Origin of the sequence: Burkholderia sp. BDU5, assembly GCF_001522845.1 — a bacterium.
Classification (GTDB): Bacteria; Pseudomonadota; Gammaproteobacteria; order Burkholderiales; family Burkholderiaceae; genus Burkholderia; species Burkholderia mayonis.
In genome coordinates, this window is sequence record NZ_LOWC01000012.1 from 1 (window position 1) to 56531 (window position 56531).

Annotated in this window: 55 protein-coding genes and 3 pseudogenes (1 of these 58 running past the window's edge); 25 read left to right on the plus strand and 33 right to left on the minus strand. The window is 66.0% G+C overall.

Annotation, left to right across the window (positions count from 1 at the left end; translation table 11 throughout):
* The 4 genes and pseudogenes from WS69_RS02860 to WS69_RS02875 all read right to left on the minus strand — a co-directional run.
* Positions 1-629, minus strand: a pseudogene (locus WS69_RS02860) (DUF6708 domain-containing protein); the annotation flags it as partial.
* A 3-nt stretch (positions 630-632) separates the two neighbouring features.
* On the minus strand, positions 633-3200 hold the full coding sequence (locus WS69_RS02865) for a T6SS effector BTH_I2691 family protein (RefSeq protein WP_059469312.1): 2568 nt from the start codon (positions 3198-3200) through the stop codon (positions 633-635).
* Between the two features lie 40 nt (positions 3201-3240).
* The gene (locus WS69_RS02870) at positions 3241-3993 is read right to left on the minus strand and encodes a DUF4123 domain-containing protein (protein WP_231747056.1); all 753 of its coding nucleotides are present in this window, start codon (positions 3991-3993) and stop codon (positions 3241-3243) included.
* A gap of 11 nt (positions 3994-4004) precedes the next feature.
* A complete protein-coding gene (locus WS69_RS02875; RefSeq protein ID WP_059469314.1) occupies positions 4005-6476 on the minus strand; it encodes a type VI secretion system Vgr family protein in 2472 nt (823 codons plus the stop codon).
* Between the two features lie 458 nt (positions 6477-6934).
* Between WS69_RS02875 and WS69_RS02880 the strand changes: the two are divergent.
* A pseudogene (locus tag WS69_RS02880) lies at positions 6935-7177 on the plus strand (IS110 family transposase); the annotation flags it as partial.
* Between the two features lie 215 nt (positions 7178-7392).
* Positions 7393-7488 (plus strand): annotated as a pseudogene (locus WS69_RS32880) (transcriptional regulator); the annotation flags it as partial.
* Between the two features lie 237 nt (positions 7489-7725).
* On the opposite strand, the gene WS69_RS02885 reads toward WS69_RS32880, so the two are convergent.
* The 14 genes from WS69_RS02885 to flgB form a co-directional block, all read right to left on the minus strand.
* A complete protein-coding gene (locus WS69_RS02885) occupies positions 7726-9033 on the minus strand; it encodes a solute carrier family 23 protein (protein WP_059469316.1) in 1308 nt (435 codons plus the stop codon).
* Positions 9034-9091: 58 nt separating this feature from the next.
* Positions 9092-9529, minus strand: a complete 438-nt coding sequence (locus WS69_RS02890) for a hypothetical protein (protein WP_156437906.1) — start codon at positions 9527-9529, stop codon at positions 9092-9094.
* Between the two features lie 93 nt (positions 9530-9622).
* On the minus strand, positions 9623-10855 hold the full coding sequence (gene flgL, locus WS69_RS02895; RefSeq protein ID WP_059469318.1) for a flagellar hook-associated protein FlgL: 1233 nt from the start codon (positions 10853-10855) through the stop codon (positions 9623-9625).
* A 15-nt stretch (positions 10856-10870) separates the two neighbouring features.
* Positions 10871-12877 (minus strand): flagellar hook-associated protein FlgK, encoded by a 2007-nt coding sequence (gene flgK / locus WS69_RS02900; RefSeq protein WP_059469319.1) that lies wholly within the window; start codon positions 12875-12877, stop codon positions 10871-10873.
* Between the two features lie 172 nt (positions 12878-13049).
* Positions 13050-13808, minus strand: coding sequence for a flagellar brake protein (locus WS69_RS02905; protein WP_059469320.1), 759 nt, complete (start codon positions 13806-13808; stop codon positions 13050-13052).
* A 223-nt stretch (positions 13809-14031) separates the two neighbouring features.
* A complete protein-coding gene (gene flgJ / locus WS69_RS02910) occupies positions 14032-14961 on the minus strand; it encodes a flagellar assembly peptidoglycan hydrolase FlgJ (RefSeq protein WP_059469321.1) in 930 nt (309 codons plus the stop codon).
* A complete protein-coding gene (locus WS69_RS02915) occupies positions 14962-16152 on the minus strand; it encodes a flagellar basal body P-ring protein FlgI (RefSeq protein WP_059469322.1) in 1191 nt (396 codons plus the stop codon).
* Positions 16146-16862, minus strand: coding sequence for a flagellar basal body L-ring protein FlgH (flgH, locus tag WS69_RS02920; RefSeq protein ID WP_059469323.1), 717 nt, complete (start codon positions 16860-16862; stop codon positions 16146-16148). Before flgH ends, WS69_RS02915 begins: the two co-directional genes overlap by 7 nt.
* Before the next feature lie 20 nt (positions 16863-16882).
* Positions 16883-17671 carry a flagellar basal-body rod protein FlgG gene (gene flgG, locus WS69_RS02925; RefSeq protein ID WP_059469324.1) on the minus strand — a complete coding sequence of 263 codons (789 nt, stop codon included), beginning with the start codon at positions 17669-17671 and terminating at the stop codon, positions 16883-16885.
* Between the two features lie 32 nt (positions 17672-17703).
* Positions 17704-18465 carry a flagellar basal-body rod protein FlgF gene (gene flgF, locus WS69_RS02930; RefSeq protein ID WP_059469325.1) on the minus strand — a complete coding sequence of 254 codons (762 nt, stop codon included), beginning with the start codon at positions 18463-18465 and terminating at the stop codon, positions 17704-17706.
* Between the two features lie 26 nt (positions 18466-18491).
* The gene (flgE, locus tag WS69_RS02935) at positions 18492-19733 is read right to left on the minus strand and encodes a flagellar hook protein FlgE (protein WP_059469326.1); all 1242 of its coding nucleotides are present in this window, start codon (positions 19731-19733) and stop codon (positions 18492-18494) included.
* Positions 19734-19760: 27 nt separating this feature from the next.
* Positions 19761-20594, minus strand: a complete 834-nt coding sequence (flgD, locus tag WS69_RS02940) for a flagellar hook assembly protein FlgD (RefSeq protein WP_059469327.1) — start codon at positions 20592-20594, stop codon at positions 19761-19763.
* A 53-nt stretch (positions 20595-20647) separates the two neighbouring features.
* Positions 20648-21073: a flagellar basal body rod protein FlgC gene (gene flgC, locus WS69_RS02945; RefSeq protein ID WP_059469328.1), complete on the minus strand. Its 426-nt coding sequence runs from the start codon at positions 21071-21073 to the stop codon at positions 20648-20650.
* A gap of 83 nt (positions 21074-21156) precedes the next feature.
* Complete coding sequence (gene flgB, locus WS69_RS02950; RefSeq protein ID WP_010112961.1) at positions 21157-21648, minus strand: flagellar basal body rod protein FlgB; 492 nt, start codon at positions 21646-21648, stop codon at positions 21157-21159.
* Positions 21649-21884: 236 nt separating this feature from the next.
* On the opposite strand from flgB, the gene flgA reads away from it, so the two are divergent.
* From flgA to WS69_RS02965, 3 genes are all read left to right on the plus strand, one after another.
* A complete protein-coding gene (flgA, locus tag WS69_RS33975) occupies positions 21885-23477 on the plus strand; it encodes a flagellar basal body P-ring formation chaperone FlgA (RefSeq protein ID WP_059469329.1) in 1593 nt (530 codons plus the stop codon).
* A gap of 103 nt (positions 23478-23580) precedes the next feature.
* Positions 23581-23925, plus strand: a complete 345-nt coding sequence (flgM, locus tag WS69_RS02960; RefSeq protein WP_059469330.1) for a flagellar biosynthesis anti-sigma factor FlgM — start codon at positions 23581-23583, stop codon at positions 23923-23925.
* A gap of 79 nt (positions 23926-24004) precedes the next feature.
* Positions 24005-24442 (plus strand): flagella synthesis protein FlgN, encoded by a 438-nt coding sequence (locus tag WS69_RS02965; protein WP_059469331.1) that lies wholly within the window; start codon positions 24005-24007, stop codon positions 24440-24442.
* Between the two features lie 252 nt (positions 24443-24694).
* On the opposite strand, the gene WS69_RS34450 is transcribed toward WS69_RS02965, so the two are convergent.
* Positions 24695-25126 carry a hypothetical protein gene (locus tag WS69_RS34450; protein ID WP_226382780.1) on the minus strand — a complete coding sequence of 144 codons (432 nt, stop codon included), beginning with the start codon at positions 25124-25126 and terminating at the stop codon, positions 24695-24697.
* A 184-nt stretch (positions 25127-25310) separates the two neighbouring features.
* Here WS69_RS34450 and WS69_RS02975 point away from each other — a divergent pair, with 184 nt between their 5' ends.
* From WS69_RS02975 to WS69_RS03035, 13 genes are all read left to right on the plus strand, one after another.
* Positions 25311-25601: a RebB family R body protein gene (locus WS69_RS02975; protein ID WP_010101057.1), complete on the plus strand. Its 291-nt coding sequence runs from the start codon at positions 25311-25313 to the stop codon at positions 25599-25601.
* 32 nt (positions 25602-25633) lie between these two features.
* On the plus strand, positions 25634-25903 hold the full coding sequence (locus tag WS69_RS02980) for a RebB family R body protein (RefSeq protein ID WP_006024229.1): 270 nt from the start codon (positions 25634-25636) through the stop codon (positions 25901-25903).
* Between the two features lie 38 nt (positions 25904-25941).
* Positions 25942-26208, plus strand: coding sequence for a RebB family R body protein (locus tag WS69_RS02985; protein WP_006024228.1), 267 nt, complete (start codon positions 25942-25944; stop codon positions 26206-26208).
* Between the two features lie 59 nt (positions 26209-26267).
* A complete protein-coding gene (locus WS69_RS02990) occupies positions 26268-26540 on the plus strand; it encodes a RebB family R body protein (RefSeq protein ID WP_059469332.1) in 273 nt (90 codons plus the stop codon).
* An 88-nt stretch (positions 26541-26628) separates the two neighbouring features.
* Complete coding sequence (locus WS69_RS02995; RefSeq protein WP_059469333.1) at positions 26629-26820, plus strand: RebB family R body protein; 192 nt, start codon at positions 26629-26631, stop codon at positions 26818-26820.
* A gap of 5 nt (positions 26821-26825) precedes the next feature.
* Positions 26826-27359: a RebB family R body protein gene (locus WS69_RS03000; RefSeq protein ID WP_059469334.1), complete on the plus strand. Its 534-nt coding sequence runs from the start codon at positions 26826-26828 to the stop codon at positions 27357-27359.
* A 49-nt stretch (positions 27360-27408) separates the two neighbouring features.
* Positions 27409-27756, plus strand: a complete 348-nt coding sequence (locus tag WS69_RS03005) for a hypothetical protein (RefSeq protein WP_059469335.1) — start codon at positions 27409-27411, stop codon at positions 27754-27756.
* Positions 27757-27799: 43 nt separating this feature from the next.
* Positions 27800-28900, plus strand: coding sequence for a hypothetical protein (locus WS69_RS03010; RefSeq protein WP_059469336.1), 1101 nt, complete (start codon positions 27800-27802; stop codon positions 28898-28900).
* Entirely contained in the window at positions 28897-29214 is a 318-nt protein-coding gene (locus WS69_RS03015; protein ID WP_059469337.1) for a hypothetical protein, read from the plus strand. Before WS69_RS03010 ends, WS69_RS03015 begins: the two co-directional genes overlap by 4 nt.
* A 59-nt stretch (positions 29215-29273) precedes the next feature.
* The gene (locus tag WS69_RS03020) at positions 29274-29573 is read left to right on the plus strand and encodes a hypothetical protein (protein ID WP_226382781.1); all 300 of its coding nucleotides are present in this window, start codon (positions 29274-29276) and stop codon (positions 29571-29573) included.
* A gap of 217 nt (positions 29574-29790) precedes the next feature.
* On the plus strand, positions 29791-31710 hold the full coding sequence (locus tag WS69_RS03025) for a hypothetical protein (protein ID WP_059469370.1): 1920 nt from the start codon (positions 29791-29793) through the stop codon (positions 31708-31710).
* 53 nt (positions 31711-31763) lie between these two features.
* The gene (locus tag WS69_RS03030) at positions 31764-32417 is read left to right on the plus strand and encodes a glycoside hydrolase domain-containing protein (RefSeq protein WP_059469371.1); all 654 of its coding nucleotides are present in this window, start codon (positions 31764-31766) and stop codon (positions 32415-32417) included.
* Positions 32418-32467: 50 nt separating this feature from the next.
* Positions 32468-33181, plus strand: coding sequence for a glycoside hydrolase domain-containing protein (locus tag WS69_RS03035; protein ID WP_059469339.1), 714 nt, complete (start codon positions 32468-32470; stop codon positions 33179-33181).
* Here WS69_RS03035 and WS69_RS03040 read toward each other — a convergent pair.
* Positions 33162-34733 (minus strand): helix-turn-helix domain-containing protein, encoded by a 1572-nt coding sequence (locus WS69_RS03040; protein ID WP_059469340.1) that lies wholly within the window; start codon positions 34731-34733, stop codon positions 33162-33164. The two genes, WS69_RS03035 and WS69_RS03040, sit on opposite strands and share 20 nt — an antisense overlap.
* 473 nt (positions 34734-35206) lie before the next feature.
* On the opposite strand from WS69_RS03040, the gene WS69_RS03050 reads away from it, so the two are divergent.
* Entirely contained in the window at positions 35207-35929 is a 723-nt protein-coding gene (locus WS69_RS03050; RefSeq protein ID WP_059469342.1) for a response regulator transcription factor, read from the plus strand.
* On the opposite strand, the gene WS69_RS03055 is transcribed toward WS69_RS03050, so the two are convergent.
* From WS69_RS03055 to WS69_RS03080, 6 genes are all read right to left on the minus strand, one after another.
* Positions 35893-38097, minus strand: a complete 2205-nt coding sequence (locus WS69_RS03055) for an ATP-binding protein (protein WP_059469343.1) — start codon at positions 38095-38097, stop codon at positions 35893-35895. The genes WS69_RS03050 and WS69_RS03055 overlap by 37 nt on opposite strands.
* Positions 38098-38314: 217 nt before the next feature.
* Entirely contained in the window at positions 38315-38497 is a 183-nt protein-coding gene (locus WS69_RS32885; RefSeq protein ID WP_156437907.1) for a hypothetical protein, read from the minus strand.
* Between the two features lie 617 nt (positions 38498-39114).
* Complete coding sequence (locus WS69_RS03065; RefSeq protein WP_059469345.1) at positions 39115-40356, minus strand: multifunctional CCA addition/repair protein; 1242 nt, start codon at positions 40354-40356, stop codon at positions 39115-39117.
* Positions 40353-41000 carry a glutathione S-transferase family protein gene (locus tag WS69_RS03070; RefSeq protein WP_059469346.1) on the minus strand — a complete coding sequence of 216 codons (648 nt, stop codon included), beginning with the start codon at positions 40998-41000 and terminating at the stop codon, positions 40353-40355. The genes WS69_RS03065 and WS69_RS03070 overlap by 4 nt, the downstream gene beginning before the upstream one ends.
* A gap of 64 nt (positions 41001-41064) precedes the next feature.
* Positions 41065-42024 (minus strand): complex I NDUFA9 subunit family protein, encoded by a 960-nt coding sequence (locus WS69_RS03075; RefSeq protein WP_059469347.1) that lies wholly within the window; start codon positions 42022-42024, stop codon positions 41065-41067.
* 114 nt (positions 42025-42138) lie between these two features.
* Positions 42139-44094: a lytic transglycosylase domain-containing protein gene (locus tag WS69_RS03080; protein ID WP_059469348.1), complete on the minus strand. Its 1956-nt coding sequence runs from the start codon at positions 44092-44094 to the stop codon at positions 42139-42141.
* Between the two features lie 21 nt (positions 44095-44115).
* Here WS69_RS03080 and WS69_RS03085 point away from each other — a divergent pair, with 21 nt between their 5' ends.
* A complete protein-coding gene (locus WS69_RS03085) occupies positions 44116-44712 on the plus strand; it encodes a 5-formyltetrahydrofolate cyclo-ligase (protein WP_059469349.1) in 597 nt (198 codons plus the stop codon).
* 137 nt (positions 44713-44849) lie between these two features.
* Here the strand turns inward: WS69_RS03085 and WS69_RS03090 are convergent, their stop codons facing one another.
* Complete coding sequence (locus tag WS69_RS03090; RefSeq protein WP_059469350.1) at positions 44850-45362, minus strand: winged helix DNA-binding protein; 513 nt, start codon at positions 45360-45362, stop codon at positions 44850-44852.
* Between the two features lie 148 nt (positions 45363-45510).
* Here WS69_RS03090 and pxpB point away from each other — a divergent pair, with 148 nt between their 5' ends.
* The 5 genes from pxpB to WS69_RS03120 all read left to right on the plus strand — a co-directional run bounded on the left by pxpB (position 45511) and on the right by WS69_RS03120 (position 50274).
* Positions 45511-46167 carry a 5-oxoprolinase subunit PxpB gene (gene pxpB, locus WS69_RS03095; protein WP_059469351.1) on the plus strand — a complete coding sequence of 219 codons (657 nt, stop codon included), beginning with the start codon at positions 45511-45513 and terminating at the stop codon, positions 46165-46167.
* On the plus strand, positions 46164-47243 hold the full coding sequence (locus WS69_RS03100) for a biotin-dependent carboxyltransferase family protein (RefSeq protein WP_059469352.1): 1080 nt from the start codon (positions 46164-46166) through the stop codon (positions 47241-47243). Before pxpB ends, WS69_RS03100 begins: the two co-directional genes overlap by 4 nt.
* 56 nt (positions 47244-47299) lie before the next feature.
* A complete protein-coding gene (gene pxpA / locus WS69_RS03105; RefSeq protein WP_059469353.1) occupies positions 47300-48064 on the plus strand; it encodes a 5-oxoprolinase subunit PxpA in 765 nt (254 codons plus the stop codon).
* Between the two features lie 507 nt (positions 48065-48571).
* Complete coding sequence (locus WS69_RS03115) at positions 48572-49321, plus strand: DUF969 domain-containing protein (protein ID WP_059469372.1); 750 nt, start codon at positions 48572-48574, stop codon at positions 49319-49321.
* Positions 49318-50274 carry a DUF979 domain-containing protein gene (locus WS69_RS03120; RefSeq protein WP_059469355.1) on the plus strand — a complete coding sequence of 319 codons (957 nt, stop codon included), beginning with the start codon at positions 49318-49320 and terminating at the stop codon, positions 50272-50274. The genes WS69_RS03115 and WS69_RS03120 overlap by 4 nt, the downstream gene beginning before the upstream one ends.
* Positions 50275-50775: 501 nt before the next feature.
* On the opposite strand, the gene WS69_RS03125 is transcribed toward WS69_RS03120, so the two are convergent.
* From WS69_RS03125 to WS69_RS03150, 6 genes are all read right to left on the minus strand, one after another.
* Complete coding sequence (locus tag WS69_RS03125) at positions 50776-51921, minus strand: TraB/GumN family protein (RefSeq protein ID WP_059469356.1); 1146 nt, start codon at positions 51919-51921, stop codon at positions 50776-50778.
* Positions 51914-52930: a peptide ABC transporter ATP-binding protein gene (locus WS69_RS03130; RefSeq protein ID WP_059469357.1), complete on the minus strand. Its 1017-nt coding sequence runs from the start codon at positions 52928-52930 to the stop codon at positions 51914-51916. The genes WS69_RS03125 and WS69_RS03130 overlap by 8 nt, the downstream gene beginning before the upstream one ends.
* A complete protein-coding gene (locus tag WS69_RS03135) occupies positions 52927-53919 on the minus strand; it encodes an ABC transporter ATP-binding protein (RefSeq protein ID WP_059469358.1) in 993 nt (330 codons plus the stop codon). Before WS69_RS03135 ends, WS69_RS03130 begins: the two co-directional genes overlap by 4 nt.
* Position 53920: 1 nt before the next feature.
* The gene (locus WS69_RS03140) at positions 53921-54838 is read right to left on the minus strand and encodes an ABC transporter permease subunit (RefSeq protein ID WP_059469359.1); all 918 of its coding nucleotides are present in this window, start codon (positions 54836-54838) and stop codon (positions 53921-53923) included.
* A gap of 98 nt (positions 54839-54936) precedes the next feature.
* On the minus strand, positions 54937-55947 hold the full coding sequence (locus WS69_RS03145) for an ABC transporter permease subunit (RefSeq protein ID WP_059469360.1): 1011 nt from the start codon (positions 55945-55947) through the stop codon (positions 54937-54939).
* 112 nt (positions 55948-56059) lie between these two features.
* On the minus strand, positions 56060-56531 hold the 3' end of the coding sequence (locus WS69_RS03150; RefSeq protein ID WP_059469361.1) for an ABC transporter substrate-binding protein. The gene runs 1157 nt beyond the window's last position; only the last 472 of its 1629 coding nucleotides appear in the window; the start codon falls outside the window, past its right edge; its stop codon occupies positions 56060-56062.

Sequence of the window (56531 nt, forward strand, 5' to 3'; positions counted from 1 at the left end):
GCGAGCGCCATTTCGACCTGCCGCTTGCCGGTCCATTCCCGGCCGATCGAGAACACACGAGTGACATTGCCGTGGTCATCGACCGTGTAATGACGGATGTGGAAGATCGTACCGAAAGACGTGTCTTCGCGGTGCAGACAGAAAATCGAATCTTCCGTCCACGGCGCTTCCCAAATGACATCGCCCTCGCCTGGCTTCGCGAAGAAGCGGCGCACACGAATCGCAAAAAGCTTGCGGGCTTCACGATGAAAGCGGATTGGCCGATAGCGCAGACCAAAGAATAGGCCGCGCCCAAGCTTCCAGACTAGCGTGCCGAAAAGGACTATTGGGAAGATGGCTATGCAATTAAATACGAACATCCAAAACGGAGGAGCTGGGTCAGCGTGCGTCAGGAAATACACATACGGGCCAATTCCAATACCTAAGAAGGCCACTACAACACCAGTGACAAACCACTGCTTCTCTAGAAAGGACGGTTCGATCACGTCCATGTAGGTTGAATTAATGCTGAACGTCGACCCAAAATCCTGGACGTCTGGACCAACGGATCGATTGATCGGCAAGCGATGCGCCAGATCCCATTCCGGCACTGGCTTGCCGATACACTTCTTCATGACGCGTTCGTCCATGTATCAACCTCCTGCCGCCGAGGTGAAAGCCTTGAGCTCTGCCTCGAGCGAGTCGTAGTGTTCCCCCTTACTGAACTTGCAGCGAGACACCCAGTCTTTGAGGGCCGACGCCTTGAAAATCGCGATTGCGATACCCACCAAAATAGATAGGATCAAGGCAGGCCAGAACAGCGGCAGGCTGAAGAATGCGGCAGCCGCAACGTATACGCCTAGAACTCCACTTAGAGCATAGAGAGCAGTTAGACCGTATTCTTTATTGCCATATGCCTCCGGCATGTTCTTGACGATGTCATACCCGGCCAACACGATACCGGCAATCGCGCCCAACCCGCGACCGACCTTCGCCCCGACCTCGGCCCATTCGCTGGCGCCGGCCCACTGCTTCATGATGAACGCCGACAGCGGATGAGCCGGAGCTTTCGCCACGGTTTCCGACGCGGTTTCAATAACGGTCCCGACGATCGAAACGACGGCTCCAACTGCTTTCAGACCCGTTTCGCGTTGGCTGAACTGATCGCTGCCCGCCCAATCCTTTGCCGCGAAGGTAAGCGTCGCCATCTGGAAAATCACCGTCACGACGCCGAGATTGAACTCTCGGGCTGAGCCGAGCCACTTCTTGGCGGCATCCACGCCCGGAACCTTAACGGCCTTGATCGCGCCGGCCTCCAGTTTCCCGTCTCGGACCAGGGCCTCGACATCCATCTCATAGGCGACGACATTCGGGTCACTTGGTGGTGCCGTCCTCAAGACCTGTTTCCCGACTTGAGTCGCCGACGCGCGCTGTTCGGTCCGGTTGCCATCCAGTTTGACGCCCAACTCCCGGGCTTGCTGTAAAGCCCAGTCGCGGATTGCAAGCTTGCTGACTTGCGACGGTTTGAGTCGAACGCCGGACTGTATCGCCAAACGAATGGTCACGAAGCCGAGCGCGGCACCCCGCGTGGCCTTCGTAAGTACGTCGACGATCTGATTGGCAGTCGTCACGATGAGCCGATCGCGCAGGTTGGCCGCGTTGCCGAGATTTTCGATCTTTTTGAACGCTTCCTTGTAGAGGTTCAGGAAGTTCTCGTACTGGATATCAGAACCGTGTACCTGTGCATCCGCCGCTTTCATCAGCGTATCCTGATTGAACATCAAGGCGCGCGCGTACAGATTGCGGATGTTCGACGCCTGACCGTTCAACCAGCCATCGAGCACTTTCTTGCAAGCCTCCGTGCCGACAGCAGCACCAATGGCCTGTGCGCACGACTCACTATATGCGTAACCACTTCGAAGATCCTGCTGATCATGAACCCCAGCCATCCATTCGGCGAGCAGTTGAGACTTGAGCCAATCCGCATGTGCCTGTACCAGGGGCTGCCATTTCGGCTTGAAGGCCTCGAGTGCTTGCTGATACTCCTGCGGGAAGCGTTTCAAAGCCTCTTCATCGAGCACGCTGGTTCGCTTCCCGTCGGGACCGACCTTGAACGCTGCGTCCTCCCACGCCTCGTTCGCGGCCTCTTCCTGTGTTGCGGGGACGTTTTCGGTCTTGCGCTCTTCCTCCTTTACCGCCTGTTCAAAACTCCCCGTCCTGATCCAGGAACGCATCACGTGGAAAAACCCAATTGCATCCGGCGCGATTGGTGCGCCGACCTTCATATTGACCGCGTTGGCGTCCGCGATGGTTTTCGAGGTTCCATAGGTCAGACCGGTCACAGCCTTCGCATTGGCCCGGATTCCCGCTTCGGCTCGTTCGAGCAGTTGCGCCGATGTCCACTTCCAGTACACCTGTTCGTCGAAACCATTGTTCAGGTTGGGGACGGTCAGTTCGGCGAGGTCATTGGTAAGGCCAACGGGATCGTTGACCGCCACCACAAAACCTTTCTTGTTGGGCGACTCGGCCATCGCGTCGCCGATTCGTTTGGCGACGTTGCGCTGACGTAGACGAATCTCATCCTTGGGCGCGCGGTTGCTGAAGTCGAACGCGGCCTTCATTGCCTGGGCATCCATCGCGAAATGGGCGATCTTGCCCTGCGTGGCTTGAAATTCGCCCGTATCGGTCGCGCCTCCGCCTAGCATCGCGGGGATGTTGACGCATTGCATATGCTGCTTGCGCCAAGCTGCGTCATTGATTTTGTTGTGTACGAGGTCTTTGGTCCATCGCACGTTCGACCAGCCAATCCAGAGGTTGGTCGCTTCGTCGCCTCCGGGCGTGTGTTCGACGCTCACGCAACGGCCGAGCGACTCAAAAGCCATGTCTCCGTTTCTCGCACAGCCTTGGGTTAGCGCGCTCTCCGCATCGCCGGGCGGTGGCGTCACGTCCGGGGGGAAACTCCACATGATTCCATCGTCAAGCACCATGTAGGCGCTCAGCTTCTTCCGTTTCTCGTCGTACGTGTACAGATAGCCAGGACGCAACGCGCGCAGCGTGTACTTGGCGGCGGCGACGGCCTGAGGGGCGCGCCCGTCAATCCGAAAATTGCCAGACAGAGCCGGCGCTTTCGACGCACCACGCGGGCACGCGATCGCGTATCGAGCGGGATAAATCAGCAGCGACTGACGATCGCACAGCGGACAGCCTTTAGTGGTCGGCATGGGTTGCCCCTCGGAATTTCATGGTATGAAGTGATAGCCTTTATTCGGTCAGGAAAGCGTGCCGCATACGTTGAACCGCATCGTCGACGAGCGCATCGGTGGTCATCGCGTCCAACTCGCCCGCCGAGCACAAGGCCCGATCGAGCGCAGCCGGCAACTGCATTGCCTGATCGGCCGACAGTGCCGGCAGCCGCCGGCGAATCTGGTCGGCGATCTCACTGCGGTTGATGCGGGGCCACTGGTCCGGGCGCGGCCAGCCGGACGGTTGAGCGTCCAGCGGCACAATTTCGGCACCTAGGCCGGCGCTGCGCCAGCGATGGCTATGCCAGACGAAGCGCCATTCGTGAACGGGCCCCAGGAGGGCCATCCGCTGGATCGGATCGAACACCGCCAGCGTGAGGCTCAAGACACGCGGATCATAGTATCGCCAGAACACCGGATGCCCGCCCTCGCCAGGGCCGACCAGATACCGTGCGATGTGTTCAGCAAGCGCATCGGCATCCACGGCACTGTCGATCCACGCGCAAATTGCGGGCGGTCGTTCAACCTCTGTTTCCTCCTGCCATCGTTCGATCGCAATCCGTTGCCCCTCCGGATCGAGCGCAGCGAGGTCGATCAACCGCGGCATCAGTTCTTCGCGATGGGCCAGCACGCGCGGCGTGCAGGCGCGCATGTCGAGCGCGGCCAGATCGGGCACGTGCGCGAGTGTCGCAGGTTCCACCAGCAGAAATCCGGTCGTCGGTAGCGCCTGGTGATCGGGCACGGGCAGCATCGGGGGCGGGGACGTTTTCATTCGACCGTCCATCAGGCGAGCGTGATCGACGCTTGGCCGGTTTGTGCGGCACCGTCGGCCAATTGCGAGCACAAGTCCGGTCCAGGGAACTGCGCCGGAACGCTCTGCGGCCCAACAGTATCGTGGCTGCCCGCGTGAATCTTGTTCTCGCCGGGCGTGTAGCCCACGATACCTTTCGCGCTCACTTCGAACTGGCTGTTGCCGGCCGTCAAGCGAATGCCCTGCTTGGCGGTGATGTTGATCCAGTCCGTCGTGCTGATGATCGACAAGACCTTCTTCGCCAGCAGCTCCAGCTCGTCGTTTTCCGCATGCACCTGCACTTTGCCGCTCGCCGCGATCAGCTTCATACCCATCTTGTGCACGAACAGCGAGAACTTGTCCGATATGCTGGCGAAGAACGATTTCCCTGTCGCGACCGACACGCTGTCGCCGGCCGTGACGGCCACGTGCTGGCCGCCCGTGACGTGCGCTGTCGCGGGCGTCGTGACGGCAATGCCGGCCGCGCCGGCCAACAACAGGTGCGCTTCGTTGAGTTCCGGGAAATCGCCCTTGTCACGACTGCCCGTCGCCCCCGCGCCCTGGATGCCATCCACCTGCAATTTCAGCGCATCGGCGATTGGCGTCTGATCCACTCCGTTGTCCTGCGCCTGATAGTGCTGCGCGAGCTTGCCAAGTTGTCCGTGTAACGTTTGCGCTTTGGTCAACCGCGATGTCGGTTCGCTAACGTCCGAGAGGTGCCCCTGCGCGGCGGGACGCACCTCTGTGCTGATCACCATGCCCCTGCCGGTACGGATCGCGCCAACCTCATCGGTACGCAACTCGAAGCCTTCGCCTCGGGCATCTTTTCGGCCCTGCCAGTCCTCGATCCGCGTGATCTTGCCGAGCGACAACTGGCTTGCCGCATGGTCCGACCGAAGTTGCGCCTGAATGGCGTTCGCCGTATCGTCGAAAATCAGGTGATTGCTGCGGCCGGACGAGGCGTTGCCGTCCGCGCCGGTCAGCTCACGGCTGCGGATGCCCATCAGCGCGTTCTCGTCCGGCAGTTTCCACGACGGCACGTTGCGCGCATTCATCACGCGGCCCGTGATGATCGGATGGTCCGGATTGCCGTCGAGCCATTGCACGATCACTTCTGAACCGATGCGGGGCAGCGCCGCGATCCCCTGGCCGCCGCCGGCCCAGCCGCTTGCGACCCGCACCCATGTCGAATACTTGCCGTCGCGATCCCAGTGGAATTGAACCAGCACCCGGCCATGTTCGTCGGTGTGAATGCTCGCGCCGGATGGGCCGACAACGGTCGCTGTCTGCGGCGCGAGAATCTTCGCGCCGACGCTGTTGAAGCCGCGTCCGGGACGCCATGGTGTGGCCTTGGGGACACAGGTGAATTCGTTGCGGTACTCCGCCAGCACGCCCGTGTCTTGCAGATAGTTGTTGGTCGCCACGTGCCGGACCGAGACAATCAGGTATTCGTCGTCGCTCGGATCGCGGCTCAGCGCCGAGCCGTAACGGTCCGTCAGTCGGAACCAGCGCCCCGGCTGCACGAAGCGATTGTTGCCCTTTGCGTCGAAACGCTTGATCGTCGCTTCGATTTCCTCCATCCGGCGATTGACAACCTGATAGCCATGCTCCATGTTCCGATAGCCGTACGCGCCAGCGTATTCGTTCCATTCAAGCTGCGGCAGCGCGGCTTCCGGGCTCGACAGACTCGTTTGAACGTGAGTCGGCGTCGGGGTCTTGAAGTCGAAACGGGACAATTCCGCATGGGTCGACGTGGTTTGCTGGAACGGGGACCAGCTCAGAATGCTGTCCGATTCCTCTGCGCCCATGCCATTGTGGAAGCGGATTTCGTGTACCTTGCCATCGATCGCGGGCGCGGGACGCGTCGGATCAGAGATAGTGAGCCTGTGCGACGTGGCCGTGTGCTCGTACCAGTACAGATAGCCCGCGTGTTCCCAACGCCGATGAACGTAATTGTGATCGTCTTCGTCGAACTGGCAGGCCATCGTCATGCGCGGATCGTCTTCCCCGACCTGCCACGCCCATTCGGGCAACACGCCATAGTCCTGAAAAACCGTCGCTGTCTGGTCGTGCAGGTTCTGATCGAGGAACAGGCGATTGTGCTGGCTGTACTTCAGGTAGCTCAGCCACGGGCCCACGTGCGCCTCGTAGAATACCCAGCCGCCGTCCGTGCGAATGTGCCGGAACGCGAAGATATGGCCATTGAAATATCGTCGGCTGCCGTCGCCGCGCACCAAGCTGGCCGTCACGCGCTTGCCGATGAAATCCTTCGGCGCAAGGTGGTCGTTATCCGACAGGATTTCAATCTTGTACGCGAAATCCTTCGATAGCGCTTCAACTGCCTCGAATGCGTTCGGCAGCAGGATATTGTGAGGTGCGTTATCGTCCGGAAAGCTAATTTGCACTTGCCGGTTGTGCTGCGGCCCCAGCGCAAGGTCTCTCAGGGCTTGTGCCGTGTTCTGCATTGTTCTTATCCGTTGATCCGGGCGCGAAGTGCCGCTGGGCCGCCCGTGCGCCCTGGAATGCACCGGCAAAGTGGAGCTGACAATGCTCGTGCCCGCCCCGACGTGCAGCGATAAGCTCAGACGTATCCCACAAAGCCCCTTGAAGGCCCACGGGGAAAACTGTCAGGTTAGATTGAGGGATTTTCGCTCGGCGAACGGCAAAAAACACACGTTCCCTCTCATAAATTCGCAACTCGACCAACATCAATCAATCGCGTGCCGCTATCCGCCTGACAACGCACGGAATATATACGTACCGAAAGGAGGACATCCCCCGGACACGGCCCAGCCATGGTCTACCGCGTGTTGCCGTCGATCTTTGCGCTCGAACAACTGTGAGAGACGCCGCCGCCGTCCGGGAGGGCAGTGGCGGGCATACCTTTGCGTGGCATTTTTTGGCCTCCCGTCAAAGTGACTTTGCCAGCCACACCCAGTCAGTGTTCAAGGCGAAGTTCCAGGCTCTCCTCCCCAGGCGAGGCTACAAGCGCTCCATCATCGCACTCGCCCACAAGATTCTGCGTACCGTCTACTTCATCCTCAAGCGACGCGAACATTACCGGGACTCCGTCGTTGACTATGAAGCCCTCGCCGTTCAACGCAACGCACCTCGCTGGATCAAGGCCCTGGTCAAGCACGGCTTCCAGAACTCCACCACCGCCTGACCGCCAGAGTTCTCCTCCAGATGACCTGCATTGGTCAGGCAGGCGCTCGCCCTGAGTCCCGTTTCTTTCACGCTAAAATCTACCCGAAAAAGCACCCGAAAAAATTAGGGATTGTACGATACTTCCCGGACCGATGCGGCACAACCAACCGCCCGAAACCCTCATAAATAAAGGCCAAACGGGACGCCTTCGAATCTTACGCCCCCCCCCAACCGCGCAGCTACTGGTGGATCGCGCCGCGCAAGACGGCGGGCGAGGCGCTCGTCGGCCGGTTCTGTGCGTGGCTCGAAGCGCAGGCTCACGGCGGCTGAATACCCGGACGGGCGGGCGTCGGATCGGGAAAGTCGACCGGACGACCGTTTGCTACGCTACGCGCCGCGCCGATTGAGCGCCGGATCGATCGCGCGGCGAACGCCGTGCGATCGCACCACCCGCCGCATTTCGACCGCCGCATTTCGACCGCCGCATTTCGACCGCCGCATTTCGACCGCCGCGCCTCGATCCCCCCCGCCGCGCCTCGCCGCGCTTCGCCCCCGAACCGCCGTCACTCACACCATCGGCCCCGGCTCCTTCTCCCTGCGCAGCAGCGCATGGAGAATGATCGCGCCGAACGTCGCGGTGCCGATCCCGCCGAGCGCGAAGCCGCCGAACTTCAGCGAGAAGTCGCCCGCGCCGAGCACGAGTGTGACGGCCGCGACGATCAGATTCCGGTTGTCCGAGAAGTCGACGCGGTTCACGACCCAGATCCGCGCGCCCGTCACCGCAATGAGGCCGAACACGACGATCGACACGCCGCCCAGCACCGGTCCCGGAATCGTCTGGATCACCGCGCCGAACTTCGGCGAGAAGCCGAGCACGATCGCGATCAGCGCGGCCGCGACGAACACGAGCGTCGAGTAGATCCGCGTGACCGCCATCACGCCGATGTTCTCCGCATACGTCGTCACGCCCGTGCCGCCCACGCTGCCCGACACGATCGTCGCGAGCCCGTCGCCGACGAACGCGCGGCCAACGTAGCGATCGAGGTTGCGGCCCGTCATCGCGCTCACCGCCTTGATGTGGCCGAGATTCTCGGCGACGAGGATCACCGCGACGGGCGCGATCAGCAGCATCGCGTGCGGATCGAACACCGGCCGATGGAACGTCGGCACGCCGAACCACGCGGCGTTCGCAACGCTCGCGAAATCGATCGGCTTGCCGAGCCTCATGCCGTTCGTGAGCACCGCGTAGATCGCATAGGCGATCAGCACGCCGACGAGAATCAGGAGCCGCTGCAGCATCCCGCGCGCGAACACCGCGACGCCGCCGACGCAGAGCACGGTCACGAGCGCGAGCGTCGAATCGAACGTCGACGCGGAGACGCTCTTCACCGCGATCGGCGCGAGGTTGAGCCCGATCACCGCGACGATCGCGCCCGTGACGACGGGCGGCATCAGCGCCTCGATCCAGCGGGTGCCGATCGCCGACACGACGACGCCGATCAGCGCATAGACGACGCCGCATGCGACGATCCCGCCGAGCGCGACGGGCACGTTCGGGTTCGCGCCGCCGCCGCCGTAGCCCGTCACCGCGATCACGAGGCCGATGAACGCGAAGCTCGAGCCGAGATAGCTCGGCACGCGGCCGCCGACGAGCACGAAGAAGAGCAGCGTGCCGATCCCGGACATCAGGATGCAGAGGTTCGGATCGAAGCCCATCAGGAGCGGCGCGAGCACGGTCGAGCCGAACATCGCGACGACATGCTGCACGCCCATCGCGAACGTCTGCGGCCACGGCAGGCGCTCGTCGGGGGCGACGACGCAGGCCGCGTCGTCGCGCGGCTGCGCGCGCCACCGCGGGAAATAGGAATCGGCCATCGCGGGATTCTCCTTGTTGTCTGGATTGAGGCGCGCGCGACGGCGCGTCGAGGCAAAATCAGGCGCGAGTGTACGAAGCGGGAATCGCGCTGACAAGCGGCGCGCAAAAACGGCCGCCGCGCGGCATGCGCGCGGACAGGAAACGCAAGAAACGGGAAAGGAAACGCGCGCGGATGCGGCGAAGGCCGCCCGCGTCGAAGGCAGCAGGCGGGACGCGGGCAAGGAGGCGGGTGCATCGGGCGCGCAGCCGGCGTGCGCCGAAGACATGCGAGCCGGCGCAGTCGCGTCCGACGCGGCTCAAGCGGCTCAAGCGGCTCATGCAGCTCATGCAGCTCATGCGGCCGATGCGGCCGATGCGGTCTGCACGGCTGCGGCGACAAGGCCATTCGGCGACTTGCCGTCCCGACGCATCCGGCATGGCGCCCGCGCCCGCAAAATCGACGGCAACGAAACCGCGCCCGAAAGCAAAACGGGCGGCCCACGCCGCCCGCTTCACCGCATCAAGCTCGCCGCGGACGGCGCAGCCGCCGCCGAGCGGACGCGAATCGGCTGGACGCCGCCGCCGAATCGCGAGCGCAAGCCGCGATGCTTACGGATTCAGATACTGGAACAGCGACAGATTCTGCATCTGCACGAACGCCTTCTGCGCGGCGCTCAGCGAATTCTGCAGTTGCAGGAACTGGCTGATCGCGGCCGGCAGGTTCGTGTCGGTCAGGTTCGACAGGCTGTTCGTCGTCTGAAGCGAATTCGTCGTCGTCACCGACTGCATCGCCTTCACTTCCTGCAGGCGGCCGCCGACCGACGCCTGCACGGTCAGCACGTTCGTCATCGTGTTCATCAGCTTCGTCGACGCGGTGGCCATCGTGTTCGTCAGTGCGGTCGACGCGGTCGCACTGTTGCCGACGGGCGTCTTCAGCGCGGCGATCACCGTGTCGAGCGTCGCGAACACGTCGGTGCCCGCCTGCGGCGCGGGCGTCACCGTGAATGTATCGCCCGCCGCCGGCGTGCCCGACACCGCGACCGTCTGCCCGCCGAGATTGATCCCCGCGCCCGCCGAGTAAGGCTGCGCAGTGGTCGTCGTCGGCGGCGCGACCGTGTTGTCGGTCACCGTGTAGGTCGGCGCCGCCGCCGTGCCGCCGAACGTGATCGTGAACTGGTGCGTGTTGGTCGGATCGGACGGATTCGTGATGCTGACCGCGCCGATCGTGCCCGTGCCCGTGTTGCTCGCGCCCGCGGCGGGCACCGGCAAGCTGCCGAGGAACGGCACCGACGTAAACACGCTCGCGCCGTTGTCGCCCTGCGAGATCGTGCGCGTGTCGGCGATCTGCACGGTCCGCGCGCCATAGTCGCCGGCGTACGTGACGCCGCCGCCCGGCTTGTTCGAGAACGGCTGCGTCGTCGGCTGGAAGCCCGAGAACAGGTAGTTGCCGGCGCCGTCCGCCGTGTTCGCGAGTGTGAGCAGGTGGTCGCGCGAGCCCTGGATCTGCTCGGCGAGCGCCGCGCGGTCACTGTCCGACAACCCGCCGTCGCCCACGTGCAAGATCGCCTGATGCGCGGCGTTGAGCGCGTCGCTTACGCTCGTGAGCGTCGCGCTCTCGGTCTGCAGCGCGGTCTGGACGACGAACTGATTCGACGTGTACTGCGCGAGCGTCGCCGACGTCGCCGACAGCTGGACCGCCTGCGCGGCCGCGAGCGGATTGTCGGCGGGCGTCGTCAGGCTGACGCCGCTCGACACCTGCTGGTAGAGCTGAGCGATCTGCGCCTGCTGGTCGTTCATCATGTCGACGTTCAGGCTGTAGAGCTGAGAGCTGGAAATGCGCATCGCCGTCTACCTCGTTCAGTTGAACAGACCGAGCACGGTCTGGAACAGCGAATCCGCCGTCTGGATCACCTTCGCGTTCGCCTGATAGAGCTGCTGATACTGCATCAGATTCGCCGCTTCCTCGTTCTGGTTCACGCCCGACACCGACTGCTGCTGCGCCGTGATCTGGCCGACGAGCGCCGTCTGCGCGGTGCTCGACGCCTTCAACTGGCTCGCCGCGTTGCCGATCGCGTTCACGTAGCCCGCGTACGCGCCCGTCAGCGTCGTCGTGCCGTTGTTCATCGTCTTCGAGTTGACGAGCTGCGACAGCGCGAGCGCGTTGCGGCCGTCATTCGTGCCCTTGTTCGCGCCGATCGTGAACTGGTCGCCGTCCGCAGGCGTGCCCGACAGCGACACGCTCACGCCGTTGATCACGGTCGACGACGACGGCGGCTGCGTCGTGCTCGAAATCGTCATCGACGCGCCCTGCGACGGGTCGTACGGCACGGACGGCGTCGCGGTCGTGATGTCGTACGACACCGACGGGGGGCCCGCGACCGTCACCGTCGTGCCGACCGGGAAACCCGACAGCGTCTTCGACGATGCGTTGTACGTGAGCGTCGTCGTGCCGGACGGCAGTTGATAGCCCGTGCTCACCGATCCCTGCGTGATCGCGCCCGTGCCGCTGTTCGTCGGCGCGCTCGCCGCGAGCACCGGCGACGCCGCCGCGATCGCCGAGCCGTTCGAGGTCGCGAGCGCGAAGCCGTCGAGCGCGCCGCGCGTCGGCAGCACGGTGAACGCGTCGCCTGCGGCGGGCGTGCTCGTCAGCGACAGATTCAAGCCGCCGATCGTCATCGTCGGCGGCGTGGATGTCGGCGTCGCCGTGCCGACGACGCTGCCCGTCGCACGATCGGTCAGCGTGTATTTCGCGCCGTCGAACGACAGCGAGTAGTCGCTAGACGGCGGCTGCGTGCCGTCCGCGATCGACGCGGACAGCGTCGCGCTGCCGGTATTGCCCTGGTTCGCATAGACGACCGGGCTGCCGACCGTGAAGAGATTGCCGCCCGGATTGCCGGACAGATCGATGCCGAGCGCGTTCTGCGCGTTGACCTGCGCGGCGAAGCTGACGGCGAGCGCGCCGAGCTGCGCCTGCGCGGGATCGAGCGTCTGGCGGCGGAACGCGAGCAGGCCGCCCAGCGTGCCGCCCGTCAGCGACACGTCGGGCAGGGGCTGGGTCTCGCCCGGCGGGTTCGCGCCCGCCATGCCCTTCGACACGATCGTGAGCTCGCTCGGATCGGACGGCGACGCGACGGCGGCGAGCTGATAGCTCGCGTTCCCGACGACGAGCGGCTGGCCGCCCGACAGGAACACGCTGTAGCTGCCGTTGCTCTGCACGACCTGCACACCCGCGAGCTGCGACAGGTTCGACACCGCGAGATCGCGCTGGTCGAGCAGCTGGTTCGGCGGCTGGCCCTGCGAGCTCGCCGATGCGATCTGCTCGTTGAGCTGCGCGATCTGCGTGGTGTAGCCGTTGATCTTCGTGACGGTGTCGGTGAGTTGCGAGTTCACGGTCTGGCGCAGCTGCGAGTACTGCTGGCTCGCGGCCACGAGCTGGCTCGCAAGCGTCTGCGCGTTGCTGATCGCGGTCTGCCGCGTGGACGGATCCGCCGCGTTGTTCGCGACCGTCTGCAGGCCGGTGAAGTAGTTCGTGATCGCGGTCGAGATGCCGGCCGTCGGGCTGCCGACGTAGTTGTTCAGCTGCGCGACGAGCGAATAGTAGGTCGACAGCGAGCTGCCCTGCGTCTGCGCGGCGTTGAGCTGGTTCGACAGATACTGGTTGTACTGGCGCTCGACGGTGACGGTCGTCACGCCTTGCGGCAGGTAGCCGCTGCTCGTGTACTGGCCGCTCGCTTCCGCGAAGACGGGACGCTCGACGGAATAGCCGGGCGTCGCCGAGTTGCTGATGTTCTGGCCGGTCGTGGTGATCCCCCAGAGCGCGGCGTTCAGGCCGCTGATCCCGAGGTTCATGAGGGTATTGGACATGCGCGATCCTATGAGCCGGCCGCGCCGCGGCCGCCGGGTTGCGTGGACTCCCGGTATAACGGCCGCGCGTGAGAAAAATTGAGGGACCGCATGCGCAAAAATGCGCGCGGCGTCCTGCGGTCGGCGCGCGAGCGCGGCCACAGGCGTCGCGGGCTGCTTCGCCCGCCGCGAATCAGGCCCGCGCGAGCTGCCGGCGCTTCATCTCGAGCTGCGTGATGAGGCGCTGCAGCGTGTTCTCGGCGTTGCCCGGCAGCGACACGAAGCGAAAGCCGAGCTGGTAGCGGCGCGCGCCGTTCGGCGCGTCGGTCGAGCGGTGCGACACGAGCTGCAGATCGAGCGACAGCATCCCGTGGCCGTTCAGGTTCAGCTCGACGTCGGGCAGCGTCATGCCCGGCTCGAGCGCGGACACGCGCTCGTCGACCGTGCGCAGCCCGAGGCCGCCGAGCGACAGGTTGTGCACTTCGAACCGGAAGCTCTCGCCGTCCGGCAGCCTGCCGCAGCACACGTACGGATCGAGGATCGGCGCGTCGACGCGGAAATATTCGCGGCGCTGCACGCAGTACAGCACGTCGGGGAAGTCGGCTTCGAATGCGGGGAGGTTTTCGTAGCGGGTTTCGCGCGGGGTCGCGGTCGAGAATTCGACGCGCACGCCGTCCGGCGACGCATGGAACACGCAGTGCGGCGCGGCGAGAATGCCCGCGTTCTGATCGGCGAGCGCGCCCCAGTCGAACACGAAGGTTCGCGCGCCGACGTCGACGTCGAGGATGCGGGTGACGAGCTGGCCGCCCTGATACTGGACGGTCAGGAAATCCCCACGATTGACGAGATTGCGCAGCTGGACGCCGATCTCGAGCGGATTGCGGCGGCCGTAATCATGGCCGGAATGCGCGGCGGCGCTCGCGGCCTGACTCGTCGACTGTTCGGTATTCATGGCTTGCCGGTATTTATCTCGATGCGCCCGGCGGGTTGGGGGCGCGTTATGACCGGGGCGCGATCCGCCCGATCGTTGGTCTCTCACGTTTAGCGGCAACAGCAGCGCAAAGTTTAGATCGAAACCGGAGTTTATTTTTTTAGCAAACGTTAAAACCGCGCGAGGCCAAAGCCTGGCGCGGTCCGAAATGTACCGAATGCACCGAACGATTGCTCGGTTCGCGTCAGCCGATCTGCTGCATGATCGTAATCAGCTTCTTCGCATAATGCGGATCGGTCGCGTAGCCGGCCTTCTGCATCCCGTGCGCGAAGCCTTCCGCGCTGTGCCCCGCATTCAGCACGCCCGCGTAGCGCGGGTTGTTCTTCAGCAGGTTCGCGTAGTCGGTCATCGCGTGCTCGTACGAGTCGTACGCGCGGAACTGCGCGACGACGCGGTGCGGCTTGCCGTTCGCGTATTCGGTCGTGACGGCCGACACCGTGCGCCCGGTCCAGCCCTTCGTCGCCTTGATGCCGAACACGTTGTGGCTCGACTCGCCGTTCGCGCCGCGGATCTCGCGCTTGCCCCAGCCGGATTCGAGCGCCGCCTGGCCGACGATGAAGCGCGCCGGAATGCCCGTCGCCGCGCTCGCCGCCTGCGCGGCGCCCGCCATCTTCTCGACGAACGCGTCCGCGTTCGCGGAGCTGCCGTTGCCCTTGAGCGGCGGCGTCAGCGCGCTCGCGGCCGAATAGCCGCGCGTGCCCGCCAGCGCGCCGTTTCCGGACGACGCGTTCGCATACGCCTTCGCAAGCGCGTTCATCGCGACAAGGCCGCCTTCGCCCTGCGCGTCGGGCGCGACGTTCGTGTTGCGCATCAGTTGCTTCGCCAGCGCGTCCGCGACGCCGATACCCTTCCCCGACATCTGCTGCGCGAGCTGCTGGTCGAGCATCGACGTGTACATCTTCGACGAGCTCGAATCGAAGGGGCTGTTCGACGGCGTCGCGTCGCGCATGCTCTTCAGCATCATCTGCGTGAACATCGCGTCGAACTGGCCCGCGACCATCTTCACGCCTTCGCGCGGCGTCGCCGCCGCGGCCTTCGAGCGCATCGCGTCGAACCCTTGAACGTCGAGCGCGAAGCGCTGCGACAGATCGTTCGCTTTCGTGAAAGTCGTCACTTAGATGATCTCCAGATCCGCGCGCAGCGCGCCCGCCGCCTTCATCGCCTGCAGGATCGACATCAGATCCGCGGGCGTCGCGCCGAGCGAGTTGAGCGCCTTCACCACTTCGGCGAGATTCGCGCCCGCCGTCACCATCCGCAGCGCGCCGTTGTCCTGCTTGAGCTGAATCTGCGACTGCTGCGCGACGACCGTCTGCCCGTTCGAGAACGGCCCCGGCTGCGACACGACGGGCTGCGTGTTGACGACGACCGACAGATTGCCGTGCGCGACCGCGCAGTTCTGCAGCGTCACCATCTGGTTCATCACGATCGAGCCCGTGCGCGCGTTCAGGATCACCTTCGCGGCCGCCTTGTCGGGACTCACTTCCAGGTTCTGCAGCCGCGCCATGAACGCGACCTGCTGCGCCGAATCGGCGGGCGCCGTGAGCTGGATCGTGCGGCCGTCGAGCGCCGTCGCGGTACCCGGGCCGAAGCTCGAATTCACCGCCGACACGATCCGCTGCGCGGTGCCGTAATCCATGTCGTTCAATTGCAGTTGCAGCACGCCGTTCATCTGCGCGATCGCGTTCGGCACCGACCGCTCGACGATCGCGCCGCCGGCGATCCGCCCGGCCGCAAGCTGGTTCACCTGCACGCGGCTGCCGTTCGCGCTCGCACCCGCGCCGCCCACCGCCATGTTGCCCTGCGCAAGCGCGTAGACCTGGCCGTCCGCGCCCTTCAACGGCGTGAGGAGCAGCGTGCCGCCGCGCAGGCTCTTCGCGTTGCCGAGCGACGACACCGTCACGTCGATCGCCTCGCCCGGCCGCGCGAACGGCGGCAGCGTCGCCGTCACCATCACCGCGGCGACGTTCTTCAGCTGCATGTTCGTCATCGCCGACGAGCCGCCGTTCGCCGAGCCGTTGTTGATCGAGATGCCGAGGTTCGCGAGCATGTTCGCGAGCGTCTGCGTCGTAAACGGCGTCTGCATCGTCTGGTCGCCGGTACCGTCGAGGCCGACGACGAGGCCGTAGCCGATCAGCGGATTGTCGCGCACGCCCTGGATCTGCGCGAGATCCTTCAGGCGCTCCGCGTGCGCGGCGACGGGCGCGAGCACGCAAGCGGCCGCGAGCGCGCAGCGCGCGGCTGCGCGGCGGGTCCAACGGAGAGCGCGCACGACGCGCGCGAGCAAGGTACGCATCGTCTTCACCACGGCGCGATGTTGAGGAAGAAGCGCTGCAGCCAGCCCATCGTCTCGGCTTCGTTGATGTAGCCCTTCGCCGAGTATTCGATCTTCGCGTCCGCGACCTGCGTCGAGTAGACCGAGTTCTGACCCGAGATCGTGTTCGGATTGACGATGCCCGAGAAGCGCACGAACTCGTTGCCCTGGTTGATCAGCATCTGTTTCTCGCCGCTGACGATGAGATTGCCGTTCGGCAGCACGTTCGTCACCGTCACGGTGATCGTGCCGTTGAACGTGTTCGCCGCGCTCGCGCCGCCCGTCGCGGCGAATTTGTTCGCGCCCTGCGCGGACAGGTTCGCCTTGTTGAAGAGGCCGCCGAGGAAGCCCGCGGTCGGCACGTCGAAGCTCGTGTTGCCCTGCCGGTTCGTGTTCGCGCCCGACGACTTCGTCGCGTTGATGTTCTCCGCGATCACGATCGTCAGGATGTCCCCGACGTTGCGCGGCCGCTGATCCTCGAAGAGCGGCCGGCCCGCATAGCCCGGGTTGTAGATCGAACCGGGCGCCTGCATCGCGGGCGGCATCGGCGGCGTCGCCGACATCGGCTGCTGGATGATCGGCTCGCGCGGAAGCTGCGCGCAGCCGGCCAGCGCGAGCGCGGCCGCGACGGCGGCGGCGGCGCGGCACGCCGCCGCGTTGCGCGCGCCGCGCGCCGGTTGCGGGAGAAGACGAACCTGCTTCATGGCTTCGGACCTGGGACCGGTTAGCGCGACATCTGCGTGACGGTCTGCAACATCTGGTCGGACGTGGTCACGGCCTTGCTGTTGATTTCGTACGCGCGCTGCGTCTGGATCATGTTGACGAGCTCCTGGACGACGTTCACGTTCGACGCCTCGACGTAGCCCTGGTTGAGCGTGCCCGCGCCGTTCAGGCCCGGCTGCGACACGTTCGGCTGGCCCGACGACGTGGTTTCCGCGAACAGGTTCTCACCCTTCGCCTCGAGGCCGGCAGGATTGATGAACGTCGCGATCTGCAGCGCGCCGATCTGCACCGCGTTGTTCGACCCCGGCTGCGTGACCGACACGACGCCGTCCTTGCCGATCGTGAGCGACGTCGCGTTCTGCGGAATCGTGATCGCCGGGATCACCTGATAGCCGCTCGACGTGACGAGCTGGCCCTGCGCATTGGTCTGGAACGAGCCGTCGCGCGTATAGGCGTTCGTGCCGTCCGGCATCAGCACCTGGAAGAAGCCCTGGCCGTTGATCGCGACGTCTTTCGAGCCGCCCGTCTGCTGCAGATTGCCCTGCGTGTAGAGCCGTTCGGTCGCGACCTGCTGGACGCCCGTGCCGAGCTGCAGGCCCGACGGCAGCTCGGTTTGCTGCGTCGAGTTCGCGCCCGGCTGGCGCACGGTCTGGTACAGCAGATCCTCGAACACCGCGCGCGAGCCCTTGAAGCCGTTGGTGCTCACGTTCGCGAGATTGTTCGAGATCACGTCCATCTGCGACTGCTGCGCGTTCATGCCGGTCGCGGCGATGTAAAGGGAACGGTTCACGTGTTGACTCCTTGTCTGGCGCTTGGCTGTGCTTAGCTGAAATTGAGCAGCTGGTTCGCCGCCTGCTCGTTCTGGTCGGCGGACTGGATCAGCTTCGTCTGCAATTCGAACGCGCGCGCGTTGTCGATCATCGACACCATCGCCGCCACCGGATTGACGTTGCTGCCTTCGAGCGAATTCGGCACGACCTTCACGGCCGGATCGGCATCGGCGGGATTGCCGTCCGCGGTGCGGAACAGGCCGTCGTCGCCGCGCTTCATCGTCGCGGGATCGGGATTCACGAGCTTCAGTTGATCGATCATCGCGACGGCGGTCGGCGGATCGCCCGGCATCAGCGCCGACACGGTGCCGTCCTGGCCGATCGTCAGCTGCGCGTTCGGCGGCACGGCGAGCGGGCCGCCGTTGCCGACGACGGGCAGGTCGTTCGCGGTCACGAGCTGCCCGTTCTGGTCGACGTGCAGGTTGCCCGCGCGCGTGTACGCCTCGGAGCCGTCCGGCAGCATCACCGACAGCCAGCCCGGCCCCTGAACCGCGACATCGAGCGGATTGCCCGTGCGCTCGATCGGGCCCGGCGTGAAGTCCGCGCCGGGCGTCGACGACAGCGTGTAGGTGCGGGTCGTCGACGGATCGACGTTGCCGCTGCCGTCGTCGAAGTTCATCGGCACCGCACGAAACGTCGCGAGCTGTGCGCGGAACCCCGTCGTCGACGTGTTCGCGAGATTGTTCGCGACGACGGACTGTTGCTCGAGCGACTGCGTCGCGCCCGTCATCGCCGTATAGATCAGTCGGTCCATGGCTGGCTGTTGTCCGCGAAGGCCGCTTACAGGTTGATGAGCGTCTGGTCGACGGTCTGCTGCGTCTTGATCGTCTGCGCGTTCGCCTGGTAGTTGCGCTGCGCGGTGATCAGCTTCACGAGCTGGCTCGTCAGGTCGACGTTCGAGTTTTCGAGCGCGCTGCCCTGCAGCGTCCCGTGGTTCGTGCTGCCGGGCACCGAGATCTGCGGCACACCCGACGTGGCCGTCTCGACGTACTGGTTGTTGCCGACGCTCACGAGGCCGTTCGGATTGTTGAAGTTCGCGAGCACGATCTGCCCGAGCGTCGACGTCTGGCCGTTCGAGTAGTTGCCGGTCAGCTTGCCGTCCGCGCCGATCGAGAACGTCGTCAGCACGCCGCTCGCGAATCCGTTCTGCGCGAGGTTGTTGATGCCGTTCTTGCCGCCGTACTGCGTGGTGCCCGTCAGGTCGAGCGTCAGATTCTGCGGGTTCGCCGCGCCCGTCGTCGTCGGAATCGAGAACGAGAACTGACCGACGTTCGTCGTCGGCGCGCCGGCCGGCGTCGACGTGCCCGTGATCGTGCCCGCCGTGTTGAAGCTGACCGAGCCGAGATCGGTCGGCGTCTGGCCCGACGGGCCCGCGTACGCTTCCCACTGGCCCGTCGTCGAGCTCTTCACGAAGTACAGGTTGACGTTCTGCGAGCCGCCAAGCGAATCGAACGCCTGCACCGACGTCGTGTAGTTGTAGCTCGTCGGATCGGAATAGTTGAACGGCGTCGTCGCGGGCACCGGGTCCTGCGAGTTCAGGTTGAACTGGCCGGTGATCTTGGTCGTCGCGGTCGGCGCGATGTTGGTCGTCGGCGCCTGCAGCGGCACGGTCGCCGCGCTGTTGATCACGCCGTTCGAGTCGGCCGCGTAGCCCATCAGGTTCAGGCCCTGCGAGTTGACGATGTAGCCGTTCTTGTCGCGCTGGAACGTGCCGTCGCGCGAGTACGTGACGACGCCGTTGTTCGACATCTGGAAGAAGCCGTTGCCGTTGATCGCGACGTTCAGCGACGAAGTGCTCGACGCGATCGTGCCCTGGCTGAACTGCTGCTGCACCGACGCGAGCATCGTGCCGATGCCGATCGGATTGTTGACAGCCGACGCGACCGAATTCGCATACATGTCGGAAAATTGCGCGGTGCTTCCCTTGAAGCCCACCGTGTTCGCGTTCGCGATGTTGTTGCCGATCACGTCGAGGTCGCTCGACGCGCCTGCCAAACCGCTCAAACCTTGTTGATAGCCCATCTCGGTCTCCGTGGCGAAGAAGCTGGATCAGTTGGTGGAAGACGAGGCGCTGCCGTTCGACGCGCTCGTCGTGGTGTTCGGGAAGATCGATGCGACCTGGCTGAAGCCGACCGTCGATCCGTTCGACAGCACGAGCCCCGGCGTGCCGTCGGCCTGCTTGACGACGCTCAGCACCTGCGCGGACGACAGCGTCGTCGGCGCGTACTGCTGGCCGGACGTGTCGGTGTAGCTCGCGCTGATCGTGTAGGTGCCGTCGGGCAGCTTGTTGCCGGCCGTGTCGGTCGGCGTCCAGTTGAACGGCACGGTGCCCGCCGACTGCGCGCCCGCGTTGATCGTGTTGACGACGACGCCTGACGAGTTCTTCACGGTGATCGTCAGGTTCGACACGGCGCTCGTCAGCTGCACGCCGAACGGCGACGCCGCGCCGCTCTTGACAGGTACGGTGTTGCCCGGCGCCAGCACGTTCGAGCCGATCAACATCGCCGCCTGCGTCTGCTGGCCGGCCGTGAGCTGCGACGACAGCGACGTGAGCGACGTGTTCAACTGCGCGATGCCGCTCACCGTGTTGATCTGCGCGAGCTGCGACGTCATCTGCGAGCTGTCGACGGGGCTCGTCGGATCCTGGTTCTGCAACTGCGTGACGAGCAGCTTGAGGAACGTCGTCTGCAGATCGCTCGCCGACGTGGTCGACAGCGAGCTCGCGACGTTGATGTTCGCGTTCGAGCTGCTGGTGCCGGTCGTACCGCTCGTCGTGCTCGCGCCCGTCGTGTTCGACGACTGGCTGTTCGAGCTCATCGTGTCGAACGGCAGCGTGTTCACGGTCGTGCCGCTGCCGCCGATGGTGGTCAAGGAGGATGTCATTCCGATTCGCCTTCCTCTGCTATGCGTGTTTTCAGTCGATGGAAAAGGGCGCGTCAGCTGCCGATCGTCAGCGTCTTCAGCATCAGTTGCTTCGCGGTGTTGAGCGTCTCGACGTTCGCCTGATATGAACGCGACGCGGAAATCATGTTGACCATCTCCTGCACCGGATCGACGTTCGGCATCGTCACGTAGCCGTTCTGGTCGGCGGCCGGGTTCGACGGGTCGTAGGTCGTCTTCATCGGCGACGGATCGTCGATCACCTTGGTCACCTGCACGCCGCCGACGCCCTGGCCGGACGCGGTGCGCGCGCGGCCCATCGGCGCGGTCGCGAACACCACCTGCTTCGCCTTGTAGGGCTTGCCGTCGGGACCCGTCACGCTGTCGGCGTTCGCGAGGTTCGACGCCGTCACGTTCAGACGTTGCGACTGGGCCGACATCGCGGAACCCGCGACGTCGAAAATGTTCATCAACGAAGGCATGCGTACTCCTTATCGCGTTGCGCGCCCATTCAAACGTTTCCCGTGACGCGCGCGGCACGCGGGAAACGCGCCGAAGCGGCGCGTCACGAACTCGAATTCGACGTGATCGCGGCGATCATCGTCTTGATCTGCTGCGTCATCACCGTCATCCCGGCCTGGTAGTGCACCGCGTTGTCGGCGAACTGCACGCGCTCGGTGTCGAGATCGACGGTGTTGCCGTCGAGCGCCGGCTGCTGCGGGATCCGGTACTGCGCGCGGCCGTAGTCGTCGCTCGGGCCGCCCGTCGGGATCAGCTTCACGTTGCCCGCCATGTGCGAGCCCGACGTCGTCGCCATCGACATCCCGCTCGTCACGCCGGCCGGCTGCGCGAGCGGAAGCTGCGCCGCGTTGCCGGCGGAGCGCGCGCCGTCCTGCTTCAGCGCACGGGCGAGCGTCGACGAGAAGTCGACGTCGCGCGCGCGGTAGCCCGGCGTATCGGCGTTCGCGATGTTCGACGACAGCAGTTCCTGCCGATACGTGCGCACGTCGAGCGCCTGGCGGCCGAATGCGAATTCGGCATCGAGTTTGTCCAGCATCTGCGAGTCTCCGTCTGAAGATGCGCTGCTCTTTCGCCGCCGGCGGTCGACCGCGAACCGCGGGCGGCTGACCATGGACGGCCAAAGAGGCTTTTTCCCATGGGACGCATGGTAGGCGGGCGACGCAACGGGCAATCGGGCGAATAACCGGCAAAGGGCCCCTCTATTCGCGGTTTGCCGGCGGGCGCCCATCCCTAGAATGCAACCCCGTACCAAACGGTTTCGAGGAGGGCGCGATGACGACAGACGCAAGCCGCGCAACGCGCGCGCGCTTTGCCGTGGCGCTCGCACTGGCGGGCTGGACGTGCGCCGCGCTCGCGCAGCAGGCGGGCGACGGCGGGATGATCGTGATTCCGGGCCGCGGCGAATCGGCCGAAACGGCGCTCGCGAACGCGAATGCGGCGAACGCGCGCGGCGCCAATGCAGCGGGAGCGAGCACGCCGGCCGCCGTCGGATGGAACGGATCGGGCAGCAATACGGCACGCGTGGGCGGGCGGAACGCTCAGGCCGCCGCGCAGGCGGCCGCCGCATGGAACGGCCGAGCCGGCGCGCCGCCGGGGGCCGGGTCGAGCGATCCAGCCTACGCCCCGACGGCAGCCGAGCAGAGCAACGGCCAGATCGTGATCGAACCGGGTCCGCCCGCATCGAACGGCCGGATTGCGGCATCGCCCGCGATCGGATGGAAGCGGCCAGCGATCGCGGCCGCCCCGCGAGGCGGGTGGAACGGTCAGGTGAATCCCGCATCGGCGACGGCAGGATCGAATCTTCCCGCAAGCGCCGCGCCGACGAGCGCCCGATGGAACAATCCGGCCGGCGCGACCGCGCCCGTCACCGCGAACCGGAGCAATCCGGCGGCAAGCGTTGCTGCCGACGTCAATCCCGCATTCCGCGCGGTCGCTGCATCGCGCGCGCCGGCCAACGCGCAGCAGGTCGCGACGGTCGTCGCGCAGGATGCGGCCGTGCCCACCGGCCCGCCCGCGAACGCACGGGCGGCCGCCCAGCCGTGGCGGGCTCAGCGCGCCCAGGCCGCCGCACAAAGCGGCATGATCCCCGTCTCGTTCCGCACGGAGCCCGCGCCAAGCGCGCTGCCCGCCCGTCCCGCGCCGATTCGCGCGGCCGCGCCCGCAACGAACGCCCCTGGCGCGCAGACGACCGCCGCGCCGGCCGCCTCCGCCAATGCGACAGCCTCCGCTCCGGTCCCGGCCGGCCAGCAGGACGGCGAAACGATCCGCCGCGCCGCGCTCGCGTTTCTTCAACAGCAGGCGGCGGGCCTGCCCGGCAAGACCGCCATCACCGTCGCGCCCGCGTTCCCGCGCGGCCTCGCCACGTGTACGACGCTCGAGCCGTTCCTGCCGTCGGGCGCGCGCCTCTGGGGCCGCACGACGGTCGGCGTGCGCTGCGCGGGCGAGCGTCCGTGGACGATCTATCTGCAGGCGAAGCTCGCCGTCCAAGCGACCTATTACGTCGCCGCGCGCCAGATCTCGCCCGGCGAGGCGCTCTCGGCGGCCGACCTCGTCGCGCGCGACGGCGATCTGACGATGCTGCCGCTCGCCGTGATCACCGATCCGACCCAGGCGGTCGGCGCGACCGCGCTCACGCGGGTCGCGGCCGGGCTGCCGCTGCGCCGGGATCTCCTGAAGAGCGCGGCGTCGGTATCGATCGGCCAGACGGTGCGGGTCGTCGCGTCGGGGCAGGGGTTCACGATTTCGGCCGAGGGCAGCGTGCTCAACAACGCGGCGCCCGGCCAGCAGGTACGGGTGCGCATGGCCGCGGGCCAGATCGTCACGGCGATCGTCAAGGACGCCGCGACAGTCGAGATCCCCCTCTAAGATTGCAAACTTTCGTTGATTCAGGGATTTACCGAAAAACGGGTGCTAAAGTTCGGGCCGGCCTTGCCGTTATCGTGGTCAAACCCGTACAGGAAACACCATCGTGAAAGTCGATTCCACCACTACTTCGAACGCCCGCACGCTGTCGAACGCCAGTGCGGGCGCGGCTCGCACGCAAGCCGGCCAGCCGGCCTCGGCCCGGACGCCCGCCAGCGCCGCGGGCGCGCCGACGGGCGGAGACGCGAACGTGAGCCTGTCTGGCCTGTCGTCGACGCTGCGCAGCCTGGCCGCATCGGGCAGCGCCGACATCGATACCGCCCAGGTCGAGGCGATTCGGGACGCGATCAAGAACGGCACACTGTCGATCGACACCGGCAAGATCGCCGACGGCATCCTGCAGACCGCCCGCGAACTGCTGAAGCAGCCGCCGCAGGCGGGCAACAGCTGAACCGGCTTCGCGGCCGGACGAAGAAACGCGAAGCACGGCGCGCGGACGGTCCGCGCGCCGGCATGTCGAGCCAAACGAGATGAGAGACGAACTGCTGGCCACGGTCAACGACGAGCACGCGACGGTCGAAGCGTTCGCGTCCCTGCTCGCCTACGAGGAAAAGGCGCTGACGACGGCGTCGCCGCTCGAGGCGCTGCCGGGCATCGTCGACAGGAAATCCGAGCTGATCGAGAAGCTCGCGCACCTCGAACGCCAGCGCGACACGCTGCTCGCGTCGCTCGGCCTGCCGGCCGGCAAGACGGGCATGGATCGCGCGGCCGAAAACGACGCGCGTCTCGCGAACGGCTGGCAGTTGCTGCAACAATCGGCAGAACGCGCGCGCCACGCGAATGCGATCAACGGGATGCTGATCCGCATCCGGATGGACTATAACGAACGAACGCTGTCCGTGCTGCGCGCCGCGCCGCAGCGCAACGGCTTCTACGGACCGGACGGACGCGTCGCGGCCGCGCGCTAGGGCCTGTCTGGGTTAAACATACAAGCGCGTTTCTTGATCAACGTGAGCTCGGAAGCGTGCCAAGTCGTATTCGACCGTGATCCGTTCGTGGCGGCTGCCGTTGCAGCTGTTTGCGCCGCCCGCTCACTTCGGTTCGCCCTTCTCGTCCCCTAGGTGGCGGATCAGTTCACCGCCCAAGACACTTAAAGATCACCTTCTCGAGCACGGCAAACTGCTCGTGGATGGCTGCCCGGTCCAATATCCCGTGCATCATTAGCCCGATTGTTCCGAGTCCGGGTTCGGGTTCGCGCTCCAGCCCGCCCTTCTCATTTCCCCTTTGTGTTTGTGCGGCATCGCGGCCCCTTCGTCGTCCGTCTGTGCGCTGCAAGCATGAATTCGATCAAGCGCTGTGTTCACGTCGAATCCGGCCAGCAAGCCGCCTCCCCCCTCGCAAATCGTAAGTCCGGTATATAGCCGCGTTGCCTCGCTTTCTTTCCCGCAAAGCCGCATTGCCTTGCCGAGATGCGCGTCCGCCTCGGCGGCAATCGAGGAAAACACTCGAGACAGCTTACCGGTCCGGCGTCGCACGCTCCGTTCCCCAGGATCCAATCGGAAATTCCACCGCAAATCGGTGTTTTTTCCGTATGCCGCGTTTCGTTCCGCAAAGGCGCTGGCCCCCCATGCAGCGAAATCGCTGATCCGCATGGGCAGTCCGTTTTGGCTGATTACAACGGTTTCCGCGATTCGGCGCCGTGTTTTCCATCGGCTGCGCCAATCGCGCTCGTCATTGCTTTCCTACGATGTTTTCACGGCCCTACCACACAGCGCAGGGTTCGTACCGGAAGAACATCCCGCCGAAAGGCAGTCTTACATTTATCAAGGAGCCACCATGGCATTCCCGACCAGCGTCAATGACCAGATCACCGATTCCGTCACGCAGGCCAATACCAAGGTATTGGGCGACGCGCCGGCGATCGCGATGGGCAACCTCTATCAGGCCACGGCGCAAGCACTTGCCAATACCGCCCACAACGCCACCAACGCGCAGCAGCAAAGCTACGTCACGACCCAGGCCGCCACCACGATGGGCGTCGCGACGCTGTACTCGCTCGACACGGCCGCCACCGGCGTGGCGACCAAGGACATCCTGAGCACCGGCGTTCGCGGCCTCGGCAGCTGACCGCCCAAGCCTAATTCATTGAGGAGCCCGACATGGCTTTTCCGACCAGCGTCAATGACCAGATCACCGATTCCGTCACGCAGGCCAACACCAAAGTGCTGGGCGACGCGCCGGCCATCGCGATGGGCAACCTGTACCAGGCCACGGCGCAAGCCTTGGCCAACGCGGCGCACAACGCGACCTACGCGCAGCAACAGAGCTACGTCACGGCGCAAGCCGCCACCACGATGGGCGTCGCGACGCTGTATTCGCTCGACACGGCCACGACCGGGATCGCCACCACCAAGATCCTCGGCACCTGAGGATCGCCGGAAACAGTTGACCCCAAGGAGTTGAACACATGGCCTTTCCCACTGCCGTCAACAACCAGATCACCGATTCGGTGACGCAGGCGAACACCCAGGTGCTGGGGGTGTCTCCGTCCATTGCGATGGGCAACCTGTACCAGGCCACCGCGCAGGCGTTGGCCAACGCTGCGCACAACGCGACGCTGGCGCAACAACAGATGTACGTCACGGCACAGGCTGCGACCACGATGGGTGTCGCGCTGCTGTACTCGTTGGATACCGGCAGTACGGCAATGGCGACCAAGAAAATCCTCGGCTGAGGGCTCATGCGTTGATCACCGACCCCCACCTGTCATCCAAACATTTAGGAGCATGAATCATGGCATTTCCCACTTCAGTCAACAGCCAGATCACCGATTCGGTCTCGCAAGTCAACACGAAAGTGCTGGGCGACGCGCCATCCGTCGCGATGGGCAACCTGTATGTGGCAACGAGCCAGGCGCTGTCGAACGCCGCCCACAACGCCACCAACAATCAGCAGCAATCGTACGTGACGATGCAGGCATCCACCACGCAGGCCGTGTCCACGCTGCTGACGGTGGAAACAGGCACCACGGGCGCTGCCACCGCGGAGATTCTCGGCCTGAGATAACCGCGCTTGACGCCCGCGGCCGAGACACTGGGGCACGCGGGCGCCACGCACGCCAGCCATCGGGTATCCCGCTGATCCGGTCGATGCTATGCCAGCGCTCGCCGTGGGCCAAACGGCCGCAGTCGCGATGGCAATGACCTATCTCGCGATGGCCGACAGCATCGGCATCGCGATGAGCAATGCCGTCGCCAATCAGCAGCGAGGCCAGGTCATCGCCGACGCGGCCACGACTCAGGTACTCGCATTGATCATCGCAAAGGGAAGCCAACAGGGAAGCTAACCGTCATGAGTACCGATGACAGCTCCGTCAACAGTCAAATCGTCGACGCCGTCAGCAACGTCGTCACGCTGACGACCGGCCAATCGCCATCACAGGCGTTCGGCATGCTCGACGCCGTCTTGCTGGAAACGCTCGGCATGGCCATGCACAACGCGGTGAGCCGCCAGCAAAGCGCAGGCATGATCAATTCGGCCGCGCTGACGGCCGCGTGCGCGAAGATCCTCGCCGTACCGTTCCCGGTCCCGCCGCCGCCTCCGCCGCCCGCGCCGACGCCGCCGCCCGACGTGCATCCGCTGCCGGGTCCCGACGAATCAATGTCGCCGGCCTCCGTCGTGGAGGCCGCCGTCAAGGAAAGCGAGACGGCCTTCGGCGAAGCCAAGGCCGCCCTCGACGAGCTGAAGGCCTCGGCCGACACGGCCGTGAAGGACGCGGGCGACGCCGAGTATGCGCTGGACCAGTTCGCGCAATCGGTCACGGCCGCGCTGTCGAAGCCGGGCGGCGGCACGCCGAACCACGGCGGACCGAGCGGCAAGAACTGAAGGATTTCGCGCTGCCTGCTGACACACCCACTCCACCGAAGGAAATGTCATGGATCCCTCGAAGGTCAACTCTCAAGTCATCGACGTGATCAACCAGAGCCAGCTCGCGACGATGAGTCCGCAGGTGGTGTTGACGAGCGGTGCGGGCAAGGCCTATCAGTCGGTCGCCCAATCGACCGCGCTCGCGGTGCAGGACGCGACCGACGCGCTGCGCAACATCACCACGATCGCGACGACGGCGGCCGGCGTGGCGATGGCGCAGCTTCTCGCCACCGGCAAGCCGCAATACGCGACGGCGCTCACCCAGGCGCAGGAAATGATGAAGTCCGCAACCGACGACTACGCGAAGATCGGCTCGGTCGCCGCGAACGTGCTCAAGGGATTCCCGGCCGGCTGAAGCGAACCCGTAAGCCCCCGCAGTCCGATCAAGGAGCATCGCCATGACCGTATCCGTTGCCGGCAAGCTGATACCGCTGCCCAACGCGCTGTCCGACATCGGACGGCTCGCGCTCGCGTTCGTCGACGGCGGCATAGAGTGGCTGGTCTGGGCCGCCACCGCGCCGTCGGCGCGCTACGACTTCGCGGACGAGACGGAGCTGATCGCCACGGTCCAGCAAGGGCTGCACGCGTCGCGCTACACGCTGCTGCCGCAGCTCGGGCTGACGATCAGCCCGGTCAAGCTCATGACGCTGAGCCTAGCTGACTTGAACATCCTCGCGCGCGCCGAGAGCGGCGACGGCTCTTCCGTCGTGGCCGCGCAAGTGGCGAAGGTCCTCTCGGAACACGGTCTCGTCACCCGCGACGAGCTGGCCGCGGGCGTCAGCTTCCTCGCGCAGTTGGGCGTCAAGTCGGCGCCACTGTTCCAGGCTCTCGGCTTCGACGACAGCCTGGCGGTCACGAACCTGATGCACCTGCCGCAGGGCGCACGGCAACAGCCGCTGCAGCAGGAGGCCGCATCGTTCGCGTTGAAGCAGGCGCGCACCGTGCTCGAATTCTGCGACTTCTACCGCTTCTACCTCGACTACGCGGAACAACTGAACAGCAGCGCCGCCACGCCCGAGCGACGCGAAGCCGCGGCTACGGACGCCTCGGAAGCGCTGCTGCCGATTCTTTTCGGCGCACTGGACTGTCCGCAGGTGCAGGGCCTGGCAGGTCCGTCCGACGTCGCGCAGACCGTGCGCAACTGGCTCGCTCAAGGCCGAATGGTGGGCTTTGCGAGGCTGTCGCAAGGCGCCCAGCAGATCGTTCAGCACACCGCCTACAAGGGCGAGACCGGCGAAGCGGCCAAGCGCATCGTCGAGCTCTTCATGCACGCGGCACAGTCGTTTCTGGCCGCCCACCAGCCCGACAGCGGCACGATGGGCCAGGATGGCGCGACCTGTCTGTTCCCCGTCGAGTCCGCTCAATTGCGTGCCGAATTGCAGTTGAGCGGCAGCGGCGTGATTTCACTGAACGACTTCGGCGCGAGACCCGCCGTGCCGGCGGCGCTTGCGCCCGCCGTGACGGAAACCGCAATCGCAGAACAGGAGAACGTATCGTGAGCATTCCAAAGATACCGATTTCGAACGCATCCGAACGGCCGGAAGACTCGCAAGCGGCGGCCGAGCGGCTAAGCGTGCGTGCCCCTTCCGGCGTCGCGCCGTCCATCACGCCGGCCGACGTACCGGCTGAATTCACGAACCCGCACGCCGCCGTCGCCGACATGCGCAAGGAAGCGCGCGCGAAAGCTCAGCAGATGGTCTTGGAAGCCAAACTGGCGCTGCTGGAATCGCTGCACGCATTGCACACCGGCGTAAAGACGGATGTCGTTTCCACCGGTGCGGTTCCGGCTCCGAACAAGCGAGGCACGCGATGAAACCTCGACGTGACGTATCGGCAACGAATCCGCCCGAGTCCATTTCGCAGATCGCCGAAATGCAGGCGCAAGAGGCGGTCGACAACGCGGTCGCGGCCAGCGACAAGGCGATGCGCGCCGCGTTGAACAGCACGGCGCACGCCGGCGCGGCCGACGGGAGTCATGCCGCGCTCGAGGCGATGGCGTTGGCCGAGCAAGCGCTCGCGGCCGCGTTAAGCGGCGCGGCTGCGGGCGAGGCCGCCGTGGCAAACGCGTCGCGGCAAGCCGGAGAGGCCGAGACTCGCGCGGTCGAAGAAGCGCAGCGACAGGCCGAGAAGGCGATGGCGGCGGCCGGGGCGTCGGCATCGCGGGCGGGGTAGCGCATGAACCGCCTCGATTTCCCAAAGGGACTGCTCGCGACGAATGGCTTCGCGTCCTGTCGAGTCCCGATCGAACCGCCTCCGAGCGAGGTCGCGGTCTTTCGGATTGCCAACGACGGTCTTGCCATCGCGCGGCGACGTCGTTCAATCGCCGCTATTGGGACTTAGTCCGGGAGCACGTATGGAAACGTCCGAACAGCGGGCGACGCGGCGCATGATGAGCGGCTGGCTGACCAAGCAGATCAACGATCTGGGGAAACCGGAAGGTATCAAGAAGCGAGACATTCGCGCCCAGGTCCTGCACGCGCTGCAGGAGATCGACGTGCGCATCGCCGAGCTGAACCGGTCGTTGCAGGAGAACTTCCACGTCGCCCCCGGCCGGCGGGACCTGGTGAAGTTCTACATGAAGGGCGGCAATGCGTTCGAATGCATACGCGACCCTCGCGGAGAAGCTGCGATGCGAAACGGCGGCGGAACATCGGACTGGGATACGCAAGTCGTCATCGATCCGTGGGCGCCCGTGCCGCTGCAACGCTTCATCTACGGCCTGCTGGAAGAACTGGTGACGGACACGATGATCCGGGCCGGCGTAGACATCGCGCGGGTAGCCGACACCTTCGCCGACGAGACGGTCAAGCATTGGAAGGCGCAGCGAGACGATCTGGAACGCAAGGACTATTCGGCCTATACGCTGGAATACGACGATCCGCAATCGCTGCGGCAGGTATACGACCAGCAGCGGCTCGGGCTCTGGACCAACGACCGGCGCAGGCTGTCCGAACCGGACATTGACCACCCCGAACGCATGCCCGGCATCCTGCTCAACGACGCGATCCGGCCGTTCGTCCTGTATCGGCTCGGTTATACCTGGCACGCCAAATTGCCTCCGCCTCTGCCGTTCGCGGCGCTGTCGGCACAGCCGCCGATCCTGCTGCCGGCGAAGCTGCCTAAACCATTCCCTCAAATGAAAGCGGATATTCGCAAGCCGCTGCTGATGGAGTTGATCGACGTCACGCTGCCGCGACGCGACACGATCGAGGCAGTGGCCGTCTGGGAGGAACTGGCGCAGAAGCACATCGCGATTGAAAAAATGACGGTTTCCGTGAAATCGCCCGATGCGGACATCGCAGAGACCGAGCCGACCGACGATATCGCCAGCGTGATACTGCCGTTGCCGGACATCATGTACCACCTGCGAGAAATCGCCACGATGCTGTGCGAGATCGCGGACGGCAGTTCGCGTCATCCGGATAAGCTCGAAAGGCGCTTCGCGCGCTTCAAGCAAATCTGGGTGCCGGGCGACAAAGAACAAATCAGACGCATACTCAGCAAGATGGCCGGAGTGCCTGACATCGGCGCAACCCCTCTTGCGCACATGGAAAAAGTCACTCAGTACATCGAAAAATACGGCGGCGATCTGAAAGACGCCATTCTGGGAGACAAGGACGCCGCGTTCACGCAAGCGCGCCGCCTGATGGACTGGATTGCCCAAAGAACGGCGGAACAAAACGACAGCTTCACCAAGAATGACCACGTGAGCCGCGCGTGGCTGGAAGAATTCGACAGAGGGCGAAACGAGCTAAGGGAAATCGTCGATGAAGTCGCCAAGGGCGTGCCCGGCGTCGTCGAGGGCGCGCTCGAAGCGGCGTATAGCGACGACCTGGTGCTGATCCGCTTCCTGGAGGAGAACGAATACCTGACGCCGAGGCAAATCGGACTATCGGGCGTGTTCAGGGCGGCCGTGATTCGCGTGCGAACCCCGATGCAAGTGGATGCGCTCGGCACGTTGTTCCTGGCCCGGTTCGGCCTGCATTTCGACGGGCCCAAGAGCGCCGAGGCCGAGCATTCGGTTCGCTACCGGGCCTACGGCGTGCCGCGCGCTACCGGCATCACCCACGAGCTGACGATGGTGGCGTTCGACGAGGGGAAGGCGACCACCTATCTGTCCATTACCACCGCAACTTCCGGCGAAGCGCCGTTCCGGCGCGACGCGGTCAACCCCTACGTGAACTTTGCGTCGCTGCCGGAAATTGCCGCGCAACGCAAGATCGCCGCGGCACTGATCGAAGACTACCTGATCCGCAACGTAATCTCACGGCAATACGAGGCGCTGAAAACGCTGCTTCCCGTGGTGTGATCGAGCGCCTGGCGAGGCCGCGCGCCGCGGGCCGTCAAAAAAGGAGCAATGGCATGACCTTCTACGCAGGATTCGACATCGACGAGTTCCCTGGTCTAGACCAGCTCGCCTGGTTGAAGAAGGCCACCAACCTAAGTTGGTGCGGCTACCCTCTCGCCGACCAGTGGAAAGGCCGTCGCAAAGACCTGATCAAGCAAGGCTGGGGCCTGCTGCCCGTCTATAAGAGCCAACCGACTGATCCGACTGATTCGAACCCCGAACAGCAAGGTAAAACGGACGGCGAGCAAGCGGCCGACCTGATGCGTAAAGAAGGATTTCCACGGAGCGCCTACGTCTTCATCGACTGGAAAAGCAGCAGCCTTCCCGATAACGCCGAGACCTATCTCCGCGCGTGGGCCGACGCCGTGCAGAAGAATGGCTATATGCCGGGCGTCCACTGCTCGACTGCCTTGGCCTCGTCCATCACGTCGCGGATGGACAAAGCCGCGGCGAAGCCGCGCATCTGGGCGACGAAGACGCCGACCGACGAGCCACATCTGTATTCAGGCGCCGTCAGCGACTTTCCGGCCAAAGACCCCGCCGACTCCGGCTATTCGACCGCGACTGCCTGGCAATACCAGACCAACGCCGTGTTGATGCTGTGGACGATGCAGGTGGACTTGAGCTCATCGACGCTGGAAAACCCGTCCGCACCTTCCGCATCCTAACTGTCTACGGAACGGTTCGCCGCCGCGAGCCATCGAAAAGGAGCAACACCATGTCGTTCTATGCTGGCTTCGACACCAAGATCTTCCCCGGCCAACTGCAACTGGACTGGCTGAAGTCCAACAGCAACCTCAGTTGGTGCGGCTACTATCTGGCTCCCACGCCGAACCATCCCGACAAAAGTTGGATGAGCAACCGCCAGGCGTTGATCGATCAAGGCTGGGGACTGCTGCCCATTTATGTAGGCCTGCAATCAGGATCGAAAAACCTGACCAAAGCCCAAGGCGCCACCGACGGCTCACAAGCCGCTCAACTGGCAGGTTCCGAAGGCTTCCCGCGCGACGGCTACCTATACATCGACTGGGAAGACGGCAGCTCTCTCGACGACGATGCCCAGGCCTATCTCGGTGCGTGGGCCGCCGAGATCATGAAGTGCGGGTATCAGCCCGGCGTCTATTGCTCGCACGATCTGGCCGATTCGATGGCATCGCTGATGGCAGGCCTGAGCCCATCGCCCGAATTGCGCATCTGGGCCTGGAACGTGCCGACGGTGAACCAGCAACCTTATTTAGGCTCCCTGAACGCATTCCCCGCCGTCACGCCTGCCGGTTGCGGTTATCCGGGCGCCATGGCATGGCAACACCTGCAAAACTGCGTGTTGATGCCTGGAACGATGCAGGTGGACCTGAGCGCGTCGAACCTGAAAGACCCGTCCGCCCCATCCCTATCGCGATGGCAGCGGCCCGTCACGCAATCGAGCTCCTGAATTCGCGCGGACTCAACCCCACGATGCGCCTGAAGCTCTTTTCGAAATGACTCAGGTCGCCGAAGCCGACACTCAGCGCAACTTCAGTCACGCGCGGACAGTCGTCGCGCATCAGCATTTCCTTCGCCTTCTCGATGCGAATTTGCTGGAGCAGCGGCTTGAACGCGACATTCAACGTGTGACGGAACAGATAGCTCAAATGCGACGGACTCACGTGGGCGTGTTGGGCCAACTGCTCCATTGAAATCGGATTGGCGTAATGTTCGCCGAGATAAAGCAGCGCCTTGCGCAACGCCTTATGCAATCGCGCCAGCTCCGCGCCGTTGCGTGTCATCGCACACTGCGCCCAGTGGGCCGGCATCGCCGAAGACCGCGACGTGGCAACAGCCAGCTCCATCGTGCGCCGTGACGCCTCGTCATCTCGATCGGCGACGCGCGACGCGCCGACACGCTCGCTACGCGATTGCGAAATCATCCACGGCACGTGAAGCGCGACATCCGCACGGCCGATGGCGGCATCGCCCGTCATGACCGCGAGGCGCGCGATCACGCGCTCCAGTTCATACAGATTTTCCGGCCACGCATAGAGCCGGCAAATCTCGAGCAGCGCGTCGCTGCACTTGCGCTCCGCGACATAGCCATGATGTTCGAGCGCCGCGACGATCAGCGGCGCGATGTCGTCCTGGCGAAGGCGAAGCGACGGCACTGTCACCGACAGGAAATCCAGTTCGGCCAGCAGTGCTTGCGAGAATCGCCCTTCTTCCACGCATCTTCGCAAGTCGGACGTCGTCGACGCGATCACGCGCACCTCGCACTCGTCCGGCACCACCAGCCATTGTCCGAGCCGCGAATGCAGATGCTGTCGCAGCTGGTTCTGAAGCCGCGTAGCAAGCTCGTCGATGCCGTTGAAGAACAAGGTGCCGCCGGCCGCCTGTTTGAACCATTGCGCCGGATCGCCGGCAGGATCGGCGCAGTTGACTTCAATGAACGGCCCGTCCCGTCGAGGTCCGCAACAATGCAGCGCCGCCGCCAACGGGGCCTTCTCGGTGCCGAACTCGCCGGTGAGCAACACCGGCAACGTGCTGTACGACGCCTTTTCGACGAAAATCTCGACGCGGTGCAACGGTTCGGACATGCCCACGAGCAACAAGCTGCGGCTCAGACGTTGCCGAGCCCACCGTTGCACGTCGTAGCGCTTGCACAACAATGCGCAGCGATGTGCAAAGGCGGCACCCCATTCGGCGAATGCTTCCGATCGATCAGCGGCGCCTCGCCCATTCAATCGCAGCGTGCCGAGTTGCTCTCCCGCATATGTCACCGGGAATCGAGCCGAATGCGCGGCCGGTTCGGTATGTTCGTCGACGTTCGTTTCCTCGATCCATGCGAGATCGATCTGTGCGCCGTTGCGATTCAACTGCAGGACACCCACGCCGCGCAGCCACAAGGACGCGCTCCCCAAGTCCAGTTGCCGGGCGAACGCCCGCACCAGCGATTCGAGCAGATGCGGGAACGTCCGATAGGGACGATAGACGCTTCGCAATAGCGATTCCACGTCGATGACCTCGTTCGGACATGGACGACTTCGATCATCCCGGCATCGAGCTGCTCATGCCGTATTTCATCGATTGCCCGCCACCGGCGAGCGGTCTTGCATGCGTGATGTCGCATCCGGGAACAGTCCACATCATGCGTCTCCCTCGTATGAATCGGCATTTCGCAACGACGGCGCGCCGTAGCCGCGAGCCATCCATCGCATGCACATGAAGTATGCAAGGCTCGCGTGGAATCGCACGAGACAAGCGCGCCGTTGTCAATCGTTGTTCACATACGGCGCAGCGTCACGGAACGACAGGGCCGTCACGGCGAACGGCCGCGCGACGGCCGGCGAACTTCACGCATTCGATTGCGCGCTCCGCTTAACATGGCGACTGGAAATTTGTCGGCGGACGTCGACGATGGAATCGGAGCTGAACTTTTGCAATCCTCGAATCGATTGCCCGAATTGGTTACCCCGAAGGAGAAACCATGGAAGCTTCGCCGGGGCGTATTCTCATCGTCGAAGACGACCCCATTACCCGCACGATGCTGGCCCGCTATTTGGGCGATGCCGGCTTTGATCTCCTCACCAGCGGCAACGTCGCGCAAGCACGCCAGGCGCTGCGCGCCGCGCCGGCCGACGTGCTGCTGCTGGACATCAACCTTCCCGACGGCGACGGCATCTCCCTTGCCCGCGAGCTGCGCGAGCACAGTACCGCCGGCATCATCTTCGTGACGCAACGCGACGGCGACATCGATCGCGTCCTCGGCCTGGAAACCGCCGGCGACGACTACATCACCAAGCCGATCCGGCTGCGCGAGCTGCTTGCCCGCGTGCGCGCCCTGTTGCGCCGGCAACGGCTGTATCGCGAGATCGCTCCTGTCGATACGGTGCTGACTTTCGACCGCTGGCTGATCGACCTTCGGCGCCGGGAGCTGGCGCTGTCGGGCGGCGCCGTGCTGCCCCTGACCCCGCGCGAGTTCGATCTGCTGGCCGCGCTCGTGATGGTTCGCGGTGCGACGCTCACGCGCGAGTATCTACTCGAAGTGGTCAGCAAGCGCGAGCGCGCGACGGACTCACGCACCGTGGACACCTTGATCGCGCGACTGCGCCGCAAGATGTCCGGCGACGCCGGCGGGATGCGCAGCCCGATCAGCACGGTCGTCGGGATCGGCTACCGACTCGATGCCGCGGTGAATCGCGGTGGTTGACGACTGCGTCGCACGCGCCGCGCCTCGCGCGCGATTTTGCGCAGTGCGTCGAAAGTGTGTTCGAATTCGATGTCGAGCGCGATGAGGAGGGCGGAAAGTTCCGATGCCTCGTCCCGGCCGGCCGCCTGTTTCACTCGCTCGGCGAGCCGCCCGAGTCTCACGAGTCCCAATGCCGCCGCTGAGCTCGTCAGCCGGTGTGAAAGCGCTTTGATTCGACTTGCGTTTTGCTCTGCGACGGCTTCGCCGAGGTCGCTCAGCAAACGTCGCCCTTCATGCCGGAACTGGTGCACGAGCCAGCCGACTGCGGCAGCACCGAGCGCCTCGGCATGCTCGCTCAGACAAACGAGATCCACAGCTACGTCCGTCGACCAGATCTTGTCTGAAGGTCGAGGCCGCGCGACAGCCGTGCCGCCCACGGTCTCGAGTACCCGGCGCAACGCGTCTCGCCGGATCGGCTTCACCAGAACCGAGGTGAAGATATCCGTCACGCCGGCGCTTTGCGCCCGAAGGAGATCCGCAGTCAGCACGACGATCGGCATCTCCCACCGTTCCTCAGCACGCGCGTTCTGCGCGCGTATCCGGCGTGCGGTCTCGATACCGTCCACGAGCGGCATATGAAGGTCCAGGAATACGCCGTCGAAACGCTCACGAGCGGTCTCCGCAACCGCAGCCTCTCCGCTGTTCACGGGCGTAGCATCGTGGCCCGCCTGAGTGAGAAGGCCGCAAATCACGACCTGGTTGATCGGGTCGTCGTCGACGACGAGGAGCTTCAAGCGTCGCGATGGAGGTGACGCCGATATGTCCGGCGGCGCCGCGACAATCGCCGCGGCCACCGGCACCACGACCTGGAACCGACTGCCGACACCGTGCTCGCTGACCGCAGTGATCGTGCCGCCCAGCATGTCGACGACACGCCGGCACACGGCCAAGCCCAAGCCTGCCCCGCCAAAGCGGCGTCCAATCGATTCGTCGGCTTGAGTAAATTCGTCAAAAATCCGCGCCAGCATGTTTTCCGGGATACCTATCCCGGTGTCCTCGACGGTGATCTCCAGCTGCAACTCGCCCGCAACGCTGCCCCGCATGGTCAACGAAACGCCGACGCGGCCTCGCTCGGTAAACTTGACGGCATTGCTCAACAGATTCACCAGCACCTGGCGCAACCTTCCGGCATCGGCATGCAGCGCTTCCGGCACGTCACGATTGACGAGAACGTCGATGGTTGTCTGCCGGGCGAGCGCACGCGTCCACATCAACTCGACGACGCTTTGAATCAGTTGCCGGGGATCGAAGTCAGTCGAAACCGGTTCTTCAACCACCGCCCCAAGGCGCACGTAATCGATCATGCTGTCGAGCAAGCCGGTCAGATGCTCGGCGCAATCTCGCGCAATCGCGACCTGGCGGCGCTGCATCGCATCCAGTCGCGAATCTTCCAGCAGTTGCAGCACGCCGAGCACGCCATTCATGGGTATACGTACCTCATGACTGACTATGGCCAACAACGTTGTCTTGGCCCGGTCGGCTGCTTCGGCTACATCCTTGGCACGCCGCAGTTCCTCGCGTTGGTGGGTCTCGCTGCGCACACGGGCGAATTCCTGCCGGCGCATCCGCTCCGCACGCCAAACCTGTTGCAAGCCAATGGCAAGCGCAAAACCCATCGCAATCGATAGCGGACAGAGCAGCGGCGACATCGCCGCGCACCGCCACCGCAGGATCGCGATGAGCCCGACTGCAAAGCATGTGCCGTTGATGGCGCTCGGCACGAAGCGCAGCGGCAGGACAGTCAAGAGCCCGAATAGCACGGTCTGCATGACCAGCAAATTCGACGGACTCGCGACACCCTCGGCAATCGCCAGCATGTCGATTACGATTGCCCAAGCCAATAGCAAACATTGGAGCGTGGAGGCCTCTATCGGCCGACGCAACCGCAACAGCAGCCATGCCGACCACAGGACTGAGGCGAAACGCAGACCGAACTGCATGACTGACTCACGCTCAAGTCCGGCCTGCCTGATGTCGTTGAGTGCAAAAGACAGAGCGGCAATGACCGCAACCCATAACGCCGCGCGCGCCTGATACACGGTTTCCGACATACGGCATCGACGAAAGAGCTGTTCGGTCTCGGCGTCGACAAATTCAGGAATTACGCCCCTCAGCGTGTCGGCAGTCATAGTTGTTCTGGTTAAGCATTACCCGTCAGATAATCGGGTCGGGCTGGCCAGTTTGAATTTTAGGCGCTGAAATAATCGACGGCAGTATTCGTTTTGTAAATCAAAGGATCTCGATCCAATAACATGGCGAAAACCGCGACGCAATCGCTTTACTGAACCCAATTCGGGAAGAAGTGATATAGAACGATCTGAAGCGGAATATTGAAGGCCGAAGGCTTCATCGATCGTCTGGATCTGAAAACCGGCGAATGACAAGACCATTCACCACGAACCGGAATTCGGGAAAGAAATCGCTCACGAGATGGGGAGGGATATCCGGAATGCCGTGCATGAGGCAGGTTGACACTTGGATGCCCGCATCAAATCGTTCGGAGTAACGCAGCACGGACTGGTCGATCATGCGGGCCGAGTCGCGCCGAGCACCGATCCGGTGAGCAATGATGTGGCGCAGTGCGTGTTGGATCGGCTCGAGCGCGGCCTTGCGTTGTCGAACGCAAAGCGATCGCGCGTCTTGACGTGCGCGCGTGGTTGCAAACGCAGCGATTCGACGACGCGGACCGTATCCGTCGAGAACTTCCCTTCAGGTCACAAATGATCTTGCGGAATGATCTTGCGGATGTCCTGCGCGAAGGCAGCGGCTGGAATCATCGCCCTCCGGACCCGCCGGCGGAGCGCAACGATCGGCCGATATTTCCCGCCCCACGGGCCGGTGTCGGCGGCCTCCAGCGTGTCCGGACGCCAGCCGACGCCCGCCCTCGAACCCAACCGTGACCGACTTGCAACCTTCCAACCGGCGCGTTCCGGCAAATTGCCGGTCATCAAATGAATAAGCCGGACCTGGCTATCGTTTCCGGAACCGCACGTTGATCGTGCGCAGCGTCGGTCAACATACGATGATGTCCGGCGACGCTTCGATGCCTTACATCTTTGCCTTTCACACAAAAGGCCAGCCAGGCTCCCGCGTGGGCGGCATTGGCGCCAAATCGGCAGACTCGCCGCCAATGCCATTCGACCGCCTCATTTTCCTTCGCCAATCACCTCCGCCACCGCGCTCACGCGCGCGCGGTGCACCGCATCCCTGATCTTCGCCGGCTCGCCCGCGAGCCCTTGCGCGATCGCCCCCGCGTCGACCGCGCGCGCGGCGACGAGCGCCTGCCGCAGCCGCTCGGCCTGAGGATAAGGCGTCGCCTCGAGGCCGAGGCGACCGCGCGCATCGGCCTCGCTCGCCTGCAGCGCCTCGGCGAAGCGTGCAGGCTTGCGCAGCGCGTCGGCGCGCTCGAACAGGCGCACGAGCGCGGCCGCGCCCATCTCCATCACGCGATGCAGGTTGCCGTGCTCACGCGCGACGACAAGCGCCAGATCGCGGCACTCGTTCGGCACCCGCAGACGCTCGCACAGCGGCTTCAGCAGTTCGATGCTGCGCCCCTCGTGGCCGATGTGGCGCGGCAGCACGTCGGCGGGCGTCGTCGCCTTGCCGAGATCGTGCGTGAGCGCCGCGAAGCGCACGGGCAGCGAGTAGCCCTGCTTCGCCGCGTGATCGATCACCATCATCACGTGCGCGCCCGTGTCGATTTCCGGGTGATAGTCGGCGCGCTGCGGCACGCCGAACAGCGCATCGATCTCGGGCAGGATCCGCACGAGCGCGCCGCACTCGCGCAGCACCGCGAACATTCGCGACGGCTTGCCCTCCATCAGCCCGCGCGCGACCTCCTGCCATACTCGCTCAGGCACGAGCGCGTCGACCTCGCCCGCTGCGACCATCTCGCGCATCAGCGCGGCCGTCTCCGGCGCGACCACGAAATCGGCGAAGCGCGCGGCGAAGCGCGCGACGCGCAGAATCCGCACCGGATCCTCGGCGAACGCGTCGCCGACGTGCCGGAACACCTTCGCGCGCAAGTCCGCCTGCCCGCCGAACGGATCGACGACCGGCCCGACGAGCGCGCCGTCGGGGCTCACTTCGCGCGCCATCGCGTTGATCGTCAGGTCGCGCCGCACGAGATCCTGCTCGAGCGTCACGTCGGGCGCGTAGTAGAACTGGAAGCCGTGATAACCGGCGGCGGTCTTGCGCTCGGTGCGCGCGAGCGCGTACTCCTCGTGCGTGCCCGGGTGCAGGAACACCGGAAAATCCTTGCCGACCGGCTTGAAGCCTTGCGCCACCATCTGCTCGGGCGTCGCGCCGACGACGACGTAGTCGCGGTCACGCACCGGCAGGCCGAGCAATTCGTCGCGGATCGCGCCGCCCACTGCGTAGACATTCATCGAGACGGCCCGTACACGTCGATCACGCGGGTTTCGAGGCGCGCGCCGTCGATCCATTCGCGTACGGCAGGCAGTCCGGCGATGCTCGCGGCGTAAGCGCTCGCTTCGGGCGACAGCGGCGGCTCGTACGTCTGGAATCGCAGCACGACGGGCGCATACATCGCGTCGGCAATCGAAAAATCGCCGAACAGGAACGGGCCGCCCGACGCGGCGAGACACGTGCGCCACAGCTCGTCGATGCGCGCAACGTCGGCGAGCGCAGCGGGCGTCGCGCCCCGCCCCGGATGCGACTCGCGCACGTTGAGCGGCATCTCGCTGCGCAGCGCGGCGAAGCCCGCATGCATCTCCGCCGACACGCTGCGCGCGATCGCCCGCACGGCCGGATCGCGCGGCCACAGCGCATGCTGCGGGAAGCGCTCGGCGAGCGTCTCGACGATCGCGAGCGAATCCCAGACCGCGCCGCCGTCGTCGTCGACGAGGCACGGCACCTTGCCGGACGGCGAATGCGCGCGGATGCGCGTCGTCGTGTCGTCGAGGCGCAGTCCGATCATCACTTCGTCGAACGGGATCGCGAAGTGCTTCAGCAGCACCCACGGGCGCATCGACCACGACGAGTAGTTCTTGTCTCCGATCACGAGTTTCATGGGGTTCATCCTGTGGTTGTCGATGGTTCGGTCAGCCCGCGGCGGCCACGGACGTTCCGCTCGTTTACCGGCGTGCGCGCCAGTCGGAAAAGCGCGAGCGCATCGCGGCATCGCCGATGTAGGTCGGCGCGATGCTTTCGAGGCTCGCGGGCGTGATCCCGAGCTCGGGGGCGATCGGTCCCGTCATCACGCTCGGCACCGACAGCGACGCGAGGTTGTCGCGCGTGATCAGCGGCTCGCCCGGCAGCATCTCGAACACGCAGGCCTGCAGCCGCGCGAGCGCGTCGGGCAGCCGGACGATCCGCGCGCTGCGGCCGACGAGCCTGCCCGCATACCGGACGAGCTCCTCGAGCCGGTACGTGCGCGGCCCGCCGAGCTCGTAGGTCTTGCCGCGCGTCGCGTCGCGCGCGCACGCGTTCGCAATCGCCTGCGCGACGTCGCCGACGTAGATCGGCTGCATCAGCGCATCGGGCATCGCGAGCGGCACCACCGGGAAAATCCGCTGGAGCCGCGCGAAGGTGTTGAGGAATGCGTCGCCCGGGCCGAACACGATCGACGGCCGGAACACCGTGACGTCGAGCACGCCCGCCGCAGCCTGCGCGTGCAGCGCGGCCTCGCCGTCGCCTTTGGAGCGCAGGTACATGCTGGGCGCGCGCGGATCGGCGCCTAGCGCGCTCACGTGGAGCACGCGCGGCACGTGCACTTCGATGCATGCGGCGGCGAGCGCCGCGGGAAGCGCGACGTGCAGCCGCTCGAAGCCTTCGCCGTACGGTTTGCCGCGCCCGCCGTGCAGCACGCCGACGAGATTGACGGCCGCGTGCGCGCCCGCGACGAAGCGGGCGAGTTCGCGCACGTCGAATGCGGAAAGCTCGGCGATCTCGACGGGCAGCGTCGCGAGATGCCGCGCATGCTCGCGGCGCCGCGCCGCGATCCGCACGTGCGCGCCCGCGCCGACGAGCGCGTTGACGAGCCTGCTGCCGATAAAGCCCGTGCCGCCGAGCACGGCGATGGTCTGGCCCTGCATGATCGTGCCTCACCCAAGCGCGCCGCCGCGCGACGCGCGGCGGCGAAACCCGCACGAAACCCCGAACACGCCCGGAATGCGTGCGTTGCGTTCCGGGACGTTCCGCGATGCGCGTTACGGCGCGATGAAGCCGAGGCGAGCCTTCAGCGACTGCGGCTTCTTCTCGAAGAGCGCCGCGTAGTACGTCTCGTTCGACAGCACGTTCTTCACGTATTCGCGCGTCTCGTTGAACGGGATCGTCTCCGCGAAGACCGCGCCCTCGACGGGCCGCGCGAGCGCCTGCCGCCACTGGGCCGGCCGGCCCGGCCCCGCGTTGTAGCCCGCCGTCGCGAGCACCGCCGAATCGTCGAACTTCTGATAGATGTCGGACAGATACCACGTGCCGAGCTGTACGTTCGTGTCGATGTCGTGCATCTGCGCGCGCGTGACCGTGCCGAGGCCGAGCTTTTTCGCGACGAGCTGCGCGGTCGCCGGCATCAGCTGCATCAGGCCGCCCGCGCCCACCGACGAGCGCGCGTTCGTGATGAAGCGCGACTCCTGGCGGATCAGCCCGTACGCCCATTCGATGTCGAGCCCGTTGGTCCGCGCGTAGCGTTCGACGATGTCGCGGTACGGCGACGGATAGCGCAGCGAGAAGTCATGCTCGGCCGTCGTGCGATCGGCGGTGTTGACCGTGCGATCGAGCAGGTCGACGCGCTTGCCGTACTCGGCCGCGGCGAGCAGTTGCCGATCGGTCATTCCGCGCAGCGGCCAGTTCCATTCGCGATTGCCTTCGAGCCGCAGATTGAGCGCGTAGAACCGCTGCGCGAGCGCGAAGCCCGGCACCTTGTTCATCGCGTCGATCTCGGCGTCCGTCACCTTCGTGCGCGCCGGGACCACCGTTTTCTGGCCGAGCTCCTCGCCCGCGAGCTGCCCGTAGAAGTTGAACTGCCCGGCGATCCGCTCGAATTCCTGGTTCGCCTTCAGCGTGTCGCCGCTCGCCTTCAGCGCGCGGGCGCGCCAGTAGATCCACGTCGTGTCGTCGCGCAGCGGCGCGGGCATCTGCTCGATCGAGCGGCGCACCATCGGCCAGTCGCCCGCGAGAAGCGCCGCGCGCACGCGCCATTCGTACACCGGATTCGTGAGCGGCGCGTCCATCGACTGCCGGTACCACGCCGCCGCCTGCGGCAGGCGCTTGATCGCCGCCTGATAGCCGATCTCGCCCCAGCCGATTGCCTGCTCGGTCGCCGACAGCGTCGACGCGAGCGACCTAAGCTGCCCCGCCGCCGTCTCCGGATCGTTGCGCGCCATCCGCGTGATCGCGAGGAGCGCGAGCTGCCGCGACGTCGCGTCGGCGCCGACGCCGCGTGCGAGGAAGAGCGGCGGCGCGCTCGTCGCCTGGTCGAAGCCGGCCGGGCGCGGGCCGAGCGCGTCGGCAATCTTGCCGCCGAGCGTCGTGTAGTTCTGCTCGTACGCGAGGCGCACCTGCGCCCATACGTCGTCGCTCGAGAACTGCTTGTTCGTCGCGAGCGCGGTGATGAGGTCGACGCACGCATCGCCGTAGTACTTCGGCTCGACGAGCAGTTCGCGCGCCATGTCCGCGACGTTCTCGCCGCGCGCCGCGCGCGATTCGAGCGAATAGCATTTGACCTGCGTGTCGTCGTCGAGCACGAAGCGCTTGTACTGTTCGTCGAAGTTGCGCCAGTCGTGGCGCGCGCCGAGCACGAGCAGGTAGTCGTTGCGCATCCGGTCGGCGATCGCCTGGCCGTCGTAGCGCGACAGGAACGACAGCACCGGCGCGTCGGGCGCGTCGAGCCGCGCGTGGCCCGACGAATCGAACAGCTGCGGCTTGATCTGGAAGTATTCGAGATACGACGGCGCCGGGTAGTTCGGGATTGTCGACGCGAGTTGCGCGGCGCGCACCGGATCGTTCCTGCGCGCGGCTTCGCGAAGTTGGACGAAGACCTGGTCGTCGCTCGACGTCATGTCGTCGACGGTCTGCGCGGCGCAGGCGGCCGTCCCTGCGGCCAGCACGGCTGCGACGAGGGGCGCCGCGACCGCACGATATACTCGGAAAAGGCTGGTTGACATCGTTGTGAACGGAGCACTCTAGTGAGCGAAAGCATAGCACGCGCCCCGGCGCCGAATCCGAAGCAAACGCTGCGCGAAACGCTTGCGCAGCGCCGCCTCGACGCGAATCGCTCGGCGCTCGCGCACGACGCGCTCGCGCAGCGCGTGCTCGCGATCCTCGCGGACTGCGCGCCGCGCACGGTCGGCTTCTACTGGCCGCTGTCGGGCGAATTCGACGCGCGCGACACGATCGCGTCGTGGCTCGCAGGCGACGCGGGCCGGCAGGCTGCGCTGCCCGTGATCGGCCAGCCGCGCACGCCGCTCGATTTCCACGCATGGACGCCCGACGCGCCGATGCGCGAAGGCCGCCACCGGATTGCGGAGCCCGCGGCGGGCGAGCGGCTCGTGCCGGAGGTGCTGCTGATTCCGTGCGTCGGCTTCGATCACGGCTGCTTCCGGCTCGGCTACGGCGGCGGCTACTACGACCGCACGCTCGCCGCGTGGCCCGGCGCCGCGCGGCCCGTGACGGTCGGCGTCGCGTACGACGCGTGCGGCGTGCACGAACTGCCGCGCGAAGCGCACGATCTGCCGCTCGACTGGATCGTCACCGAGACGCGGACCCGCCGGTCGGGCGGCTGACGGGCGCGCCGCGCGCCGAAGCCGCTCGCGACTCGGCAACGACGGCAACGATGACGACGCGCGCAGTCGGCGCGGCGCCGCGCAACCGCCCGCTGGACCGTGAGGCCCGGCGGGCCCGCATCTCCGGCGCATTCCGCCTACAGCGACGCGGCCGCGCGCGCCGCGGTGTCGTACAGCCCCGATGCGTGACGCAGCAACTGCGCGGCGTCGCCGATCTGCTCGTTCGTGAGCCCGCTGTCCTTCAGGGTCTCGATCAGGCAGCGCTCCCGCACGTCGCGATACTTGAGGCAGAGTGCGCGGCCCGCGTCGGTCGCGTCAAAGAACACTTCCTTGCCTGTCTTTTCGCTTTTTACGTACCCTCTAGCTACCAGCTTCTTGAGTGCATACGTCGCGACGTGCGTGTCCTCGATGTTGAGCACGAAGCAAATGTCGGCGAGCTTCTTCTTGCGGTCCCGGTGGCTCACGTGGTGCAGCAGCGACACTTCCACCGCCGTCATGTCTTTCGCCCCCGCGGCCGCCATGCACCTGACCATCCAGCGATTGAACGCATTTCCCGCCATGATGAGCGCATATTCGAGCTCGGACAGCTCCGCGCTTGCCTCGGAAACGAGATGTTCGGACGATACGATCTTGGTCGGATGACGCTGCATGGCGAATCGGCGGACGTGAGTCGAGGTGCGCGAAAGTGTACGCCAAGATCGTTTGCGCGGCGTCCGCCCAAAATTTTTGACGAGAAGTTATCGACATTTTATTGATAATGTATTCTCCACCCGGCCCAACGCCGTTTGCTTGCCATCGATGACCACTCCACGCATCTACCCGCTTGGCGATACCGCCCTCGTCTGCGAGGCGCCCCCTCCCGCAACGCTCGAATGCCAGCGCCGCGTGTGGGCGGTCGCGGGCGCGGCGGCGGGCTGGCCGCACGTTGTCGACGTCGTGCCCGGGATGAACAATCTGACGATCGTGTTCGACCCGCTCGAGACGACGGCCGACGCGCTCGCGCCGCTGATGAAGACCGCGTGGCACGACGCCGGCGACGTCGCCGAAAGCGGCCGCGAAGTCGAGATCCCCGTCGAATACGGCGGCGCGTTCGGTCCCGATCTCGACGCGGTCGCGAAGCACACGGGGCTCACGCGCGGCGAAGTCGTGCGGCGCCATTCGACCGGCACCTACGTCGTGTTCTTCCTGGGCTTCCAGCCGGGCTTCACGTACATGGGCGGCCTCGACGACTCGCTGCACACGCCGCGGCGCGCCGCGCCCCGGCTGGAAGTGCCGGCCGGCTCGGTCGGCATCGGCGGCGAGCAGACGGGCATCTATCCGGCCGCCGCGCCGGGCGGCTGGCAGTTGATCGGCCGCACGCCGCTCGCCCTCTTCGATCCCGCGCGCACGCCGCCGACGCTCCTGCAGCCGGGCGACCGCGTGCGCTTCACCGTCGCAGGGGTGCATACCGGATGACTTCACGCCAAGCCACGGGCGGCATCGAAGTGCTGCGCGCCGGTCCCCTTTCGACGATCCAGGATCTCGGACGCCGAGGCTATCGCCATCTCGGCGTCGCGCAGAGCGGCGCGCTCGACTCGCTCGCGCTCGAAGTCGGCAATCGCCTTGTCGGCAACCGGCCCGACGCCGCCGCGATCGAAATCACGCTCGGCCCCGCGACGTTCCGCTTCCCGCGCGCGACGCGCATCGCGATCACCGGCACCGAGTTCGGCGCGACGCTCGACGGCGTGCCGATCTACTCGTGGTGGAGCGTGCCCGTCGCGGCCGGCGAGACGCTCGCGCTGCCCGTCGCGAAGCGCGGGATGCGCGGCTATCTGTGTGTCGCGGGCGGCCTCGACGTGCTGCCGATGCTCGGCTCGCGCAGCACCGATCTCGCGTCGCGCTTCGGCGGCCTCGGCGGCCGCGTGCTGCGCGACGGCGACCGTCTGCCCGTCGGCACGCCGCCTGCCGGCGCGCCCGCGTGCGTCGCGCCCGACGCGCCCGAGTTCGGCGTGAAGGCGCCTGCGTGGTGCGCGTTCGCGCGCGTCGACGAGCAACCGCGCCGCCACAAGCATACGCACGCCGCTTGGGCGATGCCCGTGCGCGTGCTGCCCGGTCCGCAGTATGCGAGCTTCACGCCGGCGTCGCAGCAGACGTTCTGGGACGAGGAATGGATCGTCACGCCGAGCAGCAACCGGATGGGCTACCGGCTTTCGGGCGCGAAGCTCGAGCGCGCCGAACCGGGCGACATGCTGTCGCACGCGGTGCTGCCGGGCACGATCCAGGTGCCGGGCAACGGCCAGCCGATCGTGCTGATGAACGATGCGCAGACGACGGGCGGCTATCCGCGGATCGGCGCGGTGATCCGCGCGGACCTCTGGAAGCTCGCGCAGGCGCGCCTGAACCTGCCGATCCGCTTTGTCCGCGTGACGGTGGCGGCCGCGCGCGACGCGCTCGCCGCCGAGCGCGCGTACCTGCGGCAGATCGACATCGCGATCGAGATGCGCGAGGAGGCGCTGCAGCGCGCGCTCGCCGCGCGTGGAGTGGCGGCATGATTGAAGGACCGGGCACGGCTGCGCGGCCGGTCGCGAACGCTTTGGGCAGAAACATCATGGAAATCGATTTGAACGCCGACCTCGGCGAAGGGTGCGGCTCGGACGAGGCGCTTCTCGGCCTCGTCACGTCGGCGAACATCGCGTGCGGCTGGCACGCGGGCGGCGCCCAGGCAATGCGCGACTGCGTGCGCTGGGCTGTGGAGAAAGGCGTGTCGATCGGCGCACATCCGAGCTTTCACGATCCGGAGAACTTCGGCCGCAAGGAAATGGACCTGCCGGCAGGCGAAATCTACGCCGGCGTGCTGTATCAACTGGGCGCGCTGTCTGCGATCGCGCTGGCGGAAGGCGGGCGCATCGTGCACGTGAAGCCGCACGGCGCACTGTACAACCAGGCCGCGCGCGATCCCGAGATCGCCGACGCGGTCGTCTCCGCGATCCACGATTTCGATCCGTCGCTCATGGTGTTCGGCCTCGCGAAGAGCGGCTTCGTCGACGCCGCGCGGCACGCGGGGCTCGCCGCCGTCGAGGAAGTGTTCGCCGATCGCGGCTATCGCGCGGACGGCTCGCTCGTGCCGCGCAGCCAGCCGGGCGCGCTCGTCGACGACGAGGACGAGATGCTCGCGCGCACGCTCGAGATGGTCTGCGGCCGGCGCGTGCGCGCGGTCACGGGCGAATGGGTGCCCCTCAATGCACAGACGGTCTGCCTGCACGGCGACGGGGCGCACGCGCTCGCGTTCGCCAAACGGATCCGCGCGGCGCTCGAAGCCGCCGGCATCGACGTGCAAGCGCCCGGCGCGGTGCACGCAGGGGAACGCGCGTAAGGACCGGACGCGCAGCCGGCGGCGCTCGTCGACGCAGCGACCCGGCCTAGCGCGAGCGGCTTGCCGACGCCGCGCGCGCGCATTGCGCCACGCGTGACATGCGTGGCCGTCCGAGCGGCGGCAGCGCCGACGCGCGCCGCCCGCCCCGGCTTGCACGAACGACCGCCCGGCCGGCCCGCGCAGTGCACGACGGGCCGCGAAGCATGAGAACCGCCTGGCGCTCGCCACGCGCCGGGCACACACGACGCCTTGCATGCGGCGGGCCACGCCCGCCGCACGAACGATTCGCCGACGCTGCGAAGGCCGGCGCGCGCTCACGCTTGCGCGCGACAGCCGTCGCCATCGCCTGGATCGGGCGGGCGCGCGCAAGAACCGCGCGCCCGCCCCGCAGTCCCGAGCGGCCGTCAGAGCCGCGAAGGCCCATCGGCGCGACGGCCGCGCGCCGATCGCAAGCCGCCGTGCGCCGCCCGAAGACGGCGCGCGTCAACCCATGTCAGGAGAATGTTCATGCAAGGCACCGTAAGTCTATGGCCGCTGATTGGCGTCGCTGTGATCGTCGCCGGCTTCGCGCTGCGCTTCAATCCGATGCTGATCGTCGCGACCGCGGCGATCGCGACGGCCGCGAGCGCGCACTTCCCGCCCGAGCGGATCCTCGCCGCGATCGGCGCGGGCTTCCTCAAGACCCGCAACATCCCGCTCATCATCCTGCTGCCGCTCGCCGTGATCGGCCTCCTCGAACGGCACGGACTGCGCGAGCGTGCGCAGGCGTGGATCGCAAACATCAAGGCCGCGACGGCGGGACGCCTCCTGATCATCTATCTGCTCGTGCGCGAGCTGACGGCGGCCGTCGGCCTGACGGGCCTGGGCGGCCATCCGCAGATGGTGCGGCCGCTGATCGCGCCGATGGCCGAAGGCGCGACCGAGAACCGCTTCGGTCCGCTGCCCGACGCAACCCGCCACCGGCTGCGCGCGTACGCGGCCGCGACCGACAACGTCGGCCTCTTCTTCGGCGAAGACATCTTCGTCGCATTCGGCGCGATCGTGCTGATGGTGACGTTCCTGAAGGAGGCGGGCATCGTCGTGGAACCGATGCACGTCGCGCTCTGGGGCATTCCGACCGCCGTATCCGCGTTCCTGATCCACGGCTTCCGGCTGTGGCTCCTCGATCGCAGGCTCGAACGCGAGATGCGCGCGCTGACCGATCCGCGCGCCGCGAACGCCACCGCCGCCACCGCCGCCCAGGGAGGCCGCGCATGACGCTCACGATCAACGACCTGTTCTGGCTCGTCGGCCTCGTGCTGCTCGCGGTCGGCGCGACGATCGTCACGGACCGCGCGCATCCGCGCCGCTTCACCGCGGGCGGCTTCTGGCTGCTCTACGCGCTCGTCTTCATCGCCGGCGACAAGCTGCCCGTTGAGCTCGTCGGCGCGCTCGTGATCGTGATGGCGCTGATCGCGGGCTTCGGCGGCGTGACAGCGGCGAAGCCGAAACTGCCGTCCGACGAGGTCCGCCGCGCAAGCGCCGCGCGCATCGGCAACCGGCTCTTCGTGCCCGCGCTCACGATCCCGTTCGTGACGGTCGCGGTCACACTCGCCGCGAGCCATCTGCACGTCGGCGGCGCGCCGCTCGTCGATCCGAAGAACGTCACGCTGATCGGCTTCGGCATCGGCTGCGTGATCGCGCTCGGGTTCGCGTGCCGGATCACTCGCGACTCGGTCGGCCAGTCGCTGCAGGAGGCGCGACGCCTCGTCGACGCGCTGTCGTGGGCGGCCGTGCTGCCGCAGATGCTCGGCATGCTCGGGCTCGTGTTCTCGGACGCGGGCGTCGGCAAGGCGGTCGCGCACCTGACGACGGCGTACGTGAACCTCGACTACCGGTTCGTCGCGGTCGCCGTTTACTGCATCGGGATGGCGCTCTTCACGATGGTGATGGGCAACGGTTTCGCCGCATTTCCGGTGATGACGGGCGGCGTCGGCGTGCCGATCCTCGTCAACGTGTTCCACGGCGATCCGGCCGTGATGGTCGCGATCGGGATGTTCTCCGGCTACTGCGGCACGCTGATGACGCCAATGGCCGCGAACTTCAACATAGTGCCCGCCGCGCTGCTCGAGCTGCCCGACAAGAACGGCGTGATCAAGACGCAGATCCCGACCGCGCTCGCGCTGCTCGCGACGAACATCGTCCTGCTGAACGTCCTGATGTTTCGATGAACGGGGCGCGGCGCATTCCCGCCCGGCCATGAAAAAAGCGCCCTCGGGCGCTTTTTCTTCGCTCTGCCGACCGATCCGGCACACGGCCGGCTACCCGGCTACCGGCTGCATCCGTCATGCAGCGGCCCGGCGGCCGCCGCGCGCGTCGCAAGAAAGTTCGACGCTCAAAGTAAAAAAATGCGTCCGCCGCCGCCCGCATTGACATCTGCTTCCCCCGGCCGGACGGCGGAACGTCGATTGAATGGGCGTATGCGCCTGCATGTTGGTTTGTTGTGGTGTTTGGCCCCGTCGTGCATGCAGACAACCGCTGCCGACACGCTGAACGCGTGCCGGCAACGCTACCCCCGCGCTGTTTTTATCGTTCCCCGTAGCGCATTTTCTTTTTCCTACTCGGTGAAAGGAGAATAGATTTGGCCCAACGGCGTGTCAATCGCCGGAACGCACTTCACTCGTCAACCTCGGTCAAAACTTGGGTTAATCCCTATTCGTTCGGGTTCCCGATCACCCGGCGTCGACGAGATAGCCCTGCTGCCGCAGTAGTTCGAGCACGCCCTTCGGGCCGCCCAGGTGCAGCGCGCCGATCGCGACGAAGAGCGGCCTATTCGGCGCGGCGATCGCGGTCATCCGCGCGACGAAGCGGCGGTTGCGCTCGTTGACGATCTTGTTGTCGATCGAATCGGCGACCGCCTTCGCGCGCGCGAGCCGCTCCGTCTTCGCGGTCGCCCATGCGGCGAGCGCGTCCGCGTCGCCGATGCGCCAGAGGCGGTGCAGCGCGCGCACGTCGGCGGCGTTCTGCGCGGGCGTCTGCACCATGTCCTGCGCGAGCATCTCGCGCTGCTGCGCGAGCGTGAGCCCCGTGAACGCGCGCATCTGCTCGGCGAGCGTCTCGAGCCCGACGACCTTCCCGCCCTTTTTGCGCAGGAACACGTTCTGCAACTGCGCCTCGGTGCCGTATTCGGTTTGCAGGCCGGCCGACAGCGAATCGTACGTCTCGACGACGAGCGACGCGAGCCACGGCCGCATGTTGCGGATGCCGGCGAGCGCGGCCGGATTGCCGCGCAGCCGGCCCGCGAGCCTCTGCCAGAGAGGCGGCGGCAGCAGGCGCGGCAGGCACGCGTAGTTGCACACGCCGTACTTCGATACGTCGTCCTGCGATTCGAGTAGATCGTCCGGCGACAACTCGAGCGCGAGCGTCGGCGATGCGGCGAGCGCCGCGAGGATCGGACGGCGGAACGGCTGGTTTTGCGGATAGTCGGCGGGATCGCCGACGTGCAGCGTGCCGAGCACGTAGATCGTGACCTTGCCTTTCGTCGCGACGTAGAACGGCATCCGCGCGGGCTGCGTGCGCACCACGCCGCTCGCGACGGTGCCGTTCGACGTCGACGGCGGCGCATGGAAGCCTGGCAGCGACAGGCTCGGCGAAGGAATCGGCGACTGCGACAGCGGCGCGGTCGCAGCGCTGCCCGCCGCCAGCGCGCCGACGGGCGGCCACGCGATGCCGCCCGTCGCGCACGCGCCGGCGAGCACGGCACTGGCGAGCGCACGCGCGCGCCAGCGCCGGGGATGCCTGCCGGCGTGCGTCGCCGCGCGCCGGCCGCCGTTACGCAAGCGGCGCGCGGCTTCGCGCGCCGCCACTGCATCAGGCATTCGCCTCCCCCACCTCCTCGGCGCGATGGCAGGCGACGAGCCGGCCGTCGACAGCGCGCAGCTTCGGCTCCTCGGCGCGGCACCGCTCGACCGCGTACGGGCAGCGCTGATGGAACGCGCAGCCGGACGGCGGATTGAGCGGCGACGGCAGCTCGCCCTGCAGCTTGATCTGGATCTTGCGATCCGCCTCGAAGATCGCGGGCGTCGCCGACATCAGCGCGCGCGTGTACGGATGGCGCGGCCGCGCGTAGATCGTCTTCTTGTCGCCGAGCTCCGCGACGCTGCCGAAGTACATCACCATCACGTCGTCGGCGATGTGCTCGACGACCGCGAGGTTGTGCGAGATGAACACGTAGCTCGTCTTGAACTGCTCCTGCAGATCCATGAAGAGATTGAGGATCTGCGCCTGGATCGACACGTCGAGCGCGGACACCGGCTCGTCGGCGACGACGATCTGCGGATCGAGGATCATCGCGCGCGCGATCGCGACGCGCTGGCGCTGCCCGCCCGAGAACATGTGCGGATAGCGCTTCGCGTGCTCGGGCCGCAGGCCGACCGTGCGCATGATCTGCGCGATCCGCTGCGCGCGCTCGGCGGCCGTCAGATGCGTGTTGATGGCGAGCGGCTCGGCGAGCGTCTGCTCGACCGTCTTGCGCGGATTCAGCGACGCGAACGGATTCTGGAACACCATCTGCACACGGCGGCGCAGCGCGGCGATCGTCTCGCGGTCCGCGCCCGCGACGTCGCTGCCGTCGATCGACAGATGCCCGGACGTCGGCGGCTCGATCATCGTCAACTGGCGCGCGAGCGTCGATTTACCGCAGCCGGACTCGCCGACGACGGCGAGCGTCTTGCCGCGCCTCAATTCGAACGACACGCCGTTCAGCGCCTTCACGGTGCCGTGCCCGAACATCCCTCTTCTAACCGCGTAGTGCTTCGCGAGCTTGTCGGCGACGAGCACGATGTCGTCGTGCGTGGCGGACTCGCGCGCTTCGTAGACTGCGTTCATCGCGCGCCTCCTTCCGTGTGCGTCGCTTGCAGGTTGAGCGGCTTGATGCAGCGCGTGCGCATGCCGGTGCCCGGCACGAGCTCGGCGAGCGCGGGGCGCGCCTTCGTGCAGCCGTCGACGACGTACTTGCAGCGCGGCGCGAACAGGCACCCGCTCGGCCTATCGTCGCGGCCCGGCACCATCCCGGGAAGCGCGGCGAGCCGCTTCGCCCCCGCATTGTGCTCGGGAATCGCGGCGAGCAACGCTTCGGTGTACGGATGATGCGGCGATGCGAAGATGTCCGGCACGCGGTTCGTCTCGATGATCTCGCCCGCGTACATCACCGCGACGCGCTGCGCGACTTCCGACACGACCGCGAGATCGTGCGAAATCAGCACGAGCGCCATCCCGCGCTCCTTCTGCAACGCGACGAGGAGATCCATGATCTGCGCCTGGATCGTCACGTCGAGCGCGGTCGTCGGCTCGTCGGCGATCAGGAGCTTCGGATTGCACGCGACCGCCATCGCGATCATCACGCGCTGGTTCATGCCGCCCGACATCTGGTGCGGGAAGGTGTCGATGCGGTTCTTCGCATCGGGAATCCCGACCTGGTCGAGCAGTTCGAGCGCGCGCTTCTTCAGCGCGTCGCCGCGCAGGCCCTCGTGCAGCTTCAGCACCTCCTTGATCTGATAGCCGACCGTGTAGCTCGGGTTCAGGCTCGTCAGCGCGTCCTGGAACACCATCGCGATGTCCTTGCCGATGATCCTGCGGCGCGCCTTCGGGCTCGCCTTCAAGAGATCGACGCCGTCGAACGTGACTTCGTCGGCGGTGACGATGCCGGGCGCGTCGATCAAGCCCATCAGCGCCATCATCGTCACGCTCTTGCCCGAGCCGGATTCGCCCACCACGCCGACCACTTCGCCGCGCGCGACGGACAGGTTGATCCTGTCGACCGCGGGCAGCCCGTTGAAGTTCACCGCGAGATTGCGGATGGTCAATAAGTCGCTCATGTCAGGCCATCCGTTTGAGTTTGGGATCGAGCGCGTCGCGCAGCCCGTCGCCGAGCAGGTTGATCGCGAGCACCGAGATCAGGATCGACAGGCCGGGCATCGTCACGATCCACCACGCATTGTCGATGTAATCGCGCGCCGATGCGAGCATCGCGCCCCACTCGGCCGTCGGCGGCTGCACGCCGAGACCGAGGAAGCCGAGCGCGGCCGCGTCGAGGATCGCCGACGAAAAGCCGAGCGTCGCCTGCACGATCAACGGCGCCGTGCAGTTCGGCAGCACCTGCGAGAACATCAGGCGCAGCGTGCCCGCGCCCGCGACGCGCGATGCGGTCACGTACTCCTTCTGCAGTTCGCCCAGCGCCGACGCGCGCGTGAGACGCACGTACGCAGGCAGCGCGACGATCGCGATCGCGAACATCGTGTTCGTCAGGCCGGGACCGATGATCGCGACGACCGCGACCGCGAGCAGCAGCGACGGCAGCGCGAGCAGCACGTCCATCACGCGCATCACGGGCGTGTCGGCCCACTTCTGGAAGAACGCGGCGACGAGGCCGAGCACGATGCCCGGAATCAGCGCGAGCACGACCGACACGAAGCCGATCCAGAACGACATCCGCGCGCCGTACATCAGGCGCGAGAGGATGTCGCGGCCCGCTTCGTCGGTGCCGAGTACGAATTGCCAGTTGCCGCCCGCGAGCCACGCGGGCGGAATCTTCACGTGGTCGCGGTACTGCTCGATCGGGCTGTGCGGCGCGAGCACCGGCGCCAGCAGCGCGACGACGACGAGCACGAGCACGACGATGCCCGCGCCGACCGCGCCGCGATTGCGGGAGAAGTTCGCCCAGAATTCGCGCAGCGCGAGCACACGGCCGCCGACGGGCGCCGCTTGCGACGGCATCGCGTTTTGCATGTCGCTCATTGCGCCTCCCGCGTTGCCGCGCGAGCGCGGCCGAATGCCGCCGCCGCAGTTGACCGCTGATTCAGCGGATGAATACGCGTATGGGAATGCATGTTCGATTACCTCGTATGGCGAATGCGCGGATTCAGCACGCCGTACAGCAGATCGACGACCAGGTTCACGACGATCACGAGCGTCGCGATCAGCAGGATGCCGCCTTGCACGACCGGATAGTCGCGGCGGCCGATCGCGTCGATCAGCCACTTGCCGACGCCCGGCCACGAAAACAGCGTCTCGGTGAGCACCGCGCCCGCGAGCAGCGTGCCCACCTGAAGGCCGATCACCGTGACGACCGGAATCAGCGCGTTGCGCAGCGCATGCACGACGACGACGCGCACGGGCGACAGCCCCTTCGCGCGCGCGGTGCGGATGTAGTCTTCGCGCAGCACTTCGAGCATCGACGAGCGCGTCATCCGCGCGATCACCGCGAGCGGAATCGTGCCGAGCACGATCGCGGGCAGGATCAGATGGCTCACCGCCGACGCGAACGCGCCTTCTTCGCCGGAGAGCAGTGTGTCGATCAGCATGAAGCCCGTCGTATGAGGAATCTCGTATTCGACCGCGAGGCGGCCCGACACGGGCGTCCACCCGAGATACGCCGAAAACACCATGATGAGGATGAGCCCCCACCAGAAGATCGGCATCGAATAACCGGTGAGCGCCGTGCCCATCACGCCGTGATCGACGATCGTGCCGCGCTTCAACGCGGCGAACACGCCGGCCGGCAGCCCGACGGCGAGCGCGAACAGGAGCGCGCAGATCGACAGCTCGACCGTCGCCGGAAAGCGTGCGAGGAACTCGCTCATCACGCTCGTGTTGGTGATGATCGACATGCCCAGGTCGCCGTGCAGCGCACGGCCGACGTAGTGCAGGTACTGAAGGGGCAGCGGCTCGTCGAGCCCCAGGCGATGCATTGCTTCCGCGTGCATCGCGGGATCGACGCCGCGCTCGCCCATCATCACTTCGATGGGGTCGCCCGGTATCAGGTGAATCAGCGCGAACGCGAGCACCGTGATGCCGATGAAGGTCGGGATCACCGTGCCCACGCGGCGCAAGACGAATCGGAACATGACGCTTCTCGATATTTTCTTGTGGGAAATGTGCGACCGGCGACGAGGAGCTCGTGGCCCCCCGTCGCCGGATGATTATCGTGCAGTCGGCCTAACGGCGCACCGACGCCGCTTATTTCACGCTGACGCCGTCGAAGCGCGTATAGCCGAGCGGCTCGATCCGCATGTCGGCGACGTTCTTGCGCGCCGGCTGATAGACGGTCGAGTTCGCGATCGGCGAAAACGGCAGCTGCTGTGCGAAGACTTGCTGCGCCTGCATGTAAATCTTCGTACGAGCATCCTGCGACGTCGTCACGCGCCCCTTCTGAACGAGCTCGTCGAACGGCTTGTAGCACCACTCGGAGAAGTTGTTGCCCTTCACCGCCTCGCAGCCGAGCAGCGTGCCGAGCCAGTTGTCGGGGTCGCCGTTGTCGCCGGTCCAGCCGATCAGCATCGTGTCGTGCTCGCCCGCGTGCGCGCGCTTGATGTACTCGCCCCACTCATACGTGACGATCTTCGCCTGCACGCCGATCTTCGCCCAGTCGGCCTGGATCATCTCGGCCATCAGCTTCGCGTTCGGGTTGTAAGGGCGCTGCACGGGCATC

Excerpts from the sequence above, each read along its gene's own strand:
- WS69_RS02865 (WP_059469312.1), bottom strand. The coding sequence starts at position 3,200 with ATGCCGACCACTAAAGGCTGTCCGCTGTGCGATCGTCAGTCGCTGCTG.
- WS69_RS02870 (WP_231747056.1), bottom strand. The coding sequence starts at position 3,993 with ATGAAAACGTCCCCGCCCCCGATGCTGCCCGTGCCCGATCACCAGGCG.
- WS69_RS02875 (WP_059469314.1), bottom strand. The coding sequence starts at position 6,476 with ATGCAGAACACGGCACAAGCCCTGAGAGACCTTGCGCTGGGGCCGCAG.
- WS69_RS02885 (WP_059469316.1), bottom strand. The coding sequence starts at position 9,033 with ATGGCCGATTCCTATTTCCCGCGGTGGCGCGCGCAGCCGCGCGACGAC.
- flgL (WP_059469318.1), bottom strand. The coding sequence starts at position 10,855 with ATGCGCATTTCCAGCTCTCAGCTCTACAGCCTGAACGTCGACATGATG.
- flgK (WP_059469319.1), bottom strand. The coding sequence starts at position 12,877 with ATGTCCAATACCCTCATGAACCTCGGGATCAGCGGCCTGAACGCCGCG.
- WS69_RS02905 (WP_059469320.1), bottom strand. The coding sequence starts at position 13,808 with ATGAATACCGAACAGTCGACGAGTCAGGCCGCGAGCGCCGCCGCGCAT.
- flgH (WP_059469323.1), bottom strand. The coding sequence starts at position 16,862 with ATGAAGCAGGTTCGTCTTCTCCCGCAACCGGCGCGCGGCGCGCGCAAC.
- flgF (WP_059469325.1), bottom strand. The coding sequence starts at position 18,465 with ATGGACCGACTGATCTATACGGCGATGACGGGCGCGACGCAGTCGCTC.
- flgE (WP_059469326.1), bottom strand. The coding sequence starts at position 19,733 with ATGGGCTATCAACAAGGTTTGAGCGGTTTGGCAGGCGCGTCGAGCGAC.
- flgD (WP_059469327.1), bottom strand. The coding sequence starts at position 20,594 with ATGACATCCTCCTTGACCACCATCGGCGGCAGCGGCACGACCGTGAAC.
- flgC (WP_059469328.1), bottom strand. The coding sequence starts at position 21,073 with ATGCCTTCGTTGATGAACATTTTCGACGTCGCGGGTTCCGCGATGTCG.
- flgB (WP_010112961.1), bottom strand. The coding sequence starts at position 21,648 with ATGCTGGACAAACTCGATGCCGAATTCGCATTCGGCCGCCAGGCGCTC.
- flgA (WP_059469329.1), top strand. The coding sequence starts at position 21,885 with ATGACGACAGACGCAAGCCGCGCAACGCGCGCGCGCTTTGCCGTGGCG.
- WS69_RS02965 (WP_059469331.1), top strand. The coding sequence starts at position 24,005 with ATGAGAGACGAACTGCTGGCCACGGTCAACGACGAGCACGCGACGGTC.
- WS69_RS34450 (WP_226382780.1), bottom strand. The coding sequence starts at position 25,126 with ATGCGGATCAGCGATTTCGCTGCATGGGGGGCCAGCGCCTTTGCGGAA.
- WS69_RS02975 (WP_010101057.1), top strand. The coding sequence starts at position 25,311 with ATGGCATTCCCGACCAGCGTCAATGACCAGATCACCGATTCCGTCACG.
- WS69_RS02980 (WP_006024229.1), top strand. The coding sequence starts at position 25,634 with ATGGCTTTTCCGACCAGCGTCAATGACCAGATCACCGATTCCGTCACG.
- WS69_RS02985 (WP_006024228.1), top strand. The coding sequence starts at position 25,942 with ATGGCCTTTCCCACTGCCGTCAACAACCAGATCACCGATTCGGTGACG.
- WS69_RS02990 (WP_059469332.1), top strand. The coding sequence starts at position 26,268 with ATGGCATTTCCCACTTCAGTCAACAGCCAGATCACCGATTCGGTCTCG.
- WS69_RS02995 (WP_059469333.1), top strand. The coding sequence starts at position 26,629 with ATGCCAGCGCTCGCCGTGGGCCAAACGGCCGCAGTCGCGATGGCAATG.
- WS69_RS03000 (WP_059469334.1), top strand. The coding sequence starts at position 26,826 with ATGAGTACCGATGACAGCTCCGTCAACAGTCAAATCGTCGACGCCGTC.
- WS69_RS03005 (WP_059469335.1), top strand. The coding sequence starts at position 27,409 with ATGGATCCCTCGAAGGTCAACTCTCAAGTCATCGACGTGATCAACCAG.
- WS69_RS03010 (WP_059469336.1), top strand. The coding sequence starts at position 27,800 with ATGACCGTATCCGTTGCCGGCAAGCTGATACCGCTGCCCAACGCGCTG.
- WS69_RS03020 (WP_226382781.1), top strand. The coding sequence starts at position 29,274 with ATGCAGGCGCAAGAGGCGGTCGACAACGCGGTCGCGGCCAGCGACAAG.
- WS69_RS03025 (WP_059469370.1), top strand. The coding sequence starts at position 29,791 with ATGAGCGGCTGGCTGACCAAGCAGATCAACGATCTGGGGAAACCGGAA.
- WS69_RS03030 (WP_059469371.1), top strand. The coding sequence starts at position 31,764 with ATGACCTTCTACGCAGGATTCGACATCGACGAGTTCCCTGGTCTAGAC.
- WS69_RS03035 (WP_059469339.1), top strand. The coding sequence starts at position 32,468 with ATGTCGTTCTATGCTGGCTTCGACACCAAGATCTTCCCCGGCCAACTG.
- WS69_RS03050 (WP_059469342.1), top strand. The coding sequence starts at position 35,207 with ATGGAAGCTTCGCCGGGGCGTATTCTCATCGTCGAAGACGACCCCATT.
- WS69_RS03055 (WP_059469343.1), bottom strand. The coding sequence starts at position 38,097 with ATGACTGCCGACACGCTGAGGGGCGTAATTCCTGAATTTGTCGACGCC.
- WS69_RS32885 (WP_156437907.1), bottom strand. The coding sequence starts at position 38,497 with ATGATCGACCAGTCCGTGCTGCGTTACTCCGAACGATTTGATGCGGGC.
- WS69_RS03065 (WP_059469345.1), bottom strand. The coding sequence starts at position 40,356 with ATGAATGTCTACGCAGTGGGCGGCGCGATCCGCGACGAATTGCTCGGC.
- WS69_RS03070 (WP_059469346.1), bottom strand. The coding sequence starts at position 41,000 with ATGAAACTCGTGATCGGAGACAAGAACTACTCGTCGTGGTCGATGCGC.
- WS69_RS03075 (WP_059469347.1), bottom strand. The coding sequence starts at position 42,024 with ATGCAGGGCCAGACCATCGCCGTGCTCGGCGGCACGGGCTTTATCGGC.
- WS69_RS03080 (WP_059469348.1), bottom strand. The coding sequence starts at position 44,094 with ATGTCAACCAGCCTTTTCCGAGTATATCGTGCGGTCGCGGCGCCCCTC.
- WS69_RS03090 (WP_059469350.1), bottom strand. The coding sequence starts at position 45,362 with ATGCAGCGTCATCCGACCAAGATCGTATCGTCCGAACATCTCGTTTCC.
- pxpB (WP_059469351.1), top strand. The coding sequence starts at position 45,511 with ATGACCACTCCACGCATCTACCCGCTTGGCGATACCGCCCTCGTCTGC.
- WS69_RS03100 (WP_059469352.1), top strand. The coding sequence starts at position 46,164 with ATGACTTCACGCCAAGCCACGGGCGGCATCGAAGTGCTGCGCGCCGGT.
- pxpA (WP_059469353.1), top strand. The coding sequence starts at position 47,300 with ATGGAAATCGATTTGAACGCCGACCTCGGCGAAGGGTGCGGCTCGGAC.
- WS69_RS03115 (WP_059469372.1), top strand. The coding sequence starts at position 48,572 with ATGCAAGGCACCGTAAGTCTATGGCCGCTGATTGGCGTCGCTGTGATC.
- WS69_RS03120 (WP_059469355.1), top strand. The coding sequence starts at position 49,318 with ATGACGCTCACGATCAACGACCTGTTCTGGCTCGTCGGCCTCGTGCTG.
- WS69_RS03125 (WP_059469356.1), bottom strand. The coding sequence starts at position 51,921 with ATGCCTGATGCAGTGGCGGCGCGCGAAGCCGCGCGCCGCTTGCGTAAC.
- WS69_RS03130 (WP_059469357.1), bottom strand. The coding sequence starts at position 52,930 with ATGAACGCAGTCTACGAAGCGCGCGAGTCCGCCACGCACGACGACATC.
- WS69_RS03135 (WP_059469358.1), bottom strand. The coding sequence starts at position 53,919 with ATGAGCGACTTATTGACCATCCGCAATCTCGCGGTGAACTTCAACGGG.
- WS69_RS03140 (WP_059469359.1), bottom strand. The coding sequence starts at position 54,838 with ATGAGCGACATGCAAAACGCGATGCCGTCGCAAGCGGCGCCCGTCGGC.
- WS69_RS03145 (WP_059469360.1), bottom strand. The coding sequence starts at position 55,947 with ATGTTCCGATTCGTCTTGCGCCGCGTGGGCACGGTGATCCCGACCTTC.